This window comes from Mesorhizobium sp. B3-1-8 (genome assembly GCF_006439495.1).
Lineage (GTDB): Bacteria > Pseudomonadota > Alphaproteobacteria > Rhizobiales > Rhizobiaceae > Mesorhizobium.
Genome location: NZ_VFTK01000034.1, coordinates 1 through 55,235 on the forward strand (window position 1 = coordinate 1; position 55,235 = coordinate 55,235).

Below are 55,235 nucleotides of genomic sequence, written 5' to 3' on the forward strand. Positions count from 1 at the left end.
CTGCGCCATAGCGGCGCGTGGAAGTCACGGAATGGATCCTCGGGTCTGCGCGCGTCGCTTCGCTCCTTGCTCCGCCCTGGAATGACGAAGTCGCGGTGGCTTCGGCCAATCTCCAACGTTGGTGCGATTCGCGGCTTCAGCGCCACGTTCGCTCAGGCCACGTTCTTCCCGGCCCCCGCTTTGGCCTGCACCCCCGGCGCGAAAACCTCCTGATCGACGAAGGTCAGGGCGCGCATGGCGCAGCCTTCGCGGATAAGCGGCAGTTCGTTCGGCTCGGTGTCGAAGGAGATCGATTCCGAGTGCTGGCCGCCGGCGGTCTGGGCGATCGCCTCTCGCAGCGCCGGCTCGATCAGGTCGAAGGCGGCCGCGCTTACGCCGACCATGGCGACAGGCGCCGGGTCGATGAGGGCGAACAGGCTGCCGAGGCCGAAACCGAGCGCTTCGCCGGCCCGGCGATAAGCTTCCCGTTCGGGTCCGTCCTCCTGCCGGGCTTTCGCGGCCAGCGCGCGCATATCGGCGTCGCCGACGTCGGTCGGCGTGGCGTCCTCGCTTATTCCCATGGCGCTGCGCCAGATCGCGTAATTGCCGGCATAGGCCTCGACGCAGCCGCGGCGGCCGCAGCGGCAAAGCGCGCCGCCCGGACGATGGATCATATGGCCGAACTCGCCGCCGGAGGAATGCGTGCCGCTGAACAGCGCGCCCTTCAGCACCAGGCCCATGCCGATACCGTGCGAGAGCAGGATGGCGATGAAGTCGTCGCGATAGCGCTCGGGATCGCGCCATTGCAGCGCCACCGCCATCATGTTGCAGTCGTTCTCCATGGTGGCGGGAATACCGAATTCCCGTTCGAGGAGGTCGGCGAAAGGGATGTCGGTCAGCGGCGTGATCGGCGACCACAGCATGGCGCGTGAATGGGAATCGGTGATGCCCTGAATGCCCATGGCGATGCGGGCGACGCTGCCCACGTCGAGGTCGGGATCCCCCAGCCGGCGCCGGACGATCGCCATGCATTCGCCGATCAGCTCGTCGCGGGGCATGACAAGCGTGTCGAGGCGCTGCTGCTCCTCGGCAACCACCTGGCCGGCATAGTCGATCACGGCGACCGACAGGAAGTTCAGCGACAGCACCACGGTCAGCACCGCGGCGGCTTCGGGGTTCAGCGCCAGACCGATCTGCGGTCGGCCGCGTTTCAACGCCGTCGGCTCGCTGGCCTTGCTTTCGGTGAGAATGCCTTCCTGGATCAGATCGGCGGAGATCGCCGAAATGGTCGAGTGGCTGAGCCCGGTGGTGGCGGCAATCTCCGTGCGCGAGGGCTGGCCGGCGCGGCGCACGGCCGAAATCACCATGGCGCGGTTGCGCCGGCGCAAATCGTCGTGACGGATTCCGACCGACATCGTCTCGCACGTCCTCCCAGTCATCGCGGCCTTGTGATGATGATGCCATGGCCTGTCGGTGACATGCTAGGGATAGTGGCAGAAGCCGCAGCCTGTGTCATTATTTATTGCGGATGTCGAAAAAAATGCCCTGACCCATCAAAACCCATCAGAATCGCAGTTGACAGCGTCGTTTTGCTGGATCACTATTTTTTTGAGGCTCGAAAAAAAGCCTCTATGCCGGCCTTCGGGCCAGTCTGGGTCGCGCCGCACAGGCGCAGGGAGGATATCATGAAGAAATTCGCAGCCGCCATTCTGGCGGGCGTTGCCATGTCGCTGACGCTGGCGTCGGTCGCCGAGGCGAAGGACAAGGTGATCGGCGTGTCGTGGTCGAATTTCCAGGAAGAGCGCTGGAAGACCGACGAAGCGGCGATGAAGGCCGCCATCGAGGCCGCCGGCGACAAGTATATCTCGGCCGACGCGCAGTCCAATCCGGGCAAGCAGCTGACCGACGTCGAAAGCCTGATCTCGCAAGGCGCCAACGCGCTGATCATCCTGGCGCAGGACGCCTCGGCAATCGGCCCGGCGGTGCAGAAGGCGCTCGATGAAGGCATTCCGGTCGTCGGCTACGACCGCCTGATCGAGAACAAGGACGTGTTCTACCTGACCTTCGACAACAAGGAAGTCGGCCGCATGCAGGCCCGCGAGGTGTTCAAGGTCAAGCCCGAAGGCAATTATGTCTTCATCAAGGGCTCGGGCGCCGATCCGAACGCCGACTTCCTGTTCTCGGGCTCCATGGAAGTGCTGAAGGAGGCGATCGACAGCGGTAAGATCAAAAATGTCGGCGAGGCCTATACCGACGGTTGGCTGCCCGCCAACGCGCAGAAGAATATGGAGCAGTTCCTGACCGCCAACGACAACAAGGTCGACGCGGTCGTGGCGGCCAATGACGGCACCGCGGGCGGCGTCGTCGCGGCGCTGACGGCGCAAGGCCTGGCCGGCACCGTTCCGGTCTCGGGCCAGGACGGCGACCACGCGGCGCTCAACCGCATCGCGCTCGGTACGCAGACCGTGTCGGTGTGGAAAGACGCGCGCGAGCTCGGCAAGAACGCCGCCGAGATCGCCTCGCAGCTCGCCGACGGCAAGAAGATGGGCGACATCGCCGGCGCCAAGGACTTCACGACGCCCGGCGGCAACACCGTCAAGTCGCTGTTCCTGACTCCGATCGCGATCACCAAGGACAATCTCAACGTCGTCATCGACGCCGGCTGGATCAAGAAGGACGAAGTCTGCGCGGGCGTTGCCGCCGGTAGCGTCAAGGCCTGCAACTGAGTCTGCCGGCTCTCGATCAAAATCCCTGCGCCGCGGCCTGAAAGCCGCGGCGTTTTCTCAAAAAGATTTGTGTTTCCGCCTCTGGCGGATAGCTTCTAGGCTTGGCCAGGCATCCGCGCCAGACGGGCAGGCCGGCGGGAGGAAATCATGACCGACACGACGTCTACCCAACCGGCGGACACCGCGCGCGCGTCCGAACTCGGCGCCGTCGCCCGGTTCCTGAAGGCGACCGAGCTCGACACCCGCATGCTCGGCATGATCGGCGCGCTGCTCTTGATCTGGATCGGGCTGCATGTGATTTCCAGCCTGCGCCTCGGCGTCAATCCGCTCGACTTCGACAGCCGCACGTTTCTCACGCCGCGCAACCTGTGGAACCTGTCGGTGCAGACTTCGGCCGTGGCGATCATGGCCTCCGGCATGGTGCTGGTCATCGTCATGCGCAACATCGACCTGTCGGTCGGATCGGCCGAAGGGGTGATCGGCATGGTCATGGGCTTTGCCCAGGTGCATTTCCTGGTGCGCTTCGTCGGGCTTGAGCTGGGCAATCCGTGGATCTGGGTGCTGGCATTGCTGATCGGCCTGGCGCTCGGCCTCATCATCGGCGCCTTCCAGGGCTTCATCATCGCCTATCTCGAAGTGCCGGCCTTCATCGTGACGCTGGGCGGATTGCTGGTATGGCGTGGCGCTGCCTGGTGGGTCACCAGCGGCCAGACGGTGGCGCCGCTCGACGCCACCTTCCAGCTGATGGGCGGCGGCCCGGCGGGCTCGATCGGCGCCAGATGGAGTTGGGCCGTCGGCATCGTCGCCTGCCTGGCGGTTATCTTCATGCATTTCAACGGCCGCGTGCAGCGCAAGCGCTTCCGCTTCCCGCTGCGTCCGGTCTGGGCCGAGACGCTGCTCGCCACGGTCACCTGCGCGGTCATCCTGGGCGCGGTGTGGCTCGCCAATTCCTATCCGTGGCCGGTCGGCATCGTGAACCGCTACGCCGCCGCCAACAACATCACCGTTCCCGAAGGCGGGCTGTTCATCGCGCATGGCATCGCCATTCCGGTGCTGATGGCCGTTGCCGTCGGCCTGATCATGACCTTCGTCACCAAGCGCACGCGCTTCGGCCGCTACGTCTTCGCCATCGGCGGCAATCCGGAAGCAGCCAATCTCGCCGGCATCAACACGCGCTGGATCACCATGAAGGTGTTCATGATCATGGGCGTGCTGGCGACGATCGCGGCGGCGATCTCGTCGGCCAGGCAGAACTCCTCGACAAATGTGCTGGGGACGCTGGACGAACTGCTGGTCATTGCCGCGGCAGTCATCGGCGGCACGTCGCTCGCCGGCGGTTCCGGCACCGTGCTCGGCGCCATGCTGGGCGCATTGCTGATGCAGTCGCTGCAGTCCGGCATGGTGCTGCTCGGCGTCGATTCGCCGCTGCAGAGCATCGTCGTCGGCGCCGTACTGGTCGTCGCGGTCTGGCTCGACACCATCTATCGCAAGCGCGTCTGAGCATGATGCCGAAAAGTGGAAACCGGTTTTCGGACGAGATCATGCTCAAGCATGGACTATAGGGAGGAGAAGGATCATGGCTGACAAAATCGCTCCCGCCGGCGTTCCGCTGGTCGACATGCGCAACATCTCGATCGCCTTCGGCGGCATCCGCGCCGTCGACGACGCCTCGGTCGATCTTTTCCCCGGCGAAGTGATGGCGCTGCTCGGCCACAATGGCGCGGGCAAATCGACGCTGATCAAGATCCTGTCCGGCGCCTACAAGCGCGACAGCGGGCAGATATTCATCAATGGCGAGGAGGCTTCGATCTCCAATCCGCGCGATGCCAAGAAATATGGCGTCGAGACGATCTACCAGACGCTGGCGCTGGCCGACAATGTCGATGCCGCCGCCAACCTGTTCCTCGGCCGCGAGCTGATGACGGGCTGGGGCACGCTGGACGACGTCGCCATGGAAGCCGAGGCGCGCAAGGTGATGGGCCGCCTCAATCCACGCTTCCAGCGCTTCAAGGAGCCGGTCATCAAGCTGTCGGGCGGACAGCGGCAGTCGGTGGCGATCGCGCGCGCGATCCTGTTCAACGCCCGCATCCTGATCATGGACGAGCCGACGGCGGCGCTCGGTCCGCAAGAGACGGCGCAAGTCGGCGAACTGGTCAAGCAACTCAAGGCCGACGGCATCGGCATCTTCCTGATCAGCCACGACATCCACGACGTGTTCGAGCTCGCCGACCGGGTCTGCGTGATGAAGAACGGCCAGGTGGTCGGGACCGCGCGCACCACCGACGTCACCCAGGACGAGGTGCTCGGAATGATCATCCTGGGCAAATGCCCGCCAGGCGCCATTCCGGGTCCAGGCGCGCTGAAGATAGCGGCATGATAGTAGCCGGCTAATTAACGACTGCGTGATGTACCAGCCGCAGTGATGATTTGACCGCGCCATTGTGTTGGCGCGGAGACTTGCCCATAAAGGTCGTCGACCGTCCACGGGCCGCATCCTTGATTTGAAGAAGCTCTTTCCGATCGTTGCCTTCGTCGCCGTCGCGCTGATCAGCCTGACGATGGCGGGGTTTGCCTATTTCGCGACGCAAGAGGCGGCTCGGATCAAGTTCGAGGGTACCGCCGATGACGCGCTGAGCCGCATCGAGAGCCGCATCGACCTGCATCTGTCGCTGCTGCGTTCGACGCAGGCGCTGTTCGATGCCCGCAACGGCGACATCTCGCGCGGCGAATTCAAGGCCTTCTTCACCGCGCTTGACATCGACGATAATTTCGCTGGGCTGCGCGGCATCGGCTTCCTGAGGCTCGCCAAGACCGGCGACGAGGCGGCGGTGGAACGCGACATCCTGCACGACCATGGGTCGGCGCATCCGATCTATCCCGCCACGACGCAGCAATGGCGAACGCCGATCGTGCTGTTCGAGCCGCTCGACACGTCCAACCAGTCGATCATCGGTTTCGACATGTTCACCGAGCCGGTACGGCGCGCGGCGATCGAAGAGGCGATGGCGGATGACCAGCAGCATGCGAGCGGCATGGTCCAGCTCGGCCAAGGCGCCGGCGTGGCGCAGACCTTCACCGGATTCCTGGTTTTCGTGCGGCTGAACGTCGAAACCGCGCCCGACGTCATCAATGCAAGCCGCTCCTCGACGGCCGGTTTTCTTTACGTTGCCTTCCGCGCGCAGGACCTGTTCCAGGTCGCGCTCAGCCATTCGCCGCTGCTGCCGGTCAATGTCGAGGTCTATGACGGCAAGCCCGAGGCCGGCAATTTGCTGTTCCGTTCGGAGGCGCCGCCGGCGGAACGCATCGGCGCGAAGCTTTTGGCACGCCGCGATATCGTCGTGGCGGGCGAGCCGTGGACCTTGTTGTTTCGGCCGACAAGCGCATTCGAGCCGCCGTCCTCGCGCGCCATCCCGGTGATGCTCGGGCTGTTCGGGCTGCTGCTCGCCGGCGCCATCGCCTTGGTGGCGCGCTATCAGGAACGCGCCTATGACGCGAAATCGGCGCTGCACGAGGCGACCGAAAAGAGCCTGCTGGAAAAGGACCTGATCCTGCAGGAGATGAAGCACCGCATCAAGAATTCGATCACCCGCGTGCTGGCGATCGCGCGGCAGACGGCCTCGCAAGCCACCGACGTCAAGGAGTTTTCGGCTTCGTTCTCGGCGCGCCTGCAGGCCATGGCGGCATCGCAGGATATGCTCACGCGCTCGCGCTGGCAGAAAGCCGATCTCGGCGACCTGCTGCGCATCGAGCTCGGGCAGGTGTTCGGCAAGGACCTTCCCGAAGGCGTGTTGTCAGGGCCGAAAGTGCTGCTGGACGAGACGACGACGCAGGCGCTCGGGCTGACCTTTCATGAACTCGCCACCAACGCGCTGAAATATGGCGAGGCCGGCGGTTCGGCCAATTCGGTCAAGGGAAGCTGGGCTCTCAAGGTCGACTGGAGCGTCGAAGGCCGCGACCGCGAGAGGACGCTGGTCCTGAACTGGCGCGAGGCGGGTCAGACGGAACTGGAAGCGCCAGTCAAGACCGGCTTCGGCACCAAGTTGATAGATCTCAACGTCACACGCGAATTGCGCGGCACGATCGCGCGCGACTATCACGACGATGGATTGAAGGTGGAAATCAGGATCCCGCTGATCGCGTGAGCGGGCCAACAGCCCTCGGCTGGCGAGTCAGCCATTTGAATTCGAAGAGGACCGGAGGCCGGCTACCCGCCTCCGGTTCTCTTCGCTAAGGAACTAGTTGCAGCGGGCCCGGTAGGTCGTGCCGTCATGGCGGCGATACACGCAGTAGCCGTTGCGAAGGTTGCGAACCAAGAGGCCCGACCCGGCGCCGACGGCCGCGCCGATCAGCGCACCCTTGCTGCCGCCGACCAGGCCGCCCACACCGGCGCCGATCAGGCCGCCGCCGACAACGTCCTGCTCGGTCGTGGTGCAGCCGCTGACGGCGACCACAGCAACCATGGCAATGATCATCTTCCGCATAGAATTGCTCCTCACTTTTGTCCTCACTTTCGGCAGTGCCAGCGACCGTTTAGCATGAAAAAACCTGTTTTGCCTGCCAGATTCTACTGTTGCCTAACATAGTCTTTTTCGGAGCGCCCGCCGTTCGACGCGACAAGCATGCCGGACACCTCCAGCGATGCTGCCAGCGTGCCGTCGGGCCGCACGTTCCAGACGATCCGGTCGTAGTCGTCCTCCAGCGCGGGATCCACGGCGAGGCATTTGCCGATGATGCGGGGGGCCTGGCCCTGCAGGTCGCCGAGGGCGAATGGCCTTTCGGCGACGCAGGCCTGCGCCGTCTCGAAGACGCTGACGGGCACTTGGAGTTCCCGGCAATCGGCCATCGTGCTCGAACAGCCGACGACGAAGAGCAATGCGGCGATGTGTTCCATGGCTCCAAACCTCTCGCCGCCAACAACGAATCTCGGCGAACAAAAGTTCCGGGGCCGGAGCTTGAAGCGCTCCGCGCGAAATGGCGGCGCGCTGAAGTCTGGACGTCAAAGCCGCATGCGGGGTCAGAGCAGTTGCCAGGCCGCGGTCAGCGCCATGGCGGCCAGAAGCGCGATCGCGCCCAGGCGGAGCGAAAGATGCGACGACCGCGGCGCCGGCGGCGGCTCGGCATCCTGGAAGCCGCTCATCGAGACGCGGGCGGCCTGCTCCAACCTGTTCATGTCGGCAACCATCATTTCAGTCTCCCCAGGTCGTGCGGGGGGCGGATGGGGTTTCCGGCGCATCGTCAGCCGGGAGCACAGGATCGGACTTTATGGTGAACAGCCGGTTAAGGGCCTCCGCCGGCAAAGCGCTCCCTCTCCGTTTTGACGCAATTCCGGACGGACAGCTACGGCGAAGCCGCGTAAAGCGCGTAAAGCGCGTAAAGCGCGTCGCGCTGAAGCGGATCCAGGCGACGCGCTTCAAGGCTTTGTTTTCATGCATGTCGTTATCGCAAAACCGCTGCACACTTTTGCGCGACACGCATTAGCCTGACCCGTTGCGCACTTTCCTGGAATTGCTCTCACGCCATCGGCGGCACCGTCAATCCGTCTCGAAATTCCCGTGCGGGACGGTGAGACGGTATTCCATGCGGTCCTTGCCGATTTCCAGCGTCGCTGAGCCATTCAGCGACATCGGCACGACGCGTTCCAGCGCCACGCTGCCGAAGCGCTTCTCATTGCGCGGCGCGTCGTCGACCGCCTCCGTCCAAGTCAGCAGAAGGTTGGGCGAGGTTCCGTTTTCGGTCTCGAGCCTGGCGCGAACCTCGACATGGCCCTCCGGCCGCGACAGCGCGCCGTAGCTCACGGAATTCACGGCCAGCTCATGCATCGCCAGGCCGATATGCAGGGCGGCATTGGGGTTGAGATAGGGATTTTCGCCCGCGAACCGCAGACTGTTGGCCAGATCGCTGCTGTAGCGGCCGACCTGGCCGGAGACGAGCTCCTGCAACGCCGCTCCCCGCCAGTTGGAGGATGTGACCAGATCCTGCGAGGACGAGAGCGATTGCAGCCGGCCGCGAAATCGCGCCAGGAACTCGCCGAGCGTCTCCGTATAGCGCCCGGTCTGAGTGGCGATGCTCTGGATGATGGCCAGAAGATTTTTCGATCGATGGCTGACTTCGCGCAGCAACGCCTTCAGCGTCTGCTCGCGGCGTTTCTGCTCCGTCGTCTCCACCATCGTGGTGACGACGCCGAGGACGTCGCCGGCGTCGCCACGGTCGGCATCGATCCAAAGCTGGAACCAACGTACGCCCTGGTGTCCCGGAATGCTGAGCTCGAGCTGGTCCGCGTTGCCGGATTCGATTACCTTGAGTTTGGCGGCCCTTATGCGTTCGGCCTGCGCCGGCGAGAGCAAGTCCTTGCCGGCGGCCGTATCGGACGCCCAGGGCGCGTTCATGTTGCGCGCCCAGACCGTTTCCATCTGCCGATCCTCGTAGACAACCGAAATCCCGGCATTGTGCAGGGCATGAAGCAGGGCCCGCCCCAACTGCATCCCGCTCTCCGAGGGATGCATCGCGATCACTTCGCCTTTCTGCTTTTCAACCCTGTCTTTCGTGGGACCCTCGGAAGGCATTGGAACATCCCGCACTCGGTCCTGGAACGGCTCAATCCGCAACTGGTTCCGCCTGAGCCAGCGCCTTGAAATCGCAGTGGCCTTGAAATCGCAGTGGCCCTGAAATCGCAGGGGGCTCTCCAAAAACGGTCCGCCGGACGGTGCTCTTTCGAGGCGCCGTCCGACGGTGGCTGGAAACCGTTTGAGGGGTGCGGCTTCCAGTGTCGCGGTCAGGCTCTCCTGAAAAGGCCTGCGATGAGCGAAATCACCAGGAAGGCGAGGAAAATGAAGAACAGGATCTGCGCGATGCCCGCCGATGAGCCGGCGATGCCGCCGAACCCAAGCGCGCCGGCGATGATCGCAACTACGAGAAATACGAGCGCCCAGTACAGCATGATGCGTCTCCTTCTTACGTCGGGAAAAGAACGTGGCTCGGTGTCGTTTGTTCCACCATTTGCTGAAAAAGACGATCCCCTTGAAAGGGCTTTTCAGACCCCAAACGGGCCAGGCGTCACGCGCGGCGGAGGGCCTCGCATGACGCTCGAGGTCCAGGCTCCGGAAGGATCAGGCAGCGGCCTTGGCCTGACGGTCGAAGAACAGGGCCTGGCTGATCAAAGCCTTGACCATGTCGGGATTGAACGGCTTGGTGACCAGGAAGGCCGGTTCGGGGCGCTCGCCGGTCAGCAGGCGTTCCGGGAAGGCGGTGATGAAGATCACCGGCACCGGCGTCGAGGACAAGATCTCGTTGACGGCTTCGATGCCCGAGCTGCCGTCGGCGAGTTGGATGTCGGCCAGAACCATTTTCGGCCGCGTCCTGCCGAACACGGCCACGGCCTCGGCATGGGTGCGCGCCGTGCCGACCACACGGTGGCCGAGACTCTCGACCATTTCCTCGATGTCCATGGCGATCAGCGGCTCGTCCTCGATGATCAGCACGTCGGTCGCGACCTGCCGGGAAATCTCGTTGCTTGCCTGGGCAAGCAGTTCCGAGAATTCGTCCTCGTCTACATCGAGGATTTCCGCCGCCTCGTCCTCGCTGAAGCCCTCGACGGCAACCAGAAGGAAAGCCTGCCTCGGCAGGGGCGCGATGGCATTCAGATTGGCCGCGGCCCGCTGCTCCCAGGCGGTCTGGGCCTGTTCCTGCGGCACGCGGATGGCCACGGAGGTGAACAGTCTGGCGAAAACCTTGTACAGCGCAATACGGTCGCTCGAGGCTTCGGGGAAGATATTGGTATCGGCGATGATGGCTTCCAGCATCGCGGCGACCAACGCGTCACCGCTCTCCTGCGATCCCGATACCGCCCGCGAGAAGCGGCGCAGGAACGGAAGATGCGGCGCGATGGTTGCGGACAAACTCATTATCGACGTCTCCCTCAAATGACGTTGCACGTTCAAGGCCGCACTGATTGCATGCCCCTGAAAATCAAACGCCGGCTTTCGGAAAAAGTTCCGCCGGCTGTGGAACTAAATTAGCAAGCGGGCGTTTCGGGGTTTGGGATGGGCAACCAGACGAAGGTCCCGCTTGCGTTGTGGTTTGAAGTCGAAGAGCGGTTCAGGCGCTGGAAACTAGGGCGACTATGAAAGAAATGAAGAAAAAACAGTTGGCTGATGCTGCAAGCAGGCATCGGAACGGGGACGGTAATCCGCTTGGGGCAAACTCAGAGATAGCCCGCAAGCTCAAACAATATTATGACGAGTTGGTCTCGGACCATGTGCCGGACCGTTTCGCTCAGTTGCTCAGCCAACTGGAACAGACCGAACCTGCCCAGAAAAAGGACTGAGGCATGGCGGTGGTATCCCAGAGCTTCAAGACCGAGTTGCTCGGTGCGATCCCGAGTCTTCGCGCCTTTGCCGTGTCGCTGACGCAGAATGCGGACCGGGCCGACGACCTCGTCCAGGAAACGCTGGTCAAGGCGTGGGACAAGCATGAGAGCTTCCAGCCCGGCACCAACCTGAAGGCCTGGCTGTTCACCATCCTGCGCAATGAATTCTATTCGCAGATGCGCAAGCGCGGCCGCGAAGTTCAGGACAGCGACGGCATCATGACGGCCAGGCTTGCCGTTCATCCGGCCCAGCATGGCCAGCTCGACCTCAAGGATTTCCGCGGCGCGCTCGAGCAGCTGCCCGAGGACCAGCGCGAGGCCATCATCCTGATCGGCGCCTCCGGCTTCTCCTATGAAGAAGCCGCCGAGATCTGCGGCTGTGCCGTCGGCACGATCAAGAGCCGCGTCAGCCGGGCGCGCGCCAGGCTCCAGGAAATCCTCAAGATTTCCGGCGAGGACGAGTTCGGGCCCGACGCGATCTCGGCGCAGGTCACAGGTTCGAACGCGGCTTGAACCGACCGGTTACGATTGCGATTGCAAGGATGGCCTCAGGCCGCCTTTGCCCGGCCGCAGGCCATGGCCACGGCTTCGATCAGATCGTCGCCTGAGTAGGGCTTGGCGATCAGCCGGATATCCGGAAACGAACCCTTGATCTCGTCCGAATCCGAATAGCCGGAGGCAAATACGAACGGCACGCCCTCGCTGCGCAGCCGCGCGGCGAAATCCAGAGTCGAGACGCCGCCGAGCATCAGGTCGACAACCGCCGCGTCGAAGCGCGCAGGCAGCGCCTGCCCGTCGATCTCGCCGAGTTCACGCGCGATCGTCACATCCGCGGCGCCGTGGTCGCGGCAAAGCTGCTCGACATCCATCGCGATCAGGAACTCGTCTTCCAGAACGAGAATACGCAGTCCATCAAGCAGCGCTGGCACTTATCAGTGTCTCCTCGGCAGGGCCGCACTCATGCGCGGAATTGGCCGCCATGTCATTTAAAAAAGACATGGGTTCCAGCCTCACGGAACCCCTGCCGGTCTCAAGCGTTTCCTTGCGCCCATAAGGGGCAGGGATTTCGAAGAGGGGTCGAAGTGTCCGGCCAAAGCGCACGCGCGGCTGCCAGCCGTCAATATCCTTGTGAAAAGTGCCCGTTGCGGCCGTTGCCGGCGTTCCGTGAGTTCGACAAGCAGGAATTGTCATTCATCGGCACCTTCAAGCACGGCGAACTTGCGGTCGACAAGGGGGCGACAGTCCTGGTCGAAGGCAGCCACAGCGCGCATCTCTATACCGTGCTGTCCGGCTGGGCGTTCCGCTACAAGCTTTTGCCCGACGGACGTCGGCAGATCCTCAATTTCTCCATGCCCGGCGACCTCATCGGCCTGCAGGGAAGCCTGATGGGCGAGATGCAGCATTCCGTCGAAGCGCTGTCGCCGATGCTGCTGTGCGTCTTCGAACGCGACCAGCTGCAGGAACTCTATCGCAACCATCCCGGCCTTGCCTATGACATCACCTGGATCGCGTCGCGCGAGGAGCGCATGCTGGACGAGAACCTGCTCAGCATCGGCCGCCGCACCGCGCTCGAACGAGCGGCCTATCTCGTCGCCTTCATCGCCGGTCGGGCGCGCAGCGCCGGATTGAATGGCAAGACACCGGTGCAGATTCCGATCACACAACAGCATATCGCCGACACGCTCGGCCTTTCGCTGGTCCATACCAACAAGACCATCCGCAAGCTGATGGACCGCAAGCTCGTGATGTGGCGAGATGGCGGCTGCGAAGTGATCGACTATGATGGACTGAAGAAGCTTGCCCGATGGGAGGGACTGGGCGAGGAACGCAGGCCACTCATCTAGGATGCCCAGGGTCGCGACGACCGGAACCATGGCGCTGGACGGGCGTTGAAACCTACGCAAACGCAAGGAGTTAGAGAATGGCAACCGCCGCAGGCAAATCCGCAACGGACCAAGCAACCACTGCCGACCTCGAGGCCGATATCGAGCAACTGAAGGCGGATATCCAGAAACTTACGGAGCAGCTCGCCAAGACCGGTCAACACGGCTATGGCGCGGCCCGTCGCGCCGCCGCGGATGGCGTCGAGCAGTTGCGGGCGCAGGGCGAAGCCGCGTTCGAGAGCATGCGGGGAAATGCCGAGGACATCGAAGCGCAACTGATCGCCAAAGTGCGGGAGAAGCCGGTGACGTCGCTGGCCATCGCGGCGGGCGTCGGTTTCCTCTTCGCCCTGCTTTCCCGCCGCTAACCGCAAATGGGGGCGCTTGTCTCGCTGATCTCGGCCCTCGCCTCGGGCGAGGCCATGGCCGCCTTGCACAGGGCGCGGACGACGGCAATCCTTTACGGACTTGCCGCCGTTTTTGCTCTGTGCGGCGTCGGTTTCCTCATCGGCGCCGCCTATATCTGGCTGGCGGCACGCTACGGGCCGGTGGCGAGCAGCCTCGGCTTCGGCATCGGCTTCCTGGTGCTTGCCGGGCTCATCCTCCTCATTCACAAGCTGACGACCAGCATGCGCAGCAGGCGGCGCGCAAGACGGCGGCAGGCCGACATGACCGCGCTGGGCGTTACTGCGGCACTTGCCCTGCTTCCGGCCCTTGCCAAGAGCAAGGGCGGGCTGGGAGCCGCCATCGCGCCCGCCCTGGCGGTCGTCGCCTACGCCATCTATCGTGAGAACGCCAAGCCCACGCCACCGAAGCAGGACCCGCAGGACATGTCGTAAGCGGTTCAGGAAACGCCGGGACCTCAGGGAGGCTCGGCGGCATCTTTCCTGCGGGCGAGGACGCCGGCGGAACTCGTGGCCAACGTCGCTGACTTGGGCAAGGCGGCGGATGTCATTCCTGGTTCGGAACCTTCCCGATCAAGACCCGTTACCCGACCGTACCTGAAGCGCCCGCCGCCGCGCAGCATGGAGGCCAAGAGTGACCAAGATCGTACCCGAAGACAAAGCACGCCAGGGGCATTGGGGCTGGCATGCGCTCAGGATCCTCATCGCCGGGCTCTTGCTCGCCTTCATCGCGTGGGGGGCAGTCGAGATTTACGGCGAACTGATCAAATCGCCGACGACGCAGCAGACCGTGCCGGAAGCGCCGCCTGCGGCTCAGAAATCGGTCCAGGGCGGTTGATCCCCGCATCACGCCGCCCTTGCCTGCGCATTGCTTGCCGGAACGAGCACTTTCAGCGCGCCGGGGTGAATCTCGATCGTTGTTTCGCGTTCCAGCCTGACGAGTTCGCCATCCAGCACCGCGCTGAACTTTTTGGCGGGCGAGTGGATCTTCAGCACAGCCCTGCCTGCCTGATGCACTTCGACATGCGCGCTCTGACGCAGCCTCCCGCGCAGCATGTCCAGCAGGAGTTTTGCCAAGTGATGACGCTGGCGCGCGACGCTGACATAGATGCCTAGCACGCCGCCGGCCGGGTTGTCGGCATAGGGCAGATGGCCTTCGCCGAACAGATTGTTGGAGATGCCGATGCCGGTGGTGCGGGTGACGATCTCGGCCTCGCCGACGCTCAGGCTGACCTTGAGGGCGGGCGGATTGTTGATCGCCGCCCATGCGGCGCGCACGGATGCCTGCATCTTTCCAAGGCGCGAGCCGAAGTCCATTTTTTCGCGCAGCTGAACCATCTCAGCGTGCATGCCGACGGAGAACTGGTGCACGAAAGGCTGGCCGTTGGCGCTGGCCATATCGACCGCGATCACCTCGCCATCGGCGAAGGATTGCAGGGCGGCTTCCAGTGTCTGCGGAATGCCCAGGCCGCGCGCGAAGAGGTTCATCGTGCCGGCGGGCAAGATGGCCAGGACCTTCTTCTTGTTCATGAGGAGGGACGCCGCGGTGGAAATCGTGCCGTCGCCGCCTCCGGCAAGAACGACGTCGATGTTCCGCCTAGCGATGGCCTTCTCCAGCGCCGTGGCGATGTCGCGGCCGGCGACGATATCGATCTCGACCGAATGTCCGGCCGCTTCGAGCGTGTGACGCAACTGTTCGGAAAATGCTTCCAAATCGATGGTGCGGAGCGTGCCGCCGTCCTGGTTCAGCACCGCAGCAAACCGCATGCACCACTCCGTGTCGCTTCAGGTCAGTTTGAGCCGGCAGACCCTCAGCCGCACGCCGGAACGAAGATGCGGCCGCAAAGGTTCCACCGGAGGTTCAGGATTCCAGCCAGTCGTGGATGCGTTGTGGTTGGAACAACACCCCGGTCACGACGTTGTGAACCTGTCGACACTGCCGCTCCCGACCCGCCGCTCAGAGGTTGGTCGAGGCAGTGTCATATACAAATCAGGCACGAGGAGAGACCATCATGATCCGCACTCTTTTTGCGACGACCGCGATCGCGACGCTGCTCGCAAGCGGCGCTTTTGCACAGACGACGCCCGCCCCCGCTCCACAAGCCCCAGCAGCCGAAAATCCAGCGCCGGTCATGCGCTCGGAGGGCGCGCTGATGACGAACATCATCGGTGAGTCCGTCTATAACGGCACCGGCGATGACGCGCAGGACATCGGCAAGGTCGACGATGTCGTCTTGGATTCCAGCGGCAAGGCCAAATCCGCCATTATCGGGGTCGGCGGGTTCCTCGGCGTCGGCAAGAAGGACGTCGCTTTCGACTACGGCAAGCTGGAATGGGCCGAGAAGAACGGCGACCGCTGGCTAGTCGCCAAGTCCACGAAAGATGAACTGAACGCTCTGCCGGCATTCGACCGCAAGCCTTATGATCCGGCGCCAGCGCAGTCGGCCGACGCTACGCAACCTGCTAACAACACGACCACAACGCAGGCTCCGGCGGCCGCACCGGCTGAGCCGGTGAACAAGGCCGAGGGCAACCTCGCCACCAACATCATGGGCGAGTCGGTCTATAACGGCACCGCGGACGACGCCCAGAAGATCGGCGACGTGAAGGACATCGTGCTTGCCAAGGACGGCAAGGCCGAGTCGCTGGTGATCGGCGTCGGCGGCTTCCTCGGCATCGGCACGAAGAACGTCACCTATGACTTCGCCAAGGCGAAATGGGCGGAGAAGAACGGCGACCGCTGGCTGGTGGCCGAGACGACGAAGGAGGAGCTGCAGGCCCAGCCCGATTTCAACCGCAAGGCCTATGATCCGGCGCCCGGCTCGACGACGGCCGCGAGCAACGCTCCTGCGGCGACCACGCCCGCTGTGGTGTCTTCGGATACGACCTCCGACAAGGGGGCCAAACCGGCAGAGCCCGCCAAGTCGACGGCCGAGAACAAACCTGCGACGCCGCCGGCCCAGAGCACGGCAGAGAACAAGCCCGCCGATAACGGCACCGCCGCAACCGACCAGACCAAGACCGCTTCCATCGACAAATCGACGCTGAGCGAAATGCCGATGGGCAACATCCGCGTCGACGACCTCAAGGGCACGACGGTCTATGGCGCCAACGATGCCAAGATCGGTTCCATCGGCGATGTCGTGCTGACGCCCGACAACAAGCCGGACGCGGTGGTCATCGATGTCGGCGGCTTCCTCGGCATCGGCGCCAAGGAAGTGGCGATCGGCATGGATAAGCTCAAATTCATGACCGACAAGAACGGCAACAAATATCTCTACACCAACTTCACCAAGGAACAGCTGCAGGCGCAGACGGCCTACGACAAGAGCAGTTATGCCGCCAACCGCGACCAGCAGCGGATGATGTTGAAATAGGGGATAGGGATTAGGCAGTAGGCAGTAGGAAATAGGCAGTAGACGAAGAAAAGTTGGCGAAGCAACCCACGGTTGGGATATTCACTGCCTACTGCCTACTGCCTACTGCCTACTGCCTGACTCACGTACCCAACCACGCCATCTTCCGTCAGTTCCGCCAATGCCAGCGACTGATCGAGATGCGCGGCGCGCCAGGCGAGCATCCTTTCGGCGAACTCAAGCCGTACGGGCAGATAGGCCGGGTCGCCTGCCACGTTGTTCAACTCGTCCGGGTCTTTCGAGAGGTCGAAGAGAAGCGCCGGCAGACCGCCGCCGAAATGGACATATTTGAACTCGGCCGCGCGGATGACGGCAAGGTTGCAGGCGCTCGATGCGATACCGAAATGGCGCTCCGCTTCATCTTTGGCGACTGTACGGAAATCAAACTCCCAATGCGCCGCGTCGCGCCAGGTCTCCGGCTTCTTGCCCTCGATCCAGGGCACGAGCGAACGGCCGTCGAGATGGCGCTGTGGCGCGGCGCCGATCAGGTCGAGCAAGGTCGGGAAGATATCGACCGCTTCCGTGAAACGGTCGACGGATGAACCGGCCCCGGCGCTCCGGCGCGGATCGCGGATGATCAACGGAATGTGGTAGCTGGCGTCGAAGAAGCCGCCTTTGCCGAGCATGAAATGATCGCCCATCATCTCGGCATGGTCGGAGGTCAGCACGATGACGGTGTCGTCCCAGGCGTCCGCCGATTTGATCGCCCGCCAGATGCGGCCGAGCTGCGCGTCGACCTCGGCGATCATGCCGTAATAGATCGTGCGGATTAAGCGGAAATTTTCCTCGCTCCAGTCCGGCACCTTGCCTTCGATGCCGGGAACGAATTTTGTCCGCTTCTGCCGGTCGAGATCGTAAGCGACATAGGGATGGCTTTCCGCCTCGGCCTGCCAGCTTGCAGCGCGCCGGAAGGCGGGACCATCGCCTGGATCGTACATCGTGTTGTAGGGTTCCGGCACGATGAAGGGCGGGTGCGGGCTGATGAAGGAGACATGCGCGAACCACGGCACGCTCTTCTCCTGCTCGCCGAGCCAGCGGATGAATTCGCCGGCCAGGAAAGCGGTCGGCGTCTGGTCTTGCGAATAGACCGGCGGGGCGTTGGTCACGTCGCGTTCCGCTTGCCCGTTGGCCGGACGGTGGATGCCGGGGCTACCCGCGCCGGTATCGATGCCCTGCGCCTGCAGCCATGACAGCCACTGCTTCTGATGCTCGGGCAGGGCTTGGCGCACGGTGAATCCCGGCAGCACGCCTTCATAGCTACGCAGCCGCGGATCCTCGGGGGAGAGTTGTCGGGGATCGAGCGAGACATCGGTGTAGCCGAAAAGGGTCGGATCGTAGCCCGCCGCGCGCGCCGAAAGCGCGATATTGCCATGGCGCGCGTCGAGCGGCGTGCCGTTGCGGCAGACACGATTGTTCATCTGGTAGAGCCCGGTATAGAGGCAAGCGCGGGCCGGCGAGCAGGGCGCTGCGCCTCCGTAGTGCCGGCGGAAGAGCACGCCTCGCGCGGCGAGCGCATCCGCATTCGGCGTCTTCACCACCGGGTGGCCGGCGGCCGACAGGCAATCGCCACGCCACTGGTCGCAGGTGATGAGGAGAACATTCGGGCGGCTCGTCGGATTGTCCAAGATCGTCTCCTTGTGGAAGCGCGCCCCAGATGGAACGGAAATCACCGGCGTTGCAAGCCGAAGCCGGTGATGGATTGGTGAACATATTTTGACCAGTCGTTCACTTTTATGACACAGTCCATTCTGTGTTTGCCCGCTTTGCCGCCGGCCCGCCTATCCTCATATTGGCTTGGACAGCGGCGAGGGCCGCACAAAGACAAGGGAAGGAGCACGATCATGCTCAATCAGATCAAGGGCCTCCATCACGTCACCTCGATGGCGAGCGACGCGCGCCGCAACAACGAGTTCTTCACCAAGAAGCTCGGCCTGCGCCGGGTGAAAAAGACCGTCAATTTCGACGCACCGGATGTCTACCATCTCTATTACGCCGATGAGGTTGGCACGCCGGGCTCGGTGATGACCTATTTCCCGTTCCCCGATATCGGCAAGGGCCGGCATGGCGTCGGCGAAGTCGGCACGACGGTGTTCTCGGTGCCGGAAGGCACGCTCGCCTATTGGGAAAAGCGCTTCGCCGACGAGGGCGTGGGCAACGTCGCCCGCACGGAAAATTTCGGCGAGAAGCGGCTCACCTTCACCGGTCCGGACGGCGACAGTTTCGCGCTGGTCGAGGACAAGGCCGACAAGAGGGCGCCCTGGGTCAAGGGCGGCGTTCCCGGCGACGAGGCGATCCGCGGCTTTCACTCGGTCTTGCTCCGGCTGAAGGATGGCGGCGCCACCGAGGAGCTTTTGAAGTTCATGGGCTATGAGGAGGTCGACAAGTCCGGCAACGTCCGCCGGCTGGCGATCAAGAATGGCAATGGCGCCGACGTCGTCGACATCGAATCGCTGCCGGGCGCCGGCTTTGCCAACCTTGGCGCCGGCTCGGTGCATCACGTCGCCTTCGCGGTCGAGGATCGCGCCAAACAGCTCGAAGTGCGCAAGGCGCTGATCGACACGGGCTATGGCGTGACGCCGGTCATCGATCGCGACTATTTCTGGGCGATCTATTTCCGCACGCCGGGCGGCGTGTTGTTCGAGGTGGCGACCAACGAACCGGGATTCGACCGCGACGAGGACACCGCGCATCTCGGCGAGGCGCTGAAGCTGCCGACGCAGCATCAGCATCTGCGGCCTTATCTCGAAGAGCATCTGCAGAAGCTGGAAGGCTGAGCCATGAGCAAGGACGCTTACATCCACAAGGTGTTGCCCGGTTCGCCGGGCGGCGCACTGCTCTTCGTCTTCCACGGCACCGGCGCGGACGAGAACCAGCTTCTTGGTTTCGGTCGCGAGCTTGTGCCTTCGGCGACGATCGTCTCGCCACGTGGCGACGTGTCGGAGCATGGTGCCGCCCGCTTCTTCCGCCGCGCCGGCGAGGGCGTCTACGACATGGACGACCTGGCGCGCGCGACATCGAAGATGGCGGGCTTCGTCAAGGCGCATGTCGAGGCGGCAAAACCCTCGGCGGTGTTCGGCCTCGGCTATTCCAACGGCGCCAACATCCTGGCTTCGGTGGTGTTCGCCGAGCCGAGCCTGTTCGACGCCACGGCGCTGATGCATCCGCTGATCCCGTTCGAGCCACGCGTCCAGGGCAGCCTTGCCGGCCGCAGCATCCTGATCACGGCCGGCAGGCGCGACCCGATCTGTCCGCCCAGCCTGACATCGCGGCTCGAGGCTTATTTGCGCGCCGACGGCGCCGATGTCACAGTGGAATGGCACGACGGCGGGCATGAGGTTCGGCCGAATGAAATCGAAGCGGCGCGGCGGCTGTTCGCGCTCGCGCCCGCTGAAGGAGGCAAGAACAATGGCTGACCAACTGCCCGAGATCGAACTGGAGGACCGCGGCTCCAAGGGACGCTACGTGCTGCGCGGACCCGGCGGCGCCGAGGCCGAGATGACCTTCACCAAGATCGGTGAGCACCAGCTCATCATCGACCACACCGAGGTGCCGGATGTCTTTCGCGGCCAGGGCGCCGGGCTTCGGCTCGTGACCCGCGCGGTCGAGGACGCACGCGCGGCCGGCAAGAAGATCATCCCGCTCTGCCCCTTCGCCAACGCCCAGTTCCGCCGCCATCCGGAATGGGCGGATGTGCTGAAGCAATGAGCTTTCCCTTCTGGAAGAAGGTGGATCGGCGCGCAGCGCCGAGACGGATGAGGGGGTGTTTCAGCGGAGTGAGACGTCGGCGTTTCCTGGAACACCCCTCATCCGTCGCCTTCGGCGACACCTTCTCCCACAACGGGCCCACAAGGGGAGAAGGAGAAGCCCTTGGCATTTGCACGGCCCGATCATCTTGCCTAAGTTGACGGTTCGCCCGGACGAAACCTGTCGTCCCGCCTGTCCCCGATTTGAATGGCTTCCCCGATGACCGATACCGACCTGATCCCCGTTTTCGACGGACATAACGACACGCTGCTTCGGCTCTACCAGTCGAAGGAAGCCGACGTCGAAAAGCTGTTCATCGAGGGGACGCCGGGCGGCCATATCGACCTGCCGCGCGCCAGGAAGGGCGGCTTTGCCGGCGGCATGTTCGCTATCTTTCCGCCGCCGGTCGAGAAGTCGAAGCGCAGCGCCGTGCCGCCGGCGCCGAGCGACAATGAACCGCTGCCGCCGGAGCTGCCGCAGGCCGAGGCGATCACCTCGACCATCGGCATGGCCTCGATCCTGTTTCGGCTGGAGCGTGCCGGCGCGTTGACTGTCTGCCGCAGCGCCGGCGATGTGCGTGACGCGATGGCGAAGGGCTCGATCGCGGCGGTGTTCCACATCGAAGGCGTCGAGGCGATCGATCCCGGGCTTGCCATGCTCGACGTGCTGCAGGCGGCAGGCCTGCGTTCGCTGGGGATCGTCTGGAGCCGGCCGAACGCTTTCGGCAATGGCGTGCCGTTCCGCTTTCCGTCGTCGCCTGACACTGGGCCTGGCCTCACCGATGCCGGCAAGGCGCTGGTCAAGGCCTGCAACCAGCTCAGGATCATGATCGACCTCTCGCATCTCAACGAGAAGGGCTTTCGCGATGTCGCGGCGCTTAGCGACGCGCCGCTGGTCGCCACCCATTCCAACGTGCATGCGATCTGCGGCCACTCGCGCAACCTGACCGACTGGCAGCTCGGCGCGATCCGCGAGTCGGGCGGCATGGTCGGCCTCAACTTCGCCACCGGCTTCCTGCGCGAGGACGGCCGCATGAATGCCGACACCAGTATTGATGTCATGGTGCGCCACATCGATTCGCTTTTACAAGCGCTGGGCGAGGACGGCGTCGGGCTGGGCTCGGATTTCGACGGCGCCATGATCCCAGCCCCTATCGGCGACGTCGCCGGCTTGCCGAAGCTCATCCACGCGCTCGCCGCGCGCGGTTTCGGGCGCGCGCTGATCGAGAAGATCGCCTATCGCAACTGGTTGAGCGTGTTGGAAAGGACGATCGGATAGGCCACCCCGTGTGAAGGCACAATCCGGGACGCTGGGGATTGGAGCCAGAACGCTCCCACTTCGTTCTAGGGTCTGCGCCGCGTCGCTTCGCTCCTTGCTCCGCCCTAGAATGACGAGGTGAAGGGGCTGCTTAGGCACCCATCCGCTTCAGCCAGTCCTTGCCGACGCCGCGGTCGCGGATGATCGGCAAGGGATTTTCCGCGTCGAGCCGGGCGCAGATGCGGTAGACCTCCAGCGTCTCGGCGTTCATCTCGCCGCGCTTGAAGAAGAACATCGCCGCCGCGTAGCGGGTGCGGCCGGACCACATCTCGCCGAGCGGCGTGTTGACCAACTGCCACTGCTCGGTGGCTTCCGCTTCCAGGTCCTCCGCTTCGCTTGCCATGGTCAAAAGTCCGCGGGCGGGTTGGCTGTGCGGCGGTCGAGCTTGATGAAGGGCCGCTGCACCACCTTCGCCTTCTTCATCAGCTTCTGGTACTGCAGCTCGCGCATTGCGTAAATCTCGACCCAGAGGTCGTCGACGATGGTATCGCCATAAGGCCGCCGCAGCGAGGCAAGCGCGATGTTGCGCTTGGCCATAGGCGACCACATCGCCGCGCTGACCAATCCGACCTCCTGGCCTTTCTTGTAGGAGACGATGGCATGCTCGGCCGGAATGTTGCCTTCGATCTCCAGCCCGACCAGCACGTGGCGAAGCCTCTTCTTGGCGCGGGCTTCGAGGATGGCGCGGCGACCGTTGAAGTGGCCCTTGTCCGGATCGATCATGAAGCCGAGGCCGATCTCGTCCGGCATGCGCAGGCGGTCCGTGCGGATGGCGTGCTCGGCAGCTGTGAAGTCGCCGTTGGCGACGATCAGCCCGGCTTCGAGGCGAGCGCGGTTCAATGCCGTATAGCCGATGGCGCGGATGCCGCGCAGTTCGCCCGCCGCCATCAGCCGGTCCCACAGGCTCAGCGCCTTGTCCGCCGGCACGAACAATTCATAGCCGAGATCGCCGGTGAAGCCGGTGCGCGAGATGGTGACTTTGCCAGTTCCTTGGGGAGCGCCATCATGCGCGAATTCGGCGAGGTCGAAGAGCTTCAGCCGATCGACGCCGGCAAAGCCCGCGTCACGCAGGACGGCGAAGGAGGTCGGACCTTGCAGCGCCAAGCCGGCGACCGCCTCGGTCTCTTCCTCGACGCTGACGTCGTAGCCGATCGCGCTGTCCAGCAACCAGGGCAAGTGCCGCTCCTGCGAGCACAGCCGGAAGCGTGTCGGCGAGAACCGGAACAAAGTGCCGTCGTCGAGCACGAAACCTTCGTCGTCGCACCAGGCGGTGTAGTGGACGCGGCCCGGTTTCAGTTTGGTCACGTCGCGCAAGGTGATGCGGTCGAGATGGGCTTCGGCGTCCGGACCTTCGATCCGGTATTTGGTCATCGGCGAGATGTCGAAGAGTGCTGCCTGACTGCGGATGGCGAAATATTCGAGCTCCTCATCCCACAGCGAATGCGGCGCGCGGTAGCCGGCCCAACTGTACCAATCCTGCTTCAGCCCCAGCGCGTCAATGCGTGGCTGGAAGGGCGTGCCGAGCCGCAGCGTGCGGAAGTGGGATTGCGCGGCTGCACGGGCTTCGAGGGCGGGATCAATCACCGTCTCGACGGGCTTCTTCCTGGTTGCTTGCGCCATGCTCATGCCCTCATCGCGATGATGCGGCGCGCGGCGTTGAGGCCGGGCGCGCCGGAGATGCCGCCGCCCGGATGCGAACCGGCGCCGGCAAGGAACAGGCCTTCGAGCGGCGTGTCGTAGCCCGACCAGCCGGAGACGGGCCGCGACATCAGCATCTGGTCGGCTTGCAACTCGCCATGGTGCCAGTGGCCGCCCGGCATGCGGTAGCGCGCCTCGATGTCGGCGGGCGTCAACAGCTCGGCGTGGCGCACCGTCGCGCCGATGCCGGGCGCATAGGTTTCGAGCTGCGCCGTGATCGCCTTGAGGAATTGCGGCTTGCCGGCGGTCCAGCCCTCTTTCAGCGCATAGGGCGCGTATTGCACCACCGCCGAGAGCACGCAGGCGCCGGACGGCGCGAGCGATGGATCGGCTAAGCTGGGCAGCGTGATCTCCATCACCGGCTCGGGCGAGAACTCGCCATATTTCGACGGGTTGAAGGCGCGCTCGACATGGTCGGGCGAAGGCGCGATGACGAGGCGGCCCTTGTGGCCGGCGGCGTCGACGCCAGTGAATTGCGGCGGCCGATCGAGCGCCAGATGCAGCTTGGCCGCGTCGCCCTTCATGCGGATGTTCTTCACCTTGCGCACGAAGCCGGTGTCGACCTCGCGCGGGCCGACGAGATCGAGGATCGTCGTTGCGGGATTGATGGCGGAAACGACGGTCTTGGCGCGCAAGGTTTCGCCGCTCTGCGTGACGACACCGACGGCGCGGCCCTTCTCGACGATGACCTTGGCGACCGGCGAAGCCGGGCGGATCGAAACGCCCGCGCTTTCCGCCGCCGCGCGGATGGCGGCGACGACGGCGCCCATGCCGCCTTTCGGCTGCGTCTGCGCACCGGCGAGGCCACCGATCTCGCCGGCGAGCCTATAGTAGAGGCCGAGCAGCGAGGTCGGCGAGCGCGGGCCGAGATGCGAGCCGAGCGTCGCGTCGAAGGCGAGCAGGCCCTTCAGCCGGTCGTCCGACAGCTGTTCGTCGAGCAGGTCGTAGACGTTCATCAAAAGCACGCGCAGGAAGTCGCGCATATCTTCCTTGCCGAGCCGCTTCAGCGCCAACGCGGTCTGGCCGAGCCCGGTCATTTCCGCCAGCGACATGCCGGCAAGCTCCGGCGGCCGGCGCGACAGGAACGGCTTCAGCACGCCGGCGTAGCGCAGCAATTGCGCGCGCAGGTCTTTCCAGGCGGACTGCTCCGGAGGGCTGGCGCCGGTCAACACCTCGCCATAGGCGCCATGCAGCACCAGCGGACCGTCTCTCGACAGCGCCACCGATGGCACGAAATCGCCGCGCTCGATCTTCAGCCCGTGCCGCTCCAGCTCCAGCGTTTTCACGACATCGGGATGCAGGCGATTGAGCAGATGCGCGACGGCGGAAGCGCGAAAACCCGGCGCGAACTCCTCGGTGCGCGCGGCGCCGCCGACTTCGTTGCCGGCTTCGAGGACCAGCACCTTGCGTCCCGACTTCGCCAGCGTGGCGGCGGCGACAAGGCCGTTATGGCCGCCGCCGATGACGATGGCGTCCCAGTTCAAATCAGATGACGTCATGGGCCGGGCTCATATGCAGGGTTGGCTTGGCGAGGTCGCGCAGGATCTCGGCGGCGGCATTGCGTCCGGGCGCGCCCATGACGCCGCCGCCCGGGTGGGTGGAGGAGCCACACATATAGAGGCCGCCGACCGGCGAGCGGTATTGCGCGTAGCCCGGCACCGGGCGGTTGAAAAGCAACTGGTCGAAGGTGAGCTCGCCCTGGAAGATGTTGCCTTCGGTGAGGCCGACCTCGGCCTCGATCTCGCGCGGCGTGCGCACTTCCATGTGGACGATGCGGTCGCGGAAGCCTGGCGAATATTGAGCGATCTGGGAGATCACGCTTTCGGCGAAGCCGTCGCGGTCGGCGTCGGTCCAGTCGCGGCCGTTTATCTTGGGTGGCGCGTATTGCACGAAGCAACTCATGAAGTGCTTGCCGGGCGGCGCCATGGTCGGGTCGAGCGTGGTTGGGATCATCATGTCGAGGAAGGGATCGGCCGACCAGCGCCCGGCCTTCCAGTCGTCATAGGCGCGTTCCATGCGCTCGATGGAATCGGTGAAATGCATGTCGGCGCGGTAGACCGGCGAGTCCTTCGGCAGAGCCGGGAATTCGGGCAGCGAATCCAGCGCGATGTTGACCTTGCCGGAGGAGCCGCGGATCTTGAAGTTGCGGACACGGCGAAGGAAGACGTCCGGCAGTTCCTTCTCCTCGACCAGCTTCAGGAAGGTGCGCTTGACGTCGGCATTGGAGATGACGAGCTTACCAAAAATCTCCTCGCTGCCGGCGAGCACGATGCCCTTGGCCTTGCCGTTTCTGATCAGCACGTGGTCGACCTCGGCGCCGGTGCGGATGGTGCCGCCGCTGGCCTTGAAGGAGGCGGCCAGCGCCTTGGTGACGGCGCCCATGCCGCCGCGCGCATAGCCCCAGGCGCCGACCGAGCCGTCGACCTCGCCCATATAGTGGTGGAGCAGAACATAGGCGGTGCCGGGCGACATGGGCCCGAGCGCCGTGCCGATGATGCCGGAAAGCGCGAAGTTCGCCTTGATGACGTCGGTCTCGAAATACTCGTCGAGGAAGTCCGAGATCGACATGGTCCAGAAGCGCAGGGTCAGCGCCATCTCCTCGGCCGAAAGCCCGGCGAATTTCTTCCCCAGATAGAGCAGCTCGCCGAGATCGCGCGGCCTGAAGCTGGTCGGGTCGGGCGCCGTGCGCATCAAGAGCGGCTGGATGAAGCGGCACTGCCTTGTGACGTCGCGCGAATAGCGGTCATAGGCCTCGGCATCGCGCTTCGAGAAACGGGCGAACTCGCGGCGATGCGCGTCGTGGTCGCGGTAATTGGCGAGATAGTCGCCGTCGCGTGTGAACACCGCGCCGCCTTCATAGGAGATTACCTGCAGGCCGAAGCGCGGCAGCTCGAGATCGCGCATGATCTCGGGCCTGAACAGCGAGCAGACATAGGAGCAGTTCGAATAGAGGAAGCCCGGCGTCAGCTCGCGGCTGGTTGCCGCGCCGCCGACCCAGTCGTTCTTCTCGACCACCAGCACATTCAGGCCAGCGCGCTGCAGATAGCAGGCGTTGACCAGCCCGTTGTGGCCGCCGCCGATGACGATCGCGTCCCATGCCTTCATGCGGGCCGAGCCTCCATCCGGTTTCCCTATCTTCTTGTTTTTACGCAATTCCGCACGGAAAACCGCTTCACACTTTTCCTGGATCGCTCGGTGCGTTTTGTTCCCCGATTGCCCGAATTTGGCACGGATCACAGTTTTCTGTCCAGCCATATTGAATGAATGTTCAACAAATGGTGTTGCGTTTTCCCGTTGATGCGCTAGGCTTTGCCTGCGTTCTGGACTGATCCACATCGGCATTTTGGGTTGAAGATCCAATGATCGAAACGGCTGACGCCGAGCCGGAATATGACGACACCGCCATTCGCTTCCTCGAAGCGCTATGGGGCGAGGGCTACCTGTCGCCCGGCGGCCCGGAAGAGGTCGACCGCGTGGTCGAAGGCTTGTCGCTCCAGGGCAAGACGATCCTCGATGTCGGTTGCGGCGCCGGCGGCATCACGCTGCATCTGGTAGCGCGGCACGGCGCGGCTCGGGCCACCGGCTTCGACGTCGAAAAGCCGGTGATCGAGACGGCGAGGCGAGGGGCGGCCCGGCAAGGTCTCGAAGACCGTGTCGGCTTCGTCCAAGCGCCGCCGGGGCCGCTGCCTTTCGCGGACGCTTCCTTCGACGTCGTCTTCTCCAAGGATGCGCTGCTGCATGTGCCGGACAAGGACGCGCTGTTCGCCGAAATTTTTCGCGTGCTGAAGCCCGGCGGGGTGTTTGCGGCGTCGAACTGGATGATCGGGCATGACGGCGAGCCGTCGCCTCAGATGAAGGCTTATGTCGCGGCCGAGGGGCTCTCCTTCGCCATGGCCTCGCCGGCACGCTATGCCGAAGCGATGCGGCGCGCCGGCTTTACCGACATCGCCGTCCGCGACCGCAATCCATGGTACCGCGAGGTCGCGCGGGAAGAACTGGCGCGCCTCAAGGGACCGCTCTACGCGCAGGCCGCCGCGGCGGTTGGCGCGGCCTATGTCGACAAGAACATCAAGACCTGGGAGGCGATGCAGAAGGTGCTTGACAGTGGCGAGCACCGCCCCACTCATCTGCGCGGTTGGAAGCCGGTCGGATAGCCGGCAATGCTGGAGATCGTCACACCTATGAAGACTGCAGAGGCGAGCGACGCTCTCCCCGAAACGACGCGCAAGGGCGATGCCGAAAAGCGCGGCCGCAAGGCCTCGAAAGAGGTCAGGCAGCTGCAGCTGATCGAGGCGACGATCGATTCGCTGGCCAAGCGCGGCTATGCCGAAACGACGATGGCCGACGTTGCAGACGGCGCGGGCCTGTCGCGCGGCATCGTCAACTTCCATTTCGAGAGCAAGGAAAAGCTGCTGATCGCCACGCTGCAGCACATGTATGACGAGTATTCGGCGCATTGGCGCACGGCCTTGCAGAAGGCGGGCGACGATCCGGCCAGGCAACTGCAGCAGCTGGTATGGGCCGATTTCGACCGCTCGATCTGCAACAAGCGCAAGCTCGCCGCCTGGCTCGCCTTCTGGGGCGAGGCCAAGTCGCGGCCGACCTACCAGGCGCTGAGCAGTTCGCGTGACAATTACTACCAGCAGGTCTTCATCGATCTCTGCACGACGCTCAAACAGAGCGGCGGCTATGCCTATGACCCTCAGGTCATCGCCCTGGCGCTCAGCGCCATGCTCGAAGGCCTGTGGCTGCGGCTGATGATGGGGACGGAGGACACGACGCGCGAGACGGCCTTGCAGTCGGCGAATGCATTTTTGGCCGCCGCTTTCCCGAAACATTACGGTTAGCAACAGCCGGCCGCCAAGACCGGCAAGACCAAAAGAGGATGGAACAGCATGAAGAAACTCAGCCGACGCCTGACATTGACATTGGCGCTTGGCGGCGCGCTCGCGGCCTCCGCGGCAGCGCTCGCCGTCGCCGCCGACAAGGACCTGATCGTGTTCGACTGGTCCGGCTACGAGGATCCGAGCTTCCACGGCAAATATGTCGAGAAGAACGGCGACTCGCCGACCTTCGCCTTCTTCGGCGACGAGGACGAGGCGTTCGAAAAGATCCGCTCCGGCTTCAAGTCCGATCTCGGCCATCCCTGCTCGCAGAGCGTGGTGAAGTGGCGCGAGGCGGGCCTGCTGCAGCCGCTCGACACTTCCAAGATCGCCGGCTGGAAGGATCTCAACCCCGGCATCATGGCGATGAAGGACCTTGCCACGACGTCCGACGGCAAGGCCTGGTTCATGCCGTGGGACTGGGGCGACACCCAGCTCACCTACAATTCCGACAAGATCGCCGAAAAGGACGTGCAGTCGCTGAAGGCCTTCGCCGATCCGAAATACAAGGGCAAGGTTTCGATCGGCGACAATGTCGACGACGCCTACGCGCTGGCCAGCCTCGCCATCGGGCTCAAGGACTGGACCAAGATGACGGACGACCAGTTCAAGCAGGCGTCCGACTTCCTGCGCCAGGTGCACAAGAATGTCCGCTCCTACTGGACCGACACCACCGACATCGTGCAGCTGCTCTCCGGCGGCGAAGTCGATCTCGCCTGGGCCTGGAACGACGCGGCGGTGCAGTCGCAGGCCGCCGGCGTGCCGATCAAGTCCAAGAAGGACACCGACGAGGGCATCTCGACCTGGGTGTGCGGCTATGTGCTGTTCAAGGACGCGCCCGGCAACATCGACAAGGCCTATGACTACCTCAACGCCGTCAACGATCCGGAAGTCGCCAAGGTGCTGGTCAAGGATTGGGGCTACGGCCAAGCCAATGCCAAGGGCATGGCCGGCGTCGACCCGGCGATCCTGAAGGAAAAGGGCTATGACGACGTGGGAAAATTCGTCGACAAGACGCTGTTCCAGTCGCCGGTGCCGTCCGCGCTCAAGCTCAAGATGATCGCCGAGTTCGAGAAGATCAAAGCCGGCTATTGAGCCGAACTTCAGCGGCCCGCTCACTACAAAGCAGAGCAAGGTGAGCGGGCTCGCCAAAGCCCGGGAATTCTCCTAACCTCTCCCGATATGTCCGCGATGGGGGAGTTTCTCGCGCCATGAAAACCATGCTTCGCCGCTTTGCCTTGGCTGCCGTCGTCACCGTCGGCGCGGATACCGCCTATGCGCTTGCCGAAGGCGGCGGCGACCTCGTCGTCTTCGACTGGTCCGGTTACGAGGACCCGCTGCTGCATCCGGCCTACGCCGCCAAACACGGCGCCGAGCCGACCTTCTCCTTCTTCGGCGACGAGGACGAGGCCTTCGAGAAGATGCGCGCCGGCTTCAAGGCCGATATCGCGCATCCCTGCTCGCAAAGCGTGGTGAAATGGCGCGAGGCCGGGTTGCTGCAACCGCTCGACACCTCGAAGATCGCCGGCTGGAAGGATCTCAATCCAGGCATCATGGCGATGAGGGATCTGGCCACCACCGCCGACGGCAAAGCCTGGTTCATGCCTTTCGACTGGGGCAACACTTCGCTGCTCTATCGCACCGACAAGGTGACCGCCGACGAGGCGCAGTCGCTAAAGATCTTCGCCGATCCGAAATTCAAGGGCCGCGTCACCATCGGCGACAATGTCGACGACGCCTATGCGCTGGCGAGCCTGGTCATCGGCCTGAAGGACTGGACCAAGATGACGGACGAGCAGTTCAAACAGGCCTCCGCCTTCCTGCGCGACGTGCACAAGAACATCCGCTTCTACTGGACCGACGACACCGACCTCAACCAGGCCTTCACGGGCAATGAAGTCGACCTGGTCTGGGGCTGGAACGAGACCTATGTGACGCTGAAAGGCCAGGGTCTGCCGATCGCCATGAACCGCGACACCAAGGAAGGCATCTCGACCTGGGTGTGCGGCTATGTGCTGCTCAAGGATGCACCGGGCAAGTCCGACAAGGCCTATGATTTCCTGAGCGCCGTCAACGCGCCGGACGTTTCGGAGTATATGGTGAAGACCTTCGGCTACGGTCACGGCAACAGCGCGGGCATGGCGGTGATGGACCACAAGCTGCTCACCGACCGCGGCTTCGACAATCTCGACAAATTCCTCGACAAGACGCTGTTCCAGCAGCCGGTTGCGCCGGATTTGAAGCAGCGCATGGTCGCCGAGTTCGAGAAGATCAAGGCCGGCTATTGAGCAGCATCATCGAAAGAACCGACGTCGTCATCGTCGGCGCCGGCTTCACCGGCCTGTCCGCCGCGCTCGACTTTCAGCGCGCCGGCGTCGATTTCCTTGTGCTGGAGGCGCGCGACCGCGTCGGTGGCAGGGTGGAGGCTGTCCGCAATGGGCTCGACGAACTGATCGACAGCGGCGGCCAGTTCCTGTGCCAGGACATGCCTGAGCTGATGGCGCTGGCCAAGGCGCGCGGCAAGACTTTCGTCGAGACCTATATCGAAGGCGAGTTCATCACCCATCCGTGGATGTCGGTCGAGGAGGCCGAGCGGACCTATCAGGTCGCGATGGCGATCCGCGAGCGCATGAACAGGATCGAGCCGGACGATCCGTCGATCGCAGGGCTGACGGTCGCGACATGGCTCGAGCGCCAGAAAGACACGGCCGACGCCAAGGCCGCCTTCCGTTCGATGATCGAAGGCCTGTGGTGCCTGGCGCTGGACAAGGTGCCGCTGTGGTACCTGATCGACAATGATCGCCGCATCACCAACGAAGTATTCGAGCTGCAGTATTTCCTGCGCGAGACGATGCAGTCGCTGGCGGACGATCTGGCGGCAGACCTTGGCGATCGGCTGCGGCTGAATGAGCCGGTTGCGCGCGTCGAGCATGGGCAGCAAGGCGTTCGGGTCGTTTCGGCCCGCGGTGTGATCGAAGCGCGCACGGCGCTGGTCGCCCTGCCGCCTGCGACGGCCGCGAAGCTCGACTTCACGCCTGCGCTGCCGGCGGAGCTCGCAAGCGCGCTCGGCGTCTGGGAAAGCGGCGCGGTGATCAAGATCCTGGTGCGCTATGCCAGCCCATTCTGGCGTGAGCGGGACCTGTGCGGCATGGTCATGTGGCGCGACCAGCCGGGACTGTTTGCCTGCGACGCCAGCACGGATGCCGACCATGCCGCGCTTATCGTCTTCGTCGGCGGGCCGTTGGCGCTGCGCTGGCACCCGCTCGGCGCGGCGGCATTGCAGGCGGAAGTCGCTGCAAGGCTTGTCGAGGCGCTCGGCCCGCGAGCCGCCGACGTCGTCGATTTCAGCGCGCGCGACTGGACGCATGACCGGTGGAGCGGCGGCGCCTATAGCGACCTCATCGTCGACGTGACCGCGCGGCATGCCGAACGAGCAATTCTCGCGGGCGCGCCGCCCGTCTATTTCGCCGCTTCGGAAGTGTCGCCGTCTTTCCCGGGCTATGTCGAAGGCGCGATCGTCGCCGGCCGCATCGCGGCCGGGAAGATTCAGTCGGCCATCGCCACCAGCGCCTCGGGGTCGTAGGCGAGGCGGATCGGTGCGCCGACCGGAATGTCGTCGGCGCCGAAATCGTTGGTCTCGGTCACCGAGAGCGGCTTCTCCAGTCCCGGTATCTCGACGATCAGATGCGTGATCTCGCCGAAATAGTGGCGCTCCACCACCTTGCCCGCGACCTCGAACTTTGCCGTCGCGGTGTCCCACAAGACACGCAGCCGCTCCGGCCGGATGCCAAGCGTGGCCGCGCCGCCATTGCGCACGAAAGCCCTCGGCTTGTCGGTCTTGACGCGGCCGAAGCCCAGCGTGTCGAGCACCATTGAAGTCCCGTTTTCCTCGACGATCTCGGCCTTGACGAAGTTCATGCCGCCGAGGAAGTCGGCCACTTGGCGATTGACCGGGCGCTGGTAGATCTCCTTCGGCGAGGCGACCTGGGCGATCTTGCCGCCGAACATGACGGCGATGCGGTCCGACATCGCCAGGGCCTCGTACTGGTCGTGCGTGACCAGCACGAAGGTGATGCCGACCGCCTGCTGCAGGCGGCGCAATTCGACCTGCATCTGCTCGCGCAGCTTCTTGTCCAGCGCCGAAAGCGGTTCGTCGAGCAGCAGCACTTTCGGCCGCATGACCAGCGCGCGGGCGAGTGCGACGCGCTGGCGCTGGCCGCCGGAAAGCTCGGTGGCGCGGCGTTTGCCGAGGCCGGTCAGCGACACCTGCGCCAGCGCTTCCTCGACGCGGCGCTTCTCCTCGCCGGCGTCGAGCCTCAGCCGTCTCAGCCCATAGGCGACATTCTGCTCGACATTGAGATGCGGGAAGATCGCGTAGCTCTGGAAGACCATGTTGGTCGGCCGGCGGTTGGCGGGGATGCCGTCCATCGGCTGGCCGTCGACGGCGATGGAGCCGCTGGTCGGCGTGTCGAAACCGGCGATCATGCGCAAGAGCGTGGTCTTGCCGCAGCCGGAAGGCCCGAGCAGCGAGAAGAATTCGCCCTCCCTGATCGTCAGCGAGGCATCGTCCAGCGCCTTGAAGGCGCCGTAGCTGCGCGTGACGTCGCGGATCTCGATCATGGTGCGATCCGATTGCGTGCGCTCGGACTGGACCCGCTCAAGCATAGAGGCCTCCCTCATTCTGGGTGCGTCTCGCCGCACGGCGGCGCAGGATTTCGGCAATCGTCATCAGCAGGAAGGACGCAAAGAGCAGCAAGGTGCCGAGCGCCAGCACGCCGGGAAGCTTGGCCGCGAAACGCAGCTGGCCCCAGATGTAGATCGGCAGCGTCGCCTCGGTGCCGGTGAGGAAAAAAGCGATGATGAACTCATCGAGCGAGATGGTGAAACAGACGAGCAAGCTGGAGATGATCGCCGGCGCGACCATCGGCAGCGTCACGCGCCGGAAGGTGCCGAAGGCGCTCTCGCCGAGATCGGCCGAAGCCTCCTCCAGGCTGCGGTCGAAACCTTCGAAGCCGGAGGTCAGCACGGTCATCGAATAGGGAATGCAGACCAGCACATGGCCGAGCACGACGGTGAACAGCGACAGGCTCAAGCCGAGTTGCAGCATGACCAGCAGCATGGAGATGGCGACGATTACCTCCGGCAGCACTAGCGGCGCCATGATCAGCCCATTGATGGCGCGGCGGCCCGGGTAACGGTAGCGGGTGATCGAGCGGGCGGCGAGGATGCCCAGCACCGTCGACAGGATCGCGGCGGAGGCGCCGACGATCAGGCTGTTCCAGGTGGCGTCGATCAGTGCCGGCGTGCGCGGCAGGTCCTCGTACCAGTGCAGCGTGACGCCGGAGAGCGGGAATTTCGGCGTCGCTGCCGTATTGATCGAGAAGATCGGCAGGAAGATCACCGGCAGATAAAGGAAAAGCAGATAGAGGACGGCGTAACTCGAGAGCCAGCCGGGTAGGAAACGTCTTATCGCCGTCATCGTGCCAGCCTCTGCAGGGCGCGGAAGACCAGCACGGTGGCGCCGGCCATCAGCGAGACGATGATCATGGTGGTGACGGAGAGCGCGGCACCCAGCGGCCAGTTCGACGCCTTGCCGAACTGCGCCTGGATTGCGTTGGCGATCATCACGCCGTCCTTGCCGCCGACCAGCTTCGGCGTGACGTAGTCGCCAACGGTCGGGATCATGACGATCAGCGCCGCCGAGATGACGCCGGGCGCCGACAGCGGCAAGGTGACGCGCAGGAAGGAGCGCAGCGGCCCGTCGCCGAGGTCGGTCGCCGCTTCGACCAGGGTCCGGTCGACCTTCTCCAGCGAAACGAAGATCGGCAGGATGGCGAAGGTCGCCCAGGCATGGGTCAGCGTGATGATGACGGCGGTGGAATTGTAGAGCAGCGCGTCCGATGGCTCTTGGATGATGCCGAGGCCCATCAGGCCGGAGTTGAGCACGCCGTTATAGCCGAGGATCACTTTCCACGACATCACGCGCAGCAGGTAGCTGGTCCAGAACGGGATGGTTATGAGGAACAGCCACAGGCTCTTGTGGCGGCCGCCATGGAAGGAAATGAAATAGGCGATCGGGTAGGCAAGGGCCACGGTCAGCAGGCTGACCGTCAGCGAGATGTAGAGCGAGCGCCAGAGCAGGTCGCGGTAGATCGGCTCGGTCAGCGCGATCCGGTAATTCTCCAGCGTGAATGTGTGGTCGATGGTGAGATAGTTCTGCGTCCAGAAGGAATGCGCGATGACGACCAGGATCGGCAGGACGAGAAGAATAAGGGCATAAACGAAGGTCGGACTGATCAGGGCAAAGCCCTGGACGGCTTCCGATTGCAGAAAGGGGCTTCGTCTCGATCCCGCCATGCGCAGCGGGGGCGACCCTTCCGCAGCCGCTGTCATTGCAGCGCTCCGGGCGTGATTTCAGTAGCTGGCTCGGACTGTCCCGCCATGCGGCCTTCCCATTCGTGGCGCCGGTTGCCTGTTCCCGATTTATGCTCGGAGCGCGATCGCTCCCTAGCTTGCCGGCTTTCTTTCATCATGAGCGCATCCGCCGATTGAAATCAAGCGCTATTTCTGCGATATTGATTGAACGGATATTCAAAATGAAGTGATGAAAAGCCGAATTTCCATGGTTTTCCACGCCGTTTGATATCCGAGGAAAATTCGACAACCCTGGCAATGCGAGGCGAAAATGGCGGCTCAAGGCAAGATCAAGGCAAGCGAACTCATCGAGCCCGGCGATGAGGACGCGGTCGAGCTCGCCAAGCGCCATCTCGTGCAGCCCTGGCCTTATGCCGGCTCGGTCGGCAACGAAGCTCGCGCTCTGATCGCCGAGGGCGACGGCATCTACATCACCGACGGCTCCGGCAAGCGCCTGATCGACGGCCCGGCCGGCATGTGGTGCATCAATGTCGGCCATCGCCGCGAGGAACTGGCCAAGGTCATGTACGACCAGGCGATGGCGCTCTCCTACAACACGCCCTGGTACACGATGAACGCGCCCTCGGCCGAGCTTGCCCGGCGCATCGCCGATGCGGCGCCTGGCGACCTCAGCCACACCTTCTTCACCACCGGCGGCTCTTCGGCGGTGGAGACGGCGCTGCGCTTCATGCAGTTCTACAACAATGTGCGCGGACGGCCGGAGAAGAAGCTCATCCTCAGCCGCGGCGGCGCCTATCACGGCTCGACCTATCTGTCGGCCTCGCTCAACGGCCGCCCGCGCGACCGCGACTGGATGGACGGCGCCGACGAGCTGGTGGTCAAGCTGTCCTCGCCCGATCCGTTCCGGCGCCCGAAAGGCATGAGCATTGCCGCCTTCACCGATTTCCTGGTCGACCAGTTCCGCGACACCGTCGCGCGTGTCGGCGCCGACCGGATCGGCGCCTTTGTCGGCGAACCGGTGCAGGCTTCCGGAGGCGTCATCGTGCCGCCGGACGGGTATCTGAAACGCATCCGCGAGATCTGCCGCGAGAACGATATCCTCTATGTCTCGGACGAGGTGGTGACCGGCTTCGGGCGGCTCGGCCATGTCTTTGCCTCCGGCGACGTGTTCGGCATCGACCCGGACATGATCACCTTCGCCAAGGGCGTCACATCGGGCTATTTCCCGCTCGGCGGCGTCATCATCTCCGAGCGGCTGCTGGAAGAACTGCGTCGTTCCAACCATCCGGATGCGCTGTTCGGCCACGGGCTCACCTACACCAGTCATCCGATCGGTTGCGCGGTGGCGCTGAAGAACCTCGACCTGCTGGAAGAGGGCGTGCTCGCCCATACGCGCGAGATCGCGCCCTATTTCCAGGCGCGGCTGAAGACGCTGGAAGAGCTGCCGCTGGTCGGCGAGGTGCGCGGCCTCGGCCTGATGGGTTGCGTCGAATGCGTCGCGGACCGCGAGAGCAAGGATCCGCTGCAGCTCGACAAGGATGTGGGAAAGCGTATCGACGCCCACTGCCACGAGCTTGGCCTCCTGGTGCGGCCGCTGATCAACATGTGCGTGATGTCGCCGCCGCTGATCATCAGCCGCGAGCAGGTCGACGACATGGTCGGCATCCTGCGCGAAGGCATTTCGCGGACCATGGATGATTTGCGGAAAGAGGGCGTGTGGCGGGGGTGACCCTCTCTTCCTTCTCCCTGTGGAACGGGGAGAAGGAAGGGCCTCACCCCCTCGACCGCAGCGCGTCGTTCAGCCCCCACATGTCCTTTTCCTCGGGCGCGATTTCCAGGCCGAGAACCGGGACCTGCTTGCGCAGATGGTCGTGGTGGGTGCGCACGCCATATTCGAGGTCGGAGAGATAGAAGCCCTCGAAGGCTTCCGACAGCATGGATTCGTTCGACCACACCGAAAGCTGGACGTCCTCGCTCATCGTGTCGCGGTCGATCCGGTAGGCGAGGTAACGCGCCGCGGCCTGCTCGCGCGTCTCGTCCTTGTAGCGGTAGATGGCGCCGCGCAGCAGCGTCTCGCCGGTCGACAACGGGAACTCCTGATAGAACTGGACGGATTCCGGCATGATCGACAGCGCGTTGTTGGGGAAGATGCCGTAATAGATCCAGGCCTTGCGCAGATGCTCCGGCAGATGCGCGGCCTCGGGCGCGAGCTTGATGTACTCGCGAACGCTCCAGCGCCGTCCGGCATGCGGATTGTAGGTGGCGAAGGACCGCGACACGCCGTTGATGAAGGGTTCGTCGAAATAGGTCGCGCCATAGAGGTCTTGCAGCGCCGGATGCGCCATGGCGACATGATAGCCTTCATTGTCGACGTCGCGCACCGACTTCCAGTTGACCGGCGATTTCTGGGTCCATATGCCCCAGGACGGCACCATGTCGGCGATATTGTAATGTGCCATCTCGGCTTCGATCGGCTTCAGCAGTTCGGCCACCGAAGGCTGCGGACCGCCTTTGCGGAAGCGGATGAAGATGAAGCCCATCCAGATTTCGAGGTCGAGCGGCATCAGGCCGAACTCGGTCTTGTCGAGCTCGGGGAAGGAGCGCGGACGGGCGGCGCCCCGCAGCGTGCCGTCGAGATTGTAGACCCAGCCGTGGAACGGGCACACCAGGGCGTTCTTGCAGGTTCCCTGGCTGTCGGCGACGACGCGGCTGCCGCGGTGGCGGCACATATTGTTGAAGGCGCGCACGACGCCGTCCTTGCCGCGTACGATCAGCGCGCGCTCGCCGATGACGTCCATGGTCAGATAGTCACCAGCGTTGGGCACGTCGCAGACATGGCCGGCGATCTGCCAGTGATTGCGGAAGACATATTCCTTCTCGAGCTCGAGAAGGGCGTTGGAATGGTAACTCCACCCCGGCAAACCCCGCCGGTCCCAATCGTTGGGGATCGCCACGTCACGGAGATGCGGGTTCATGGGTATGCTCTTCTTTTTGTTGAATACTCATTCAATATAAGCATATTTTTCATTGAAATGCAATGGCTTGCGGAAATGTGGAAATTCCGTGGCGGCAAGTCTGGCCTCGCCCGAGCCGGAAAAATACCGGAAAATCCGGGTGTTAATCGAGGAAGCGGAATGGCAATTCAGAAGGCGGATACCCGTCTCGGAGAAGGCCTGTTTCGACGGGTCACGGGCGTGCGGCAGACAGCGGCGGCGCGCTCGATTCAGGTATTGCTGTGTGAGGCTGCTTACAGTCGGCCGCGCGCGACAGGCGCATATCTGCGCCGGCCAGCTTCGATGGCCGTCGAACGGTTGCCGCGGATTGGGAATGCCGGCGCGTCCGGCGCCTGTTTCAATCCTGTTACACAGGCAGCCACCGCCGATCATCCGGCTGTTACCCGGTGCGATTATGTTCGTTTCATAGCAAAAAGAAAGATAACGAAGGGAACAACGATGTTTGCGAAAGCTCGTGCCGCGGACGCCAACCGCCGCCTTGATGTGCCGGAACGCAATGACCGCCGGCCGAAGCTTGCGCTGCGCCAGCGCGCCAGCGACCATCCGATGGCGATGTTCATGCTGATCGGCGCCTGCGCCCTTGTCGCCATGCTGGCGGCACCTGCCTCAGGTCCGGCTTTCGCCTCGATCAATCCGCCGGTCAATGTCATCGAGGGCGCCCAGACCACGCTCAAGACCGCCCGCCTGCCGGAACCTTCGATCGACTTTGCCTGCAAGGGCCAGAATTGGGGCGCCGAGAGCGTCGACTGCCTGCGCGCCATCGCCGAGCAGTCCGGCCGGCACAGGGAACGCGCGGTGCGCATGATCGCCAACGCCGCGCCGCTCACCAACACGCCGAACGTTTTTTAAGACCTCCCCTGAGCGCACCCTCCTGCGCTCCAGTCGGGCTCCCGCCGCACCGTCGGTCGGGAGCCTCTTTTTTCGGCTCGGTCTGACCTGAATCTCAACAGACCCTCTGGCGGCGCGAGGGCAACACTCGGCCACACCTTTGCGATCTTGTTCTTGCCTCAGACCGGTCGGTTCAAATGTGGGCGCCGTTGTCGGCTGCGGCGGCGACCTCGTCGGCGACGGTTGAGAGGATGCCGCGGACGTCGAGCGTCGAGAAAGGCTTCTCCAGGATTTGCGGCCGCTGCTGCGGCGGCAAGGCTTCGATCTCGGCCTTGGCGCCGATCAGATCGCCGGTCACCAGCACAAAGCGCTTCGCCAGCACCGGCTTCTCGACCAGCAGTTCGCGATAGATCGCCATGCCGCTGGTGCCCGGCATGCGCAGGTCGGAAAAGACGATGTCGGGCGGCATATGGCCGTTCAGCACGTCGGCGGCGGACGTCCAGCTTGCCACGACGCGTGACTTCAGGCCCATCAGCTCCAATATATCTGAAAGCGAACCGGCGACGTCGGGCTCGTCGTCGATGATCAAGGCATGGCGCAGTCCGCTCGAGCGTACGGCACTCTCGCCGGCCTTTGCCGCCTCACCGGCGATCGCCGGCAGCTGCACGACGAAGCGCGCGCCGTGCGGCTCGACCTCCTCGAACCAGATGTTGCCGTGGTGGCGCTCGACGATCGACTTCGAGATGGACAAGCCGATGCCGGTGCCGACGCCGACCGGCTTGGTGGTGAAATAGGATTCGAAGATGCGCGCGCGGATCGCCTCGGGAATGCCGGGGCCGTTGTCCTCGACGGAAAAGCCCGGATTGCCGTGCTCGTTGCGAAACGTCCGCACCTTGATGGTCCGCTCACCGGTGACGCCGGCCAGCGCGTGCTGGCTGTTGATAAGGAAATTCGCCGCCACCTGCGTGATGTGATCGGCGTCGGCCATGGCAAGCAGTGGCCCGCTGGCGAAATCGGTGTCGATGACGATGCCGCTGGAGCGCGCGCCATAGGCGGTGACCTCGAGCGCCGAGCGCATCACCTGGTTGAGATCGGTCTCGGCCTGCTCGGTCGGATGCAGGCGCACCATCGACAGGAAGCTCTTGACGATGCGGCCGCAGCGCTCGGCGGCGGCGCGCACTTTTTCGGCGCGGACCTTGGTCTGCGGATCGCTGGCGAATTCGTGCAGCAGCGTCGACTGCGCCACAACCACCGCCAGCGGGTTGTTGAGCTCATGCGAGACGCCGGCAAGCAGCGAGCCCATCGCCGCCATCTTCTCGTTCTGGTGCAGCTTCTCGCGCTGGCGGTTGATCTCTTCCTCGGCCTGCAGCTTTTCGCGCAGGTCGCGGATCGAGCCGAAGATCAGGCGGCGGTCGGCAACGCGCATCTCGGTCGCCGTAAGCTCGATCGGGAAGATCTCGCCGGCGGCGTTCTGGGTGACGGTCTCCAGCCGTTGGCCGACCATCGGCGCGCCGCGCCCGGCCATGTATTCGGCGCCCGAGGCATAGCCCTTGCGATAGTATATCGGAACGATGGTATCGAGCAGGTCCTTGCCAAGGATGGCGCTGCGCTGGAAGCCGAACATCTTCTCGGCGGCCGGATTGAACTCGATGATCGAACCGGCCTCGTCGATGACGATGATGGCGTCGAGCGAGGCCTGCAGCATGGTGCGGCGAATCACTTCGCTGGCATGCGCCTCGGACGGCGAGCGCTCGATGGCGTCACCGATCGCCAGGGCGATGATGTGCAGGGTCGCTTCTTCCTCGTCCGTCCAATCGCGCTCGGCGACGCAGTCGTTGACGGCCAGCGTGCCCCACAGGTGGCCATGCGCGAACACGGAGACGGACAGGAACGACTTGATGTTCTGCTTCTCGAAATCGGTCCGCAGGAAACCGTCGAGGTCGCGCGTGTGGCCGGAGAAAATCTTGCCTTGCCGCTCATCCTCCTGCAACTGCTCCAGCAGCGAGTCCGAGTTGATGATCGACTGCATGATCACCGAGGGCGACGCCAGCTCGCCGCCGAAGTCAGGGTCGATCCAATAAGCGGCGACGGACTGGGCGAAGCCTTCGCCCGGCAATTCACGCAGGCGGAAGAGAATGCCGCGCTGGCAATCCATCTTGCGGCACATTGTTCGCAGTATGTCGTCCATCTCGCGCTGCCAATCGCCTGCCTCGCGCAGGCGGCGCACGACATGGACGGCCGCCATCGCGGCGCCGCCCGGGCGCGAGCCATGCGTATCGGCGCGTGCTGTATCAGCAATCATGGTCGGCCGTCTCTCGGAGCCCGCTTGAGGCGCGTCGCGTCGAAACGGATTCGAGCGCCGCGATTCAAGTCTGTATTTTGATGCATGTCGTTTCCAAAACCGCTGCGCACTTTTGGGCAACATGCATTGGGCTGGTTCAATTGCTGTCGCCGCTCGGCAGCGAGAAGATATAGCCTTCGCCGCGCACCGTGCGCAGGAATTTCGGATTGGCGGGATCGGCCTCGATCTTCTTTCGCAACCGCATGATGCGGATGTCGACCGCGCGCGAGGATTCCGGATCCTCCACGAAGCCGATGGCTTCCGAAATCGCCGCTCGCGTCAGAAGCCGGTTGGCGCGGGTGAGAAAAACCTCGAGCACGTCGAACTCGCTTTTGGCCATCTCGATGACCGCGCCATTGGCGCCGATGACCAGACGGCCGTCGAAATCGGCCTGGAAGCCGCCGAAATTCATCAAGCGGCGATTGCCGGTTTCGGCCTTCGCCGCCTGCGGCTCGGCGGGCAGCGGCACGCGGCGCAGCACGCTGCGCACCCGCGCCAGCACCTCGCGCAATTCGTATGGCTTGACGATGTAATCGTCGGCGCCGAGCTCCAGCCCGACGATGCGGTCGAGCGCGGTGCCGGCGGCCGTGGCGTAGATGATGCCGATCTGCGTTTTCGAGCGCAGCCAGCGGCCGAGCGACAGCCCGTCCTCGCCAGGCATGGCGATGTCGAGGATGGCGAGGTGGAAGGATTGCGCCTCGAACAGCGCGCGCGCCACGGCCGCATTTTCGGCCGTGACGACGTCATAGCCGCTGGCGCCGAGATATTCGGCCACAGCCTCCCTCAGATCCGGTTCGTCCTCGACGACGATGATGCGTACCTTCACGACGCGCTCGCTCCCGCTTTCAGCGGAAAGTAGATTGGGTATAAACATGATGTCCAGCACTCATCTCGAGTTGTCTGTGGCGGGGTGAAGAAAATGGCCGCACGATCCGTCATCGCGCTTGTGTCCGTCGCCGAGGTGGTGGCTAAAGATCTCGCCGATCATCTCGACCGGCGCGGGCACGACGTGCGCCAGGCGCGCCAGCCCTGGGAAGCGGAGACGCTGCTTTCGGCCGGCGGCATCGATGTCGTGGTGGTCGGCGACGGTGTCACCCAGGCCGAGAGCCGCGAACTGCTCAAACGTTACAGCGGCCAAGGCGGTGGCGGCGAGGGCGGTCCCGATTTCATCCTGATCTGCCGGCCAGGCGACCTCGTCGACAAGGTGCTGGCGCTCGAACTCGGTGCTGCCGACGTCATCGAAAGCCCGCTCAACGTGCGCGAGCTTGCCGCGCGTATCGGCGGCCTGCTGACCAGACGCGGCAGGGCCGCCGGCGAACTGATCGTGCTGGAAAACGCCACCGTCGACCTGCGGTCGGCCATGGTGATGCATCGCTCGGGCTCGGAGGATCAGCTTTCGCCGGGGCAGGTGGCGCTGCTCAGGCTGTTCCTGGCGAGCCCGCGCAAGGTGCTGACGCGCGACGACATCATTGCCGCGGCGCCGGCCGAGAATGCCGACGCATTCGACCGTTCGATCGACTCGCGCATCGTGCGGCTGCGCCGCAAGCTCGACACCGAGACCATCACCACCATCAGGGGCGCCGGCTATCGTTTCGATCCGCCGGTCCCGCGCAACGAGTAAGTTCCGATCGGCGAGGCGTTCGAGCATCGGCTTTCCCAAGCGGTAGTCATTCCGGGTCCGACGCCCGGCGCTCAGCGCACCACGATGACAGAGGGGCCGGATGGAAGGTCGGCGCTGGCGGTTATCTCCGCCTTGGCGCGCTCCTTGAGCAACACCGTCGCCAGCGCGGCGAAGCCGAGCAGACCCTGCGCGTAGAGCAGCGCGGAAAGTACAGAAGCGGCAAATTTCGTCTTCATCTTCAAACCCCAATCTCGAAATCGTCGGTGCTTCAGGAGACTCCCGAAGCGCCCGCGCCGCTGACGGAGCCCCCCGCTGCGGCGCGGGCCTTCGGTCCTCTCGGCAGCAAGTAGCCGGAGGGGCCGCGTGTCCTCATCAACCGAAGGCCGACCCGCCAGAGGGCCTTCAGCCGGTGGACGCGCAGGCTGGACAAAATCCAGACCGTGGCGATGAACAGAGCCATGTGCAGCGTCGAAACCTCGCCGGACGTCATCGCCGCCAGCGTCATTTCGATTTCCTGCGCATTTTCGTTTGCAGATGTCTGTTCCCGTTGCGTCAAATCTGACGCCGGCCTGTATCCAGATCATGCCGCCGTGGCTGCACTTTGTTGCAGATTGGTTTCAAAAGGGGCTGCGTTTCTTTCATATATGTATGAAGTGAACTTTCGTTTCTCGACCGAGCCCATTGTCCAACCCTCTATCCCTTACCTTGGAAAGGTCTGGCAGCACCCGTCTTCGGAGACATCTTGTTAATTTCTAGAAACAAATTCGAAACAAAAACGAGGACCAAGCGAAATTGACCTGAAACAGGCCTTCTCGATAAGGCGGTCCATCGAAATTGAAGCCGGACACAACGGCAAAAACAGAGGGATCGTCATGCACACCGCCATTTCCGCCAAGCTCATCAATGTCACCGCCGCCGCGCTCACCGGCGCGGCTCTGCTCTTCGGCGCCGGCAATGCCGCGCATGCCAACGAGATCGTCGCCAAGGTCTCGCTGTCGCAGCAGATCATGGAAGTCACGGTCGACGGCCGCCCGACCTACACCTGGAAGGTATCGACCGGCGCGAGGGGGCACATCACGCCGACCGGCTCGTTCAAGCCGACCCGCATGCACGAGATGTGGTATTCGAAGAAATACGACAACGCGCCGATGCCGCATTCGGTCTTCTTCAGCGGCGGCTACGCCGTTCACGCCACCTATGCCATCAGCCGTCTCGGCCGTCCTGCCTCGCATGGTTGCGTGCGGCTGCATCCGGATGCGGCGGCCGACTTCTATCAGCTCGTCGAGGTCTTCGGCCCCGGCAACACCAGCATCGTGATCGTCAAGTAGCAGACTGGGTCAAGTAACGGGCTGGGTAAAGTAGCAGGCGGGTTGCCGCCTTCGGGATAGCGCCGAAGCCGTGGGGCGACCGCCAAAAAAGAGGCCGGAATTTCCGGCCTCTTTTTTTGGCTCGCTTCAGCTCGGCAGCGCCGGCATCAGCTTCGGATCGGGCTTCTCGGCGAGATGCGGCAGGTCCCTGCTGGCGATGAAGGTGTAGAACATCGGCACGACGAAGAGCGTGAACATGGTGCCGACCAGGATGCCGGTGAAGATGACCAGGCCCATCGAATAGCGCGCGGCCGCACCGGCGCCGCTGGAGACGATCAGCGGCACGACGCCGAGCGCCATGGCGGCCGTGGTCATCAGGATCGGCCGCAGGCGCACCTTGGCCGAAGCGATGATGGCGTCGCGGCGCCGCATGCCATGAATCTCACGCTGCTGGTTGGCGAATTCCACCAGCAGAATGCCGTGCTTGGTGATCAGGCCGATAAGCGTGATCAGGCCGACCTGGGTGTAGATGTTGAGCGTTCCCAGGCCGATGTTGAGCGGCACGATCGCGCCGAAGATCGACAGCGGCACCGCCATCATGATGATCAGCGGGTCGCGGAAGCTCTCGAACTGGGCCGCCAGCACCAGGTAGATCACGATCACTGCCGCCGCGAAGGCGATCAGGATGGTGTTGCCCTGTTCCTTCTCCTGCCGCGACTGGCCGGAATAGTCGACGAAGAAGGTGTCGGGCAGGGTCTCCTTGGCGAGGTCCTCCAGCACCTTCAGGCCGTCGCCGGTGGTCACGCCGGGCAGAGGCAAGGCCGAGATCGTCGAGGAGTTCAGCTGGTTGAACTGCTCGATGGCCGCCGGCGAGGCGTTGGTCGAAATCTTCACGACCGCCGACAGCGGCACCATCTTGCCGTCGACGCTGCGGACGAAATATTCGCCGAGCTTCTCGGGGTTGTCGCGGAATTCCTGCGGCACCTGGGGGATGATGTCGTAGCTGTTGGAATCCCGGTCGAACTGCGCCACCTCGGCGCCGCCGACAAGCAGCGTCAGGGTGTTGCCGATATCGGCAATCGGCAGGTTCAACGCCGCCGCGCGCTCGCGGTCGATGGTGACGGTCACCTGCGGGGCATCGTAAGCCATCGAGTTCTGCACGACGATGAAGCGACCCGAAGCCTGCGCCTTGTTCTTGATCTTCTCCGCCTGCTCGAAGACTTCCGAGGGGTCGCCGGTGGAGCGCACGACCATGGAAATCGGCAGGCCGCCGCCGGAACCGGGCAGCGTCGGCGGCGCGAAGACGAAGGCCTCGACGCCGGCGACCTTGGAGATGCGCCCCTGGATGTCGGCCTGAAGCGCCTTCGAATTGCGCTTGCGTTCCGCCCAGTCCTTGAAGGCGAAGCCGACAAAGGCGCTGTTGGTGGCGCCGCCAAAGGCAACGGCCGAGAACTGCGCCCTGGTCTCGGGAATGTCCTTCACCAGGCCGAGGATCTGGTTGACGTAGGTCTCGGTGTAATCCGACGTCGCGTAGCGCGGCGCGGTCACGATCGAGAGCAGGAAGCCCTGATCTTCTTCCGGCGCGAGTTCGGTCGAGGTCTTGGTGAACATGAAGCCGGTAAGGGCGACCAGCGCGACGACGATGATCAGCGTTACCGGGCGGTTCCTGAGCGAGGCGGTGACAGCCCGCTCATAGAGGTGTTCGACGCGTGTGAACGTGCCGTCGACGATACGCTGGAAGCGGCCGTGCTGGCCGGCCTTCAGCAGACGTGCCGACATCATCGGGGTGATGGTGATGGCGATAAGGCCGGACAAGACCACCGAGCCGGCGAGCGTCACCGCAAATTCACGGAACAACGCGCCGGTCAGGCCGCCGGTGAAGGCGAGCGGCGCGAACACGGCGGCCAGGGTCATGGTCATCGCCACGATTGCGGTCGCGATCTCGCGCATGCCGTTGAATGCCGCCTGCATCGGCGACATGTGGTCCTCCTCCATGTGACGGTGGATGTTCTCCACCACCACGATGGCGTCGTCCACGACAAGGCCGATCGCCAGCACCATGGCCAGCAGGGATAGAAGGTTGATCGAGTAGCCGACCGCAAACAGGATGAAGCAGACGCCGATCAGCGACAGCGGGATGGTGACGATCGGCATCATCACCGAGCGGAACGAACCCAGGAACAGAAGGATGACGACGATGACGATGGCAACCGCCTCGGCGATGGTCTTGAACACTTCCTCGATCGACGCGCTGATCTGCCCGGTAGCGTCGTAGACGATCTCGATCGTCATGCCCTTCGGCAGCGTATCCTGGATCTGCGGCACGAGCTTGGTCAGCGCCGCCGCCGTCGTCAGCGGGTTGGCCGCGGGCGTCGGGAAGATGGCCAGGAAGGTTCCCGGCTTGCCGTTGAAGCTCACCCTGGTGTCGGTGTTCTCTGCGCCGAGCTCGACTCGCGCGACATCGCGCAGGCGCACAACCTGGCCATCCGTCGACCGGATCGGGAGCTGGGCGAAGGCCTCGGGCGTCTGTAGGGTCGAATGCACGGTGATCGAGGAGACCACATATTCGTTCTGGGTGTTGCCGGGCGCCGACAGGAAGTTCGAGTTGTTGATCGCGGTCAGCACGTCCACGGCCGTGGCACCACGGGCGGCGAGCCGGATCGGGTCGATCCAGATGCGCATGGAATATTCCTGTGCGCCGAAGATCTGGACGTCGGCGACACCTTCCACGGTCGAGATGCGAGGCCGGATGACGCGCTCGATATATTCGGTGAGCTGCTCCTTCGTCATGTTCGGGTTCTGCATCGAGATGTACATCATCGCGAACTGCTGCCCGGTGCCCTTGACGATCACCGGGTCCTTGGAGGCGTCCGGCAGGGTGCCGCGCACGCCCTGGACCTTGGACAACACCTCGGCGAGCGCGACGTCCGGGTTGGAGCCGAGCTTCATCTGCACGGTGACCGTGCTCGAGGACGGACGGCTGGACGAGGTCACGTAATCGATGTTTTCGGTCGAGGCGACGGCGCGCGCGATCGGGGCCGATATGAAGCCCTGGATCAGGTCGGCGCTGGCGCCGGGATAGGCCGTGGTGATGGTGATCGCCGTCTCGTCGACCTTCGGATACTGGCGGATCGACAGGCCGAAGATGCCCTGGAAGCCCAGAAGCAGGATCATGCAGGCCAGCACCGTCGAGAGCACCGGCCGGCGAATGAAGAGGTCGGAAAAGCTCATTGCTGAACCTGCTTGTTCGCCGATTTGCTGGGATCGATGGTGTTGTCGACGGCAACCGACATGCCGTTGAAGAGCCGGTTCTGGCCGGCCGTGACAACCTGGTCGCCGTCCTTGAGGCCCTCGGCGATCTCGACCATGCCGTTGTTGCGGCGGCCGAGCTTCACGAACACCTGCGAGATGGTGAGCGCAGGCTGCTGCGCGGCCTCGGCCGGCTTCGCGGCGTCGGCTGGTTTGGCGGCGTCGCCGGACGCCTTGTCGGCCGGCTTCGCGTCCGCCGGCTTTGCCGCGTCGTCGGCGGGCTTGGTGGCGTCCGCCTGCGGCTTGGCGGGATCGCCGGCCGCCTTGTCGGCGCCGGCCTTCTGCTCATCCGGCTTCGCCGGCGCGGCAGCGGCAGCCCCGGCGGGCTTTGCCGGCTCGACCACGAAGACATAATCGCCATAGAGGCTGGTCGTCACCGCCGTCTGCGGCACGGAGATGACATTGTTTTCCTGTGGCAGCTCGACGCGGATCTGGACGAACTGGCCAGGCGTCAGCTTGCCTTCCGGATTGGCGACCTCGCCGCGAATCGAGACCAGCCGGCTTGCCGGATCGATTTTGGGATCGATGCCTCGAATGGAGCCGGCAAAGGTCATGTCGGCGAGGCTGCCGCCGAGCTTGACGGTCTGGCCGATCTTGAGCAGCGGCAGCTGCTGCTCGGGAACCGTGAAGTCGACCCGCATCGTGTCGAGGTCCTGGATCGTCACGACGGAGTTGCCGGGGGCCAGGTACTGTCCGACGTCGATCTTCGGGATGCCGACCGTGCCGCCGAAGGGCGCGGACAACTGCTTCTGGTCGAGCACGGCCTGCATCTTGTTGACCTGCGCGGCCGAGGCGTCCGCCGCGGCGCGCGCGGCGTCGAGCGTCGCATCCGTGCCGACGCCGCGCCGCTGCAATTCGATCGCGCGGGTCAGCGCCGCCTGGTCCGACGCGGCCTGCGCCTTCTGCGCCACCAGATCGGCTTTCTCGACCGCGTCGTCCAGCTGCAAGAGCACGGCGTCGGCGGCGACCTTCTGGTTGGCGTGGAAGAGGATGTCCTTGACGATGCCGCTCGTTTCGACGGTAAGGTCGACACCGCGCACGGCATTGACGGTGCCGATCGCCTCGACGCCGGGCGTCCATTCGGCCGGCTTGACGATCACGGTCGAGACCGTAGCGGCCGGTGGCTTCATGGTGGCAAAGAATTGCTTGATGCCGGCATCGCGCATGAAGTTGAAGCCTACGATGCCGACGCACACCAAGGCGAGCAAAAGCAAGAATCCGGCGATGATGAAAAAGCGCTTCACGGATGGTCCCCTCGAGCCGGCAACCGGCAAATCAATCGATGCCGGGACACATATCGACGAAAGGTCCCGATTTCAAATGGCGCGCCTTACTGTACCGGCTGGACGGTCTTGTCAATTCCGCCTAGGCTAATGTAGGGGGAGGCGTGATGAGAGTACCCAGGGCCAACTCACGCGAAAAGATACTTGCCGCCGCCGCCGACGTGGCGCGCGAGGCTGGTCCGGGAAGCCTGTCGCTCGAGGCGGTCGCCAGCCGCGCAGGAGTGTCGAAAGGCGGCCTGCTCTACAACTTCCCAACCAAGGCCAAGCTGATGCAGGGGCTGGTCGAAAGCTACCTCAGCGATTTCCAGAAGGCGCTAGAAGCACGCGCTAGCGAGGCCGGCCAGGAAAGCGTGCTCTCAGCCTATATCAAGTTGTCGGCCGACGACTGCGAGCGGCCGAAACCCTCGGCGTCCTGGATGTTCTCGGCGATCGCCGAAGATCCCGATTTTCTGACGCCGATCAAGGCCTTCAAGCACCAGCTGTTCGAACGGCTGAAGGGAGAGACGGACGACCTCGGCTCGCTGCTGGTCTGCTTTCTCGCCATCGAGGGGATGCGCAGCATGAATCTGTTTGATTCAGACGTGCTGTCCGAAGACGAGCGCAAGCTTCTGGTGTCCTCGCTCCTGAAGATAGCCGGATAGGTCGCCAAACGGTTTGGTAGTGACCAAGCTGTTTGGTGGTGACCAAACGGTTAAGAGCGTCACACCAGCTTCATCCTAGGGACATAGCGTCCTCCCCGGTTCTTTGCTGCAATGCAAATGGAGTGGGACAATGGTGGACGTAGTTTCCAGTGAGGCGGGGATCCCGAGACCGGATCATCCCCTAGAACAATCGGGCGGTGCCAAATGGTTCCTGCCGGCTTTCGGCGTGCTGGTGCTCGTCGGCATCATCTATGTCGGCTATGCGCTCAGCCAGGATCTTGCCATCGCCAAGACGGTGCCCTGGATCCTGCTCGGCATCGCCCTTCTGATTGCGCTGGGCTTCGAGTTCGTCAACGGCTTCCACGACACCGCCAACGCGGTGGCCACCGTCATCTACACGCGGTCGCTGCCGGCCGAATTCGCCGTCATGTGGTCGGGCGTCTTCAATTTCCTCGGCGTGCTGACCTCGAGCGGCGCGGTGGCCTTCGGCATCCTGTCGCTGCTGCCGGTCGAGCTCATCCTGCAGGTCGGCTCGTCATCCGGCTTCGCCATGGTGTTCGCGCTGCTCGTCGCAGCGATCCTGTGGAACCTCGGCACCTGGTTCCTCGGCCTGCCGGCCTCGAGCTCGCACACGATGGTCGGCTCGATCATCGGCGTCGGCCTCGCCAACCAGTTCATGGCCCCGGCCGGAAGCGCCACCAGCGGCGTCGACTGGGGGCAGGCGACCAATGTCGGCACCACCTTGCTGGTCTCGCCGATCGTCGGTTTCTTCGCCGCGGCCATCCTGCTCTATGCCATGAAGCTCCTGGTGCGCAATCCGGCGCTCTACGAGGCGCCGAAGGGCAACGCGCCGCCGCCATGGTGGATCCGCGCGCTGCTGATCTTCACCTGCACCGGCGTCAGCTTCGCGCACGGCTCCAATGACGGTCAAAAGGGCATGGGCCTGATCATGCTGATCCTGATCGGCGTCGTGCCGACCGCCTATGCGCTCAACCGCACGCCCGACATCAACTATCTCCAAGCCTACAAGTCGGCCTCCGCCAGCGTCGAGACGGCGCTGGGCAAATATGCCAAGCCCGGCGTCACCGTTGCCGATGCCAATGCCGCAAAGGCAGCCGTGCAGGAAGCAGTGCGCAGCAAGACATGGAACGATCAGACGACCGTTGCGCTGCAGACCTATATCCACAACACGACTGCCGAGCTGCAGCCCTACGCTTCCGTCGACAACGTGCCGACCGACCTCGTCAGCAACGCGCGTAACGACATCTACCTGATCGGCGAAGCGCTGAAGCTGATCGACAAGAAGAAGCTGCTGCCGATGCAGGACGCCGACCTGAAGTCGGTGACCGACTACCATAAGGCGGTCGACAACGCGACGAAGTTCATCCCGCTGTGGGTGAAGATCGCCGTGGCGCTGGCGCTTGGCCTCGGCACCATGGTCGGCTGGAAGCGCATCGTCGTCACCGTCGGCGAGAAGATCGGCAAGAGCCACCTGACCTATGGCCAGGGCGCCGCCGCCGAGCTGGTCGCGATGGTGACGATCGGCATGGCCGACCGTTTCGGCCTGCCGGTGTCGACGACGCACGTGCTGTCGTCCGGCGTCGCCGGCACGATGGCGGCCAATGGCTCCGGCCTGCAGTGGTCGACCGTGCGCAACCTCCTGCTGGCCTGGGTGCTCACGCTGCCCTGCTCGATCGCGCTGGCCTTCGTGCTGTTCGTGATCCTGCGCCACGTTTTCTGAGCGGCGGTTCTTGCCTGACCAGCAACATCGACGGCGCCGGTTCCGGCGCCGTCTTGCTTTCGAGCATTTGATCGAGTGGCGGCCATGAATGAGGCATCGCATCTGACGCTGCTTGCCTGGGACGACAGCCGCCACCACGCGCCCGGCCTGATCTGGGCCTATCGCGGCGCCGCCGGCCAAGCGCCGCAGCCGATCGCGCCGAAGGACATCGAAGCAGCGCTTGCCGCGCCGGACGGCTGGGTTTGGCTGCATGTCGATCTCATCGACCAGCGGGCGCATTCCTGGATCAGCCATGCCTGCGCGCTGCCGCAATCGGCGCATGCGATCCTCGAAGGCCATGAGGACAGCATGGCGCTGGCGCATGAAAAGGGCGTCGTGCACGGTATCGCCGCCGACCTGCATGGCGAGATCGGACGCAGATCGACCACCATCGGCAGGCTGCATTTCGCCGTGACGGACCGGTTGCTGGTGACCGGCCGGCGCCATTCGCTGGCAGCGGTGGAAGAGGTGAACAAGGCGCTTTCGCAAGGGCTCCAACCGGCGACCGCCTTCGAGCTGTTCGGCGCTATCGTGCTTGCCTTCTGCGGAAGCGCGAGCGGGCGGCTGGCGCTGGCCACGAAGCAGCTTGACGAGGTCGAGGACCGTCTCGTCACCGAGCGCCTTGCCGACGAGCGGCGCCGGATCAAGGAGGTGCGTCGCCTGGGGGTGTCGCTGCACCGGCCGATCGCGGCACAGGTCGCGCTGTTCCTGGACGAGAACCGTGCCGGCTGGGAATTGTCGGCCGGCGCGCATGAGATATTGGGCAAGCTGGCGGCTCGCCTCAAAAGGCTCGACCGCGAAGTCGTCATGGTCAACGACCGGGCAAGGCTGCTGCAGGAAGAGGTCGCGGCGGAACTCGCGGACGAATCGAACCGCAGCCTGAAGGCGCTGGCGGTGATGAGCGCGCTGCTCCTGCCGGGAACGCTGATCGTCGGCATTTTCGGCATGAATACAGAAGGACTGCCGTTCACGCATACGCATGGCGGCTTCCTGCTGGCGATGCTGCTTGCGGGTGGGGCGACCGGGTTGTTCTACTGGCTGTTGCTGCGGGCAGGCGCCGATCTCAAATTCTAAAGCGTGTCGCGTCGAAACGGATACACGTGACGCGCTTTACGCCGTTGCCTGATGCATGTCGTTGTCGCAAAACCGAGGTCATTTTTGCGCGACATGCATTAGGCTTCTTGACGTGCGTCAGGACCCCGAGCCGCGACGCGGCCCGGGCGGCAATGACCCTTAGGTCGGGTCTTCGCGGTGCAGGTCGTGGATGGTGACGCCGTCGGCGTTGTCGGGCAGCATCAGCCATTTCTTGTGGCGCAGCGTGCGCTCGGTGTCTTCCAAGCCCATCTCCCAGTGCTCGCGCATCGAGGTGCCGGAAAACTCGTAGTCCTTGGCGTGGCCTTCGTAGCCTTTGTGCTGGTAGATCAGGTGGACGATGTTGACCACGCCGGCATCGGAATAGTCGGCCATCAGTTCCTTCTCGCCGTCCTTGAGCTGGTCCGGCGGCACGCGCTTCCGCGCGTCAAGAAGCTTCATCTTGAGCGCATGGATGCGCTGGAAGTTGTCGGTGTTCTGGCGCGTGCGGCTGGAATACATGATGTCCTTGTGGCGCGACAGAACGTCGGCCATGCCGCGGGGCAGCACGCCGCGGGCGCTGAACAGATCGACCTGGAACACCAGCGAGGAACGATCCTCCTCCTGGTCGAGCAGATATTGCAGCGGCGTGTTGGAAACGATGCCGCCATCCCAGTAATATTCGCCCTCGATGCGGATCGAGGGGAAGGCCGGCGGCAGCGCGCCGCTCGCCATGATATGTTCCGGCTCGATGCGCACCTTGTCGGTGTCGAAATAGACGAAGTTGCCGGTCCTGACATTGACCGCGCCGACGCTCAAGCGCTTCTTGCCGTCGTTCAGCACGTCGAAGTCGATCAGGCTCTCCAGCGTGTCCTTGAGCTCGGCGGTGTCGTAGAAGCTGGTGGCGCCTTCCGCTCCCGTCAGCTGGAACCAGGGGCTGGGATTGCGCGGCTTGAAGAAACCGGGCTGGCCCATGGTCATGGTCATCCACGACGAGGTCTGGTTGCGGATGTCGCGGTAGATGTCGCCTTCCGGCGTATAGGCCCAGATCTTGCGGCCCGAGATCGTCTGCCAGAACTGCTCCAGCCGCTGCAGGCGGCGGCTGGGCTCGTTGCCGGCGATGATCGAGGCGTTGATGGCGCCGATCGAGACGCCGGAAAGCCAGGTCGGCTCACAGCCGGCGTCGGCAAGCGCCTGATAGACACCCGCCTGATAGGCGCCGAGCGCGCCGCCGCCCTGGAAGACCAGGGCGATGCGGTCATATTGCGCCGTGATTTCCTGAATGGTGGCGGCGGCCGCCTTGCTGCGGTTGCGCTCAAGCACCGGCTTTCTCCAGCTCCTTCGCGCCGGCAGCCGATCGGCCGTGGTCCGCGAGGTAATCATGCACGACTTCGCCGAGGCCCAGCGTCAGGTCGGCGGTGAAATGAACGGCAGAGACGATGTCGAGCACCGGCAGCTTGGCGACGTCGGCCATGACATGCGGGCGAAGGTCGAGCGCAGCCGGCGCCGTCCAGGCTTCCTTCAGCGTGATGTCGGTGAGGTAGTAGCGGACCAGCTCGCAGATGCGCGGGCTGCCGTCGACATGCGGGATGATCTTGATGAGGAAATTGGGCGCGGCGAGCGAGGCCAGCACCTGGTCGTGGTCGGCCTCGCGGTGCTTGTAGCCCATTGTGCCGGTGGCGCACAGAACGCTGCCATAATGCAGCGTGCCGACCACCACTTCGCCTTCATGCACGATCTTGGGGCTGGCAAGCTTCTTCGGGAAACCCCACAGCTCGCGGCCTCCGGCGATCGGCGCATCGTCGTCGAGATACATGGAATGCACATAGCCGCCATACTGGCCCTTGTAGCGCACCGGGATGACCTGGCCGGTTTCGGTGTAGTCGCCGAAGCCGGTGGAGTCAGGCATGCGGATGAATTCGTATTTGACCAGCGGCTCGTCGATCTCGAGCGGCGCCGGAACGACGGCTTCCAGCGCCTCGCGCGTCGTGCGGTAGGTGATGATGATGTATTCGCGGTCGAAGAAGCGATAAGGGCCTGGCGGGAAGGACGGGTTGGTGAGCGGCATCGCATAGGCCCGCTTCACGACGTCGGCGATTTCCATGGCTGGTGCCCCAAACAAGGTTTGAAATGAGCCCGCGCGAATGCGCTGGCAAATATGTTGCACGGCAGCATGACAGTGCCGTGTCAGCGCCAAGACGACACTTCTTACAGCCGGCAAACCCCATCGCGGAGCTGTAATAGCGCCGACATATGGGTGTGGCATTGTGATGCTGCGGCGCACAAATCATGTGCCTTCCCGGCTGTTCGTCTTCATAGTCTTCCCTCCTGTCCTCCTGTCGCGAGATCTCCCATGGGTTCCCTGTCTTCGAAGAATGCGCTCGTCACCGGCTCGACCAGCGGCATCGGCCTAGCAATCGCCCGCGCCTTCGCCGCCGAGGGCGCCAACGTCACCATCAACGGCCTGGGCGACGCCGCGGCGATCGAGCAGGAGCGGGCCGGCATCGAAGAGGATTTCGGCGTCAAGTGCCGCTATTCGGGCGCCAACATGATGGACGGCGCCGCCGTCAGCGCCATGGTTCACGAGGCCGAGGCAGCGTTCGGCAGCCTCGACATCCTGGTCAACAATGCCGGCATCCAGCACGTCGCGCCGATCGACGAATTTCCGGACGACAAGTGGGAAGCCATCATCCGCATCAATCTTCTGGCAGCCTTCTACGCCATCAAGGCAGTGCTGCCCGGCATGAAGAGCCGCAAGTGGGGCCGCATCATCAACACGGCTTCCGCTCATGCGCTGGTCGCCTCGCCGTTCAAGTCGGCCTATGTCTCGGCCAAGCACGGCATTGCCGGCCTGACCAAGACGGTGGCGCTGGAAGTCGCGCAGGACGGCATCACCGTCAATGCGATCGCGCCCGGCTATGTCTGGACGCCGCTGGTCGAAAAGCAGATCCCCGACACGATGAAGGCGCGCGGCATGACCGAAGAGCAGGTCAAGCACGATGTGCTGCTTGCGGCGCAGCCGACCAAGGAATTCGTCACCGTCGAAGAGCTTGCCGCGCTGACGCTGTTCCTGTGCTCGGATGCGGCCAAGCAGATCACCGGCACGACCCTGCCGATGGATGGCGGCTGGACGGCGCAGTAAGGGCGACGACCGTTTAAGGGAGACAGGGCGGAGCTCCCATCTTCCCTAAAAGCGTGTCGCGCTGAAGCGGATTCAGCGACGCGCTTTAAGCCTTTGTTTTCATGCATGTCG

55 protein-coding genes are annotated in these 55,235 nt (G+C 64.0%); 28 read left to right on the plus strand and 27 right to left on the minus strand.

Going from position 1 to position 55,235, the window contains the following annotated elements; genetic code table 11:
- Positions 1-152: 152 nt before the first annotated feature.
- Positions 153-1,394: an ROK family protein gene (locus tag FJ424_RS25840; protein ID WP_140658002.1), complete on the minus strand. Its 1,242-nt coding sequence runs from the start codon at positions 1,392-1,394 to the stop codon at positions 153-155.
- A gap of 270 nt (positions 1,395-1,664) precedes the next feature.
- Here FJ424_RS25840 and xylF point away from each other — a divergent pair, with 270 nt between their 5' ends.
- From xylF to FJ424_RS25860, 4 genes are all read left to right on the plus strand, one after another.
- Positions 1,665-2,705, plus strand: coding sequence for a D-xylose ABC transporter substrate-binding protein (xylF, locus tag FJ424_RS25845; protein WP_140648123.1), 1,041 nt, complete (start codon positions 1,665-1,667; stop codon positions 2,703-2,705).
- 147 nt (positions 2,706-2,852) lie between these two features.
- Positions 2,853-4,205, plus strand: a complete 1,353-nt coding sequence (locus FJ424_RS25850; RefSeq protein WP_140658000.1) for a sugar ABC transporter permease — start codon at positions 2,853-2,855, stop codon at positions 4,203-4,205.
- 76 nt (positions 4,206-4,281) lie between these two features.
- A complete protein-coding gene (locus FJ424_RS25855; RefSeq protein ID WP_140657998.1) occupies positions 4,282-5,082 on the plus strand; it encodes an ATP-binding cassette domain-containing protein in 801 nt (266 codons plus the stop codon).
- A gap of 124 nt (positions 5,083-5,206) precedes the next feature.
- Positions 5,207-6,847 (plus strand): CHASE domain-containing protein, encoded by a 1,641-nt coding sequence (locus FJ424_RS25860; protein WP_140657996.1) that lies wholly within the window; start codon positions 5,207-5,209, stop codon positions 6,845-6,847.
- 93 nt (positions 6,848-6,940) lie between these two features.
- Here the strand turns inward: FJ424_RS25860 and FJ424_RS25865 are convergent, their stop codons facing one another.
- The 6 genes from FJ424_RS25865 to FJ424_RS25885 form a co-directional block, all read right to left on the minus strand.
- A complete protein-coding gene (locus FJ424_RS25865; protein ID WP_140648119.1) occupies positions 6,941-7,186 on the minus strand; it encodes a YMGG-like glycine zipper-containing protein in 246 nt (81 codons plus the stop codon).
- An 83-nt stretch (positions 7,187-7,269) separates the two neighbouring features.
- On the minus strand, positions 7,270-7,596 hold the full coding sequence (locus FJ424_RS25870) for a hypothetical protein (protein ID WP_140657994.1): 327 nt from the start codon (positions 7,594-7,596) through the stop codon (positions 7,270-7,272).
- Between the two features lie 123 nt (positions 7,597-7,719).
- Entirely contained in the window at positions 7,720-7,890 is a 171-nt protein-coding gene (locus FJ424_RS33705) for a hypothetical protein (protein WP_181167148.1), read from the minus strand.
- 346 nt (positions 7,891-8,236) lie between these two features.
- A complete protein-coding gene (locus FJ424_RS25875; RefSeq protein ID WP_246672543.1) occupies positions 8,237-9,187 on the minus strand; it encodes a sensor histidine kinase in 951 nt (316 codons plus the stop codon).
- 290 nt (positions 9,188-9,477) lie between these two features.
- Positions 9,478-9,642, minus strand: a complete 165-nt coding sequence (locus FJ424_RS25880) for a DUF1328 domain-containing protein (RefSeq protein WP_140657992.1) — start codon at positions 9,640-9,642, stop codon at positions 9,478-9,480.
- A gap of 169 nt (positions 9,643-9,811) precedes the next feature.
- Positions 9,812-10,606, minus strand: a complete 795-nt coding sequence (locus FJ424_RS25885) for a response regulator (protein ID WP_140648116.1) — start codon at positions 10,604-10,606, stop codon at positions 9,812-9,814.
- A 218-nt stretch (positions 10,607-10,824) separates the two neighbouring features.
- Between FJ424_RS25885 and FJ424_RS25890 the strand changes: the two genes are divergently transcribed.
- Both FJ424_RS25890 and FJ424_RS25895 read left to right on the plus strand, forming a co-directional pair.
- A complete protein-coding gene (locus FJ424_RS25890; RefSeq protein WP_140648115.1) occupies positions 10,825-11,028 on the plus strand; it encodes a NepR family anti-sigma factor in 204 nt (67 codons plus the stop codon).
- Positions 11,029-11,031: 3 nt separating this feature from the next.
- Positions 11,032-11,583, plus strand: coding sequence for an RNA polymerase sigma factor (locus FJ424_RS25895; RefSeq protein ID WP_140648114.1), 552 nt, complete (start codon positions 11,032-11,034; stop codon positions 11,581-11,583).
- Between the two features lie 35 nt (positions 11,584-11,618).
- On the opposite strand, the gene FJ424_RS25900 is transcribed toward FJ424_RS25895, so the two are convergent.
- Entirely contained in the window at positions 11,619-11,999 is a 381-nt protein-coding gene (locus FJ424_RS25900; protein ID WP_140657990.1) for a response regulator, read from the minus strand.
- 153 nt (positions 12,000-12,152) lie between these two features.
- On the opposite strand from FJ424_RS25900, the gene FJ424_RS25905 reads away from it, so the two are divergent.
- The 4 genes from FJ424_RS25905 to FJ424_RS25920 all read left to right on the plus strand — a co-directional run bounded on the left by FJ424_RS25905 (position 12,153) and on the right by FJ424_RS25920 (position 14,192).
- Positions 12,153-12,914, plus strand: coding sequence for a Crp/Fnr family transcriptional regulator (locus FJ424_RS25905; protein WP_140657988.1), 762 nt, complete (start codon positions 12,153-12,155; stop codon positions 12,912-12,914).
- A gap of 77 nt (positions 12,915-12,991) precedes the next feature.
- The gene (locus FJ424_RS25910) at positions 12,992-13,318 is read left to right on the plus strand and encodes a DUF883 family protein (protein ID WP_140648111.1); all 327 of its coding nucleotides are present in this window, start codon (positions 12,992-12,994) and stop codon (positions 13,316-13,318) included.
- A gap of 6 nt (positions 13,319-13,324) precedes the next feature.
- A complete protein-coding gene (locus tag FJ424_RS25915; RefSeq protein WP_140657986.1) occupies positions 13,325-13,789 on the plus strand; it encodes a phage holin family protein in 465 nt (154 codons plus the stop codon).
- A gap of 199 nt (positions 13,790-13,988) precedes the next feature.
- On the plus strand, positions 13,989-14,192 hold the full coding sequence (locus tag FJ424_RS25920; protein WP_140657984.1) for a hypothetical protein: 204 nt from the start codon (positions 13,989-13,991) through the stop codon (positions 14,190-14,192).
- A gap of 8 nt (positions 14,193-14,200) precedes the next feature.
- On the opposite strand, the gene FJ424_RS25925 is transcribed toward FJ424_RS25920, so the two are convergent.
- Positions 14,201-15,121: a diacylglycerol kinase family protein gene (locus tag FJ424_RS25925; protein ID WP_140657982.1), complete on the minus strand. Its 921-nt coding sequence runs from the start codon at positions 15,119-15,121 to the stop codon at positions 14,201-14,203.
- Positions 15,122-15,366: 245 nt separating this feature from the next.
- On the opposite strand from FJ424_RS25925, the gene FJ424_RS25930 reads away from it, so the two are divergent.
- A complete protein-coding gene (locus FJ424_RS25930; RefSeq protein WP_140657980.1) occupies positions 15,367-16,731 on the plus strand; it encodes a PRC-barrel domain-containing protein in 1,365 nt (454 codons plus the stop codon).
- A 95-nt stretch (positions 16,732-16,826) separates the two neighbouring features.
- On the opposite strand, the gene FJ424_RS25935 is transcribed toward FJ424_RS25930, so the two are convergent.
- Complete coding sequence (locus FJ424_RS25935) at positions 16,827-18,395, minus strand: alkaline phosphatase family protein (protein ID WP_140657978.1); 1,569 nt, start codon at positions 18,393-18,395, stop codon at positions 16,827-16,829.
- Positions 18,396-18,611: 216 nt separating this feature from the next.
- Here FJ424_RS25935 and FJ424_RS25940 point away from each other — a divergent pair, with 216 nt between their 5' ends.
- From FJ424_RS25940 to FJ424_RS25955, 4 genes are all read left to right on the plus strand, one after another.
- Positions 18,612-19,544 carry a VOC family protein gene (locus FJ424_RS25940; protein ID WP_140657976.1) on the plus strand — a complete coding sequence of 311 codons (933 nt, stop codon included), beginning with the start codon at positions 18,612-18,614 and terminating at the stop codon, positions 19,542-19,544.
- 3 nt (positions 19,545-19,547) lie between these two features.
- Positions 19,548-20,183 (plus strand): alpha/beta hydrolase, encoded by a 636-nt coding sequence (locus tag FJ424_RS25945; protein WP_140657974.1) that lies wholly within the window; start codon positions 19,548-19,550, stop codon positions 20,181-20,183.
- The gene (locus FJ424_RS25950) at positions 20,176-20,475 is read left to right on the plus strand and encodes a GNAT family N-acetyltransferase (RefSeq protein ID WP_027166574.1); all 300 of its coding nucleotides are present in this window, start codon (positions 20,176-20,178) and stop codon (positions 20,473-20,475) included. The genes FJ424_RS25945 and FJ424_RS25950 overlap by 8 nt, the downstream gene beginning before the upstream one ends.
- Before the next feature lie 258 nt (positions 20,476-20,733).
- Positions 20,734-21,792 carry a dipeptidase gene (locus FJ424_RS25955; RefSeq protein ID WP_140657972.1) on the plus strand — a complete coding sequence of 353 codons (1,059 nt, stop codon included), beginning with the start codon at positions 20,734-20,736 and terminating at the stop codon, positions 21,790-21,792.
- A 130-nt stretch (positions 21,793-21,922) separates the two neighbouring features.
- Here the strand turns inward: FJ424_RS25955 and FJ424_RS25960 are convergent, their stop codons facing one another.
- Genes FJ424_RS25960 through FJ424_RS25975 form a run of 4 tightly spaced genes read right to left on the minus strand, consistent with a single transcriptional unit; the run spans position 21,923 to position 26,634 of the window.
- A complete protein-coding gene (locus FJ424_RS25960) occupies positions 21,923-22,174 on the minus strand; it encodes a hypothetical protein (RefSeq protein ID WP_140647459.1) in 252 nt (83 codons plus the stop codon).
- A gap of 2 nt (positions 22,175-22,176) precedes the next feature.
- The gene (locus FJ424_RS25965; RefSeq protein WP_140657970.1) at positions 22,177-23,451 is read right to left on the minus strand and encodes an aminomethyltransferase family protein; all 1,275 of its coding nucleotides are present in this window, start codon (positions 23,449-23,451) and stop codon (positions 22,177-22,179) included.
- 2 nt (positions 23,452-23,453) lie between these two features.
- Positions 23,454-25,028 carry an NAD(P)/FAD-dependent oxidoreductase gene (locus FJ424_RS25970; RefSeq protein ID WP_140657968.1) on the minus strand — a complete coding sequence of 525 codons (1,575 nt, stop codon included), beginning with the start codon at positions 25,026-25,028 and terminating at the stop codon, positions 23,454-23,456.
- A complete protein-coding gene (locus FJ424_RS25975) occupies positions 25,015-26,634 on the minus strand; it encodes an NAD(P)/FAD-dependent oxidoreductase (RefSeq protein ID WP_140657966.1) in 1,620 nt (539 codons plus the stop codon). The genes FJ424_RS25970 and FJ424_RS25975 overlap by 14 nt, the downstream gene beginning before the upstream one ends.
- 254 nt (positions 26,635-26,888) lie before the next feature.
- Between FJ424_RS25975 and FJ424_RS25980 the strand changes: the two genes are divergently transcribed.
- The 5 genes from FJ424_RS25980 to FJ424_RS26000 all read left to right on the plus strand — a co-directional run bounded on the left by FJ424_RS25980 (position 26,889) and on the right by FJ424_RS26000 (position 31,995).
- Complete coding sequence (locus FJ424_RS25980) at positions 26,889-27,683, plus strand: class I SAM-dependent methyltransferase (protein ID WP_140657964.1); 795 nt, start codon at positions 26,889-26,891, stop codon at positions 27,681-27,683.
- A gap of 6 nt (positions 27,684-27,689) precedes the next feature.
- Positions 27,690-28,376 (plus strand): transcriptional regulator BetI, encoded by a 687-nt coding sequence (gene betI, locus FJ424_RS25985; RefSeq protein WP_140657962.1) that lies wholly within the window; start codon positions 27,690-27,692, stop codon positions 28,374-28,376.
- A gap of 48 nt (positions 28,377-28,424) precedes the next feature.
- A complete protein-coding gene (locus FJ424_RS25990; RefSeq protein WP_140657960.1) occupies positions 28,425-29,507 on the plus strand; it encodes an ABC transporter substrate-binding protein in 1,083 nt (360 codons plus the stop codon).
- Positions 29,508-29,623: 116 nt separating this feature from the next.
- On the plus strand, positions 29,624-30,700 hold the full coding sequence (locus FJ424_RS25995) for an extracellular solute-binding protein (RefSeq protein WP_140657958.1): 1,077 nt from the start codon (positions 29,624-29,626) through the stop codon (positions 30,698-30,700).
- Positions 30,697-31,995 (plus strand): flavin monoamine oxidase family protein, encoded by a 1,299-nt coding sequence (locus FJ424_RS26000; protein WP_140657956.1) that lies wholly within the window; start codon positions 30,697-30,699, stop codon positions 31,993-31,995. The genes FJ424_RS25995 and FJ424_RS26000 overlap by 4 nt, the downstream gene beginning before the upstream one ends.
- On the opposite strand, the gene FJ424_RS26005 is transcribed toward FJ424_RS26000, so the two are convergent.
- Genes FJ424_RS26005 through FJ424_RS26015 form a run of 3 tightly spaced genes read right to left on the minus strand, consistent with a single transcriptional unit; the run spans position 31,959 to position 34,805 of the window.
- Positions 31,959-33,032 carry an ABC transporter ATP-binding protein gene (locus FJ424_RS26005; protein ID WP_140658013.1) on the minus strand — a complete coding sequence of 358 codons (1,074 nt, stop codon included), beginning with the start codon at positions 33,030-33,032 and terminating at the stop codon, positions 31,959-31,961. The two genes, FJ424_RS26000 and FJ424_RS26005, sit on opposite strands and share 37 nt — an antisense overlap.
- 37 nt (positions 33,033-33,069) lie before the next feature.
- Complete coding sequence (locus tag FJ424_RS26010) at positions 33,070-33,891, minus strand: ABC transporter permease (protein ID WP_140657954.1); 822 nt, start codon at positions 33,889-33,891, stop codon at positions 33,070-33,072.
- Positions 33,888-34,805 (minus strand): ABC transporter permease, encoded by a 918-nt coding sequence (locus tag FJ424_RS26015; protein ID WP_140657952.1) that lies wholly within the window; start codon positions 34,803-34,805, stop codon positions 33,888-33,890. The genes FJ424_RS26010 and FJ424_RS26015 overlap by 4 nt, the downstream gene beginning before the upstream one ends.
- A 292-nt stretch (positions 34,806-35,097) precedes the next feature.
- Between FJ424_RS26015 and FJ424_RS26020 the strand changes: the two genes are divergently transcribed.
- Positions 35,098-36,516, plus strand: coding sequence for an aminotransferase (locus tag FJ424_RS26020; protein WP_140657950.1), 1,419 nt, complete (start codon positions 35,098-35,100; stop codon positions 36,514-36,516).
- A 43-nt stretch (positions 36,517-36,559) separates the two neighbouring features.
- On the opposite strand, the gene FJ424_RS26025 is transcribed toward FJ424_RS26020, so the two are convergent.
- Positions 36,560-37,762, minus strand: a complete 1,203-nt coding sequence (locus tag FJ424_RS26025; RefSeq protein ID WP_140657948.1) for an aromatic ring-hydroxylating dioxygenase subunit alpha — start codon at positions 37,760-37,762, stop codon at positions 36,560-36,562.
- Positions 37,763-37,789: 27 nt separating this feature from the next.
- The gene (locus FJ424_RS26030) at positions 37,790-38,173 is read right to left on the minus strand and encodes a hypothetical protein (protein WP_140657946.1); all 384 of its coding nucleotides are present in this window, start codon (positions 38,171-38,173) and stop codon (positions 37,790-37,792) included.
- 66 nt (positions 38,174-38,239) lie between these two features.
- On the opposite strand from FJ424_RS26030, the gene FJ424_RS26035 reads away from it, so the two are divergent.
- Positions 38,240-38,650 carry a hypothetical protein gene (locus FJ424_RS26035; RefSeq protein ID WP_140657944.1) on the plus strand — a complete coding sequence of 137 codons (411 nt, stop codon included), beginning with the start codon at positions 38,240-38,242 and terminating at the stop codon, positions 38,648-38,650.
- Positions 38,651-38,822: 172 nt separating this feature from the next.
- Here FJ424_RS26035 and FJ424_RS26040 read toward each other — a convergent pair whose 3' ends face one another.
- Complete coding sequence (locus FJ424_RS26040) at positions 38,823-40,931, minus strand: ATP-binding protein (protein ID WP_246677352.1); 2,109 nt, start codon at positions 40,929-40,931, stop codon at positions 38,823-38,825.
- Between the two features lie 136 nt (positions 40,932-41,067).
- The gene (locus FJ424_RS26045) at positions 41,068-41,796 is read right to left on the minus strand and encodes a response regulator transcription factor (RefSeq protein WP_246677353.1); all 729 of its coding nucleotides are present in this window, start codon (positions 41,794-41,796) and stop codon (positions 41,068-41,070) included.
- Positions 41,797-41,889: 93 nt separating this feature from the next.
- Here FJ424_RS26045 and FJ424_RS26050 point away from each other — a divergent pair, with 93 nt between their 5' ends.
- A complete protein-coding gene (locus FJ424_RS26050) occupies positions 41,890-42,591 on the plus strand; it encodes a response regulator transcription factor (RefSeq protein ID WP_140647443.1) in 702 nt (233 codons plus the stop codon).
- A 71-nt stretch (positions 42,592-42,662) separates the two neighbouring features.
- Here FJ424_RS26050 and FJ424_RS26055 read toward each other — a convergent pair whose 3' ends face one another.
- Together FJ424_RS26055 and FJ424_RS26060 are read right to left on the minus strand one after the other, a co-directional pair.
- On the minus strand, positions 42,663-42,827 hold the full coding sequence (locus tag FJ424_RS26055) for a hypothetical protein (protein ID WP_140647442.1): 165 nt from the start codon (positions 42,825-42,827) through the stop codon (positions 42,663-42,665).
- Between the two features lie 32 nt (positions 42,828-42,859).
- The gene (locus FJ424_RS26060) at positions 42,860-43,096 is read right to left on the minus strand and encodes a hypothetical protein (protein WP_140657942.1); all 237 of its coding nucleotides are present in this window, start codon (positions 43,094-43,096) and stop codon (positions 42,860-42,862) included.
- Positions 43,097-43,463: 367 nt separating this feature from the next.
- On the opposite strand from FJ424_RS26060, the gene FJ424_RS26065 reads away from it, so the two are divergent.
- Positions 43,464-43,919, plus strand: coding sequence for a L,D-transpeptidase (locus FJ424_RS26065; RefSeq protein ID WP_140657940.1), 456 nt, complete (start codon positions 43,464-43,466; stop codon positions 43,917-43,919).
- Positions 43,920-44,045: 126 nt separating this feature from the next.
- Here the strand turns inward: FJ424_RS26065 and FJ424_RS26070 are convergent, their stop codons facing one another.
- A complete protein-coding gene (locus FJ424_RS26070; protein WP_140647440.1) occupies positions 44,046-47,129 on the minus strand; it encodes an efflux RND transporter permease subunit in 3,084 nt (1,027 codons plus the stop codon).
- Positions 47,126-48,451 (minus strand): efflux RND transporter periplasmic adaptor subunit, encoded by a 1,326-nt coding sequence (locus FJ424_RS26075; RefSeq protein ID WP_246677354.1) that lies wholly within the window; start codon positions 48,449-48,451, stop codon positions 47,126-47,128. Before FJ424_RS26075 ends, FJ424_RS26070 begins: the two co-directional genes overlap by 4 nt.
- 146 nt (positions 48,452-48,597) lie before the next feature.
- Here FJ424_RS26075 and FJ424_RS26080 point away from each other — a divergent pair, with 146 nt between their 5' ends.
- From FJ424_RS26080 to FJ424_RS26090, 3 genes are all read left to right on the plus strand, one after another.
- Positions 48,598-49,131: a TetR family transcriptional regulator gene (locus FJ424_RS26080; protein ID WP_140657938.1), complete on the plus strand. Its 534-nt coding sequence runs from the start codon at positions 48,598-48,600 to the stop codon at positions 49,129-49,131.
- Between the two features lie 130 nt (positions 49,132-49,261).
- Positions 49,262-50,872, plus strand: coding sequence for an inorganic phosphate transporter (locus FJ424_RS26085; RefSeq protein WP_140657936.1), 1,611 nt, complete (start codon positions 49,262-49,264; stop codon positions 50,870-50,872).
- An 84-nt stretch (positions 50,873-50,956) separates the two neighbouring features.
- Entirely contained in the window at positions 50,957-51,985 is a 1,029-nt protein-coding gene (locus tag FJ424_RS26090; protein WP_140647437.1) for a CorA family divalent cation transporter, read from the plus strand.
- Between the two features lie 159 nt (positions 51,986-52,144).
- Here FJ424_RS26090 and FJ424_RS26095 read toward each other — a convergent pair whose 3' ends face one another.
- Positions 52,145-53,305 carry a patatin-like phospholipase family protein gene (locus tag FJ424_RS26095; RefSeq protein WP_140657934.1) on the minus strand — a complete coding sequence of 387 codons (1,161 nt, stop codon included), beginning with the start codon at positions 53,303-53,305 and terminating at the stop codon, positions 52,145-52,147.
- Positions 53,298-54,086, minus strand: coding sequence for an acetoacetate decarboxylase (locus tag FJ424_RS26100; protein ID WP_140657932.1), 789 nt, complete (start codon positions 54,084-54,086; stop codon positions 53,298-53,300). Before FJ424_RS26100 ends, FJ424_RS26095 begins: the two co-directional genes overlap by 8 nt.
- Positions 54,087-54,335: 249 nt before the next feature.
- Here FJ424_RS26100 and FJ424_RS26105 point away from each other — a divergent pair, with 249 nt between their 5' ends.
- Complete coding sequence (locus FJ424_RS26105; RefSeq protein WP_140657930.1) at positions 54,336-55,124, plus strand: 3-hydroxybutyrate dehydrogenase; 789 nt, start codon at positions 54,336-54,338, stop codon at positions 55,122-55,124.
- Positions 55,125-55,235 lie beyond the last annotated feature (111 nt).

Excerpts from the sequence above, each read along its gene's own strand:
- FJ424_RS25840 (WP_140658002.1), bottom strand. The coding sequence starts at position 1,394 with ATGTCGGTCGGAATCCGTCACGACGATTTGCGCCGGCGCAACCGCGCC.
- xylF (WP_140648123.1), top strand. The coding sequence starts at position 1,665 with ATGAAGAAATTCGCAGCCGCCATTCTGGCGGGCGTTGCCATGTCGCTG.
- FJ424_RS25850 (WP_140658000.1), top strand. The coding sequence starts at position 2,853 with ATGACCGACACGACGTCTACCCAACCGGCGGACACCGCGCGCGCGTCC.
- FJ424_RS25855 (WP_140657998.1), top strand. The coding sequence starts at position 4,282 with ATGGCTGACAAAATCGCTCCCGCCGGCGTTCCGCTGGTCGACATGCGC.
- FJ424_RS25865 (WP_140648119.1), bottom strand. The coding sequence starts at position 7,186 with ATGCGGAAGATGATCATTGCCATGGTTGCTGTGGTCGCCGTCAGCGGC.
- FJ424_RS25870 (WP_140657994.1), bottom strand. The coding sequence starts at position 7,596 with ATGGAACACATCGCCGCATTGCTCTTCGTCGTCGGCTGTTCGAGCACG.
- FJ424_RS33705 (WP_181167148.1), bottom strand. The coding sequence starts at position 7,890 with ATGATGGTTGCCGACATGAACAGGTTGGAGCAGGCCGCCCGCGTCTCG.
- FJ424_RS25875 (WP_246672543.1), bottom strand. The coding sequence starts at position 9,187 with ATGCAGTTGGGGCGGGCCCTGCTTCATGCCCTGCACAATGCCGGGATT.
- FJ424_RS25880 (WP_140657992.1), bottom strand. The coding sequence starts at position 9,642 with ATGCTGTACTGGGCGCTCGTATTTCTCGTAGTTGCGATCATCGCCGGC.
- FJ424_RS25885 (WP_140648116.1), bottom strand. The coding sequence starts at position 10,606 with ATGAGTTTGTCCGCAACCATCGCGCCGCATCTTCCGTTCCTGCGCCGC.
- FJ424_RS25890 (WP_140648115.1), top strand. The coding sequence starts at position 10,825 with ATGAAAGAAATGAAGAAAAAACAGTTGGCTGATGCTGCAAGCAGGCAT.
- FJ424_RS25895 (WP_140648114.1), top strand. The coding sequence starts at position 11,032 with ATGGCGGTGGTATCCCAGAGCTTCAAGACCGAGTTGCTCGGTGCGATC.
- FJ424_RS25910 (WP_140648111.1), top strand. The coding sequence starts at position 12,992 with ATGGCAACCGCCGCAGGCAAATCCGCAACGGACCAAGCAACCACTGCC.
- FJ424_RS25915 (WP_140657986.1), top strand. The coding sequence starts at position 13,325 with ATGGGGGCGCTTGTCTCGCTGATCTCGGCCCTCGCCTCGGGCGAGGCC.
- FJ424_RS25925 (WP_140657982.1), bottom strand. The coding sequence starts at position 15,121 with ATGCGGTTTGCTGCGGTGCTGAACCAGGACGGCGGCACGCTCCGCACC.
- FJ424_RS25930 (WP_140657980.1), top strand. The coding sequence starts at position 15,367 with ATGATCCGCACTCTTTTTGCGACGACCGCGATCGCGACGCTGCTCGCA.
- FJ424_RS25940 (WP_140657976.1), top strand. The coding sequence starts at position 18,612 with ATGCTCAATCAGATCAAGGGCCTCCATCACGTCACCTCGATGGCGAGC.
- FJ424_RS25945 (WP_140657974.1), top strand. The coding sequence starts at position 19,548 with ATGAGCAAGGACGCTTACATCCACAAGGTGTTGCCCGGTTCGCCGGGC.
- FJ424_RS25950 (WP_027166574.1), top strand. The coding sequence starts at position 20,176 with ATGGCTGACCAACTGCCCGAGATCGAACTGGAGGACCGCGGCTCCAAG.
- FJ424_RS25955 (WP_140657972.1), top strand. The coding sequence starts at position 20,734 with ATGACCGATACCGACCTGATCCCCGTTTTCGACGGACATAACGACACG.
- FJ424_RS25960 (WP_140647459.1), bottom strand. The coding sequence starts at position 22,174 with ATGGCAAGCGAAGCGGAGGACCTGGAAGCGGAAGCCACCGAGCAGTGG.
- FJ424_RS25965 (WP_140657970.1), bottom strand. The coding sequence starts at position 23,451 with ATGGCGCAAGCAACCAGGAAGAAGCCCGTCGAGACGGTGATTGATCCC.
- FJ424_RS25970 (WP_140657968.1), bottom strand. The coding sequence starts at position 25,028 with ATGACGTCATCTGATTTGAACTGGGACGCCATCGTCATCGGCGGCGGC.
- FJ424_RS25975 (WP_140657966.1), bottom strand. The coding sequence starts at position 26,634 with ATGAAGGCATGGGACGCGATCGTCATCGGCGGCGGCCACAACGGGCTG.
- FJ424_RS25980 (WP_140657964.1), top strand. The coding sequence starts at position 26,889 with ATGATCGAAACGGCTGACGCCGAGCCGGAATATGACGACACCGCCATT.
- betI (WP_140657962.1), top strand. The coding sequence starts at position 27,690 with ATGCTGGAGATCGTCACACCTATGAAGACTGCAGAGGCGAGCGACGCT.
- FJ424_RS25990 (WP_140657960.1), top strand. The coding sequence starts at position 28,425 with ATGAAGAAACTCAGCCGACGCCTGACATTGACATTGGCGCTTGGCGGC.
- FJ424_RS25995 (WP_140657958.1), top strand. The coding sequence starts at position 29,624 with ATGAAAACCATGCTTCGCCGCTTTGCCTTGGCTGCCGTCGTCACCGTC.
- FJ424_RS26005 (WP_140658013.1), bottom strand. The coding sequence starts at position 33,032 with ATGATCGAGATCCGCGACGTCACGCGCAGCTACGGCGCCTTCAAGGCG.
- FJ424_RS26010 (WP_140657954.1), bottom strand. The coding sequence starts at position 33,891 with ATGACGGCGATAAGACGTTTCCTACCCGGCTGGCTCTCGAGTTACGCC.
- FJ424_RS26015 (WP_140657952.1), bottom strand. The coding sequence starts at position 34,805 with ATGACAGCGGCTGCGGAAGGGTCGCCCCCGCTGCGCATGGCGGGATCG.
- FJ424_RS26020 (WP_140657950.1), top strand. The coding sequence starts at position 35,098 with ATGGCGGCTCAAGGCAAGATCAAGGCAAGCGAACTCATCGAGCCCGGC.
- FJ424_RS26025 (WP_140657948.1), bottom strand. The coding sequence starts at position 37,762 with ATGAACCCGCATCTCCGTGACGTGGCGATCCCCAACGATTGGGACCGG.
- FJ424_RS26030 (WP_140657946.1), bottom strand. The coding sequence starts at position 38,173 with ATGATCGGCGGTGGCTGCCTGTGTAACAGGATTGAAACAGGCGCCGGA.
- FJ424_RS26035 (WP_140657944.1), top strand. The coding sequence starts at position 38,240 with ATGTTTGCGAAAGCTCGTGCCGCGGACGCCAACCGCCGCCTTGATGTG.
- FJ424_RS26040 (WP_246677352.1), bottom strand. The coding sequence starts at position 40,931 with ATGATTGCTGATACAGCACGCGCCGATACGCATGGCTCGCGCCCGGGC.
- FJ424_RS26050 (WP_140647443.1), top strand. The coding sequence starts at position 41,890 with ATGGCCGCACGATCCGTCATCGCGCTTGTGTCCGTCGCCGAGGTGGTG.
- FJ424_RS26055 (WP_140647442.1), bottom strand. The coding sequence starts at position 42,827 with ATGAAGACGAAATTTGCCGCTTCTGTACTTTCCGCGCTGCTCTACGCG.
- FJ424_RS26060 (WP_140657942.1), bottom strand. The coding sequence starts at position 43,096 with ATGACGCTGGCGGCGATGACGTCCGGCGAGGTTTCGACGCTGCACATG.
- FJ424_RS26065 (WP_140657940.1), top strand. The coding sequence starts at position 43,464 with ATGCACACCGCCATTTCCGCCAAGCTCATCAATGTCACCGCCGCCGCG.
- FJ424_RS26070 (WP_140647440.1), bottom strand. The coding sequence starts at position 47,129 with ATGAGCTTTTCCGACCTCTTCATTCGCCGGCCGGTGCTCTCGACGGTG.
- FJ424_RS26080 (WP_140657938.1), top strand. The coding sequence starts at position 48,598 with ATGAGAGTACCCAGGGCCAACTCACGCGAAAAGATACTTGCCGCCGCC.
- FJ424_RS26085 (WP_140657936.1), top strand. The coding sequence starts at position 49,262 with ATGGTGGACGTAGTTTCCAGTGAGGCGGGGATCCCGAGACCGGATCAT.
- FJ424_RS26090 (WP_140647437.1), top strand. The coding sequence starts at position 50,957 with ATGAATGAGGCATCGCATCTGACGCTGCTTGCCTGGGACGACAGCCGC.
- FJ424_RS26100 (WP_140657932.1), bottom strand. The coding sequence starts at position 54,086 with ATGGAAATCGCCGACGTCGTGAAGCGGGCCTATGCGATGCCGCTCACC.
- FJ424_RS26105 (WP_140657930.1), top strand. The coding sequence starts at position 54,336 with ATGGGTTCCCTGTCTTCGAAGAATGCGCTCGTCACCGGCTCGACCAGC.